The 57671-nt window shown below is 24.2% G+C and carries 38 protein-coding genes, 1 tRNA gene and 2 pseudogenes (1 of these 41 running past the window's edge); 5 read left to right on the top strand and 36 right to left on the bottom strand.

The genetic code is table 11. From position 1 onward, the window contains the following. The 15 genes and pseudogenes from OC705_RS00205 to ltrA all read right to left on the bottom strand — a co-directional run. Positions 1–1307, bottom strand: partial view of an ABC transporter ATP-binding protein gene (locus OC705_RS00205; RefSeq protein ID WP_304512283.1) — the 5' portion only. It extends 427 nt beyond the left edge of the window; only the first 1307 of its 1734 coding nucleotides appear in the window; it begins with the start codon at positions 1305–1307; its stop codon lies beyond the left edge, outside the window. A 213-nt stretch (positions 1308–1520) separates the two neighbouring features. Then, positions 1521–3158 carry a chaperonin GroEL gene (gene groL, locus OC705_RS00200; RefSeq protein WP_304512284.1) on the bottom strand — a complete coding sequence of 546 codons (1638 nt, stop codon included), beginning with the start codon at positions 3156–3158 and terminating at the stop codon, positions 1521–1523. 157 nt (positions 3159–3315) lie between these two features. Then, positions 3316–3600 (bottom strand): co-chaperone GroES, encoded by a 285-nt coding sequence (locus tag OC705_RS00195; protein WP_304514004.1) that lies wholly within the window; start codon positions 3598–3600, stop codon positions 3316–3318. A gap of 1249 nt (positions 3601–4849) precedes the next feature. Then, positions 4850–6796, bottom strand: a complete 1947-nt coding sequence (thrS, locus tag OC705_RS00190) for a threonine--tRNA ligase (protein ID WP_304512286.1) — start codon at positions 6794–6796, stop codon at positions 4850–4852. Positions 6797–6923: 127 nt separating this feature from the next. Continuing rightward, positions 6924–7352, bottom strand: a complete 429-nt coding sequence (locus tag OC705_RS00185) for a P-loop NTPase family protein (protein ID WP_304514003.1) — start codon at positions 7350–7352, stop codon at positions 6924–6926. 539 nt (positions 7353–7891) lie between these two features. Then, a complete protein-coding gene (locus OC705_RS00180; RefSeq protein ID WP_304512288.1) occupies positions 7892–8359 on the bottom strand; it encodes a GTP-binding protein in 468 nt (155 codons plus the stop codon). A 1175-nt stretch (positions 8360–9534) separates the two neighbouring features. Next, positions 9535–10092 (bottom strand): annotated as a pseudogene (locus tag OC705_RS00175) (P-loop NTPase family protein); the annotation flags it as partial. Then, entirely contained in the window at positions 10040–10204 is a 165-nt protein-coding gene (locus tag OC705_RS00170) for a hypothetical protein (protein ID WP_304512289.1), read from the bottom strand. The gene OC705_RS00170 and the pseudogene OC705_RS00175, both read right to left, overlap by 53 nt. A gap of 1750 nt (positions 10205–11954) precedes the next feature. After that, positions 11955–12983 (bottom strand): DHH family phosphoesterase, encoded by a 1029-nt coding sequence (locus tag OC705_RS00165; RefSeq protein ID WP_304512378.1) that lies wholly within the window; start codon positions 12981–12983, stop codon positions 11955–11957. A 41-nt stretch (positions 12984–13024) separates the two neighbouring features. Beyond that, the gene (locus tag OC705_RS00160; RefSeq protein WP_304512379.1) at positions 13025–14698 is read right to left on the bottom strand and encodes an ABC transporter substrate-binding protein; all 1674 of its coding nucleotides are present in this window, start codon (positions 14696–14698) and stop codon (positions 13025–13027) included. 31 nt (positions 14699–14729) lie between these two features. Further along, on the bottom strand, positions 14730–15503 hold the full coding sequence (locus tag OC705_RS00155) for a carbohydrate ABC transporter permease (protein WP_304512380.1): 774 nt from the start codon (positions 15501–15503) through the stop codon (positions 14730–14732). Between the two features lie 154 nt (positions 15504–15657). After that, a complete protein-coding gene (locus tag OC705_RS00150; protein WP_304512381.1) occupies positions 15658–16617 on the bottom strand; it encodes a carbohydrate ABC transporter permease in 960 nt (319 codons plus the stop codon). Continuing rightward, the gene (locus OC705_RS00145) at positions 16618–17715 is read right to left on the bottom strand and encodes an ABC transporter ATP-binding protein (protein WP_304512382.1); all 1098 of its coding nucleotides are present in this window, start codon (positions 17713–17715) and stop codon (positions 16618–16620) included. A 60-nt stretch (positions 17716–17775) separates the two neighbouring features. Then, a pseudogene (gene asnS / locus OC705_RS00140) lies at positions 17776–19092 on the bottom strand (asparagine--tRNA ligase); the annotation flags it as partial. Between the two features lie 154 nt (positions 19093–19246). Then, entirely contained in the window at positions 19247–20977 is a 1731-nt protein-coding gene (ltrA, locus tag OC705_RS00135; RefSeq protein ID WP_304514002.1) for a group II intron reverse transcriptase/maturase, read from the bottom strand. Positions 20978–23256: 2279 nt separating this feature from the next. Between ltrA and OC705_RS00130 the strand changes: the two genes are divergently transcribed. The 4 genes from OC705_RS00130 to OC705_RS00115 all read left to right on the top strand — a co-directional run bounded on the left by OC705_RS00130 (position 23257) and on the right by OC705_RS00115 (position 26260). Then, positions 23257–24282, top strand: a complete 1026-nt coding sequence (locus OC705_RS00130) for a phosphate acyltransferase (protein WP_304512383.1) — start codon at positions 23257–23259, stop codon at positions 24280–24282. A 14-nt stretch (positions 24283–24296) separates the two neighbouring features. Beyond that, the gene (gene rnc, locus OC705_RS00125) at positions 24297–24977 is read left to right on the top strand and encodes a ribonuclease III (protein ID WP_304512384.1); all 681 of its coding nucleotides are present in this window, start codon (positions 24297–24299) and stop codon (positions 24975–24977) included. After that, positions 24977–25594: a DnaD domain protein gene (locus tag OC705_RS00120; RefSeq protein WP_304512385.1), complete on the top strand. Its 618-nt coding sequence runs from the start codon at positions 24977–24979 to the stop codon at positions 25592–25594. Before rnc ends, OC705_RS00120 begins: the two co-directional genes overlap by 1 nt. Positions 25595–25738: 144 nt before the next feature. Further along, positions 25739–26260 carry a hypothetical protein gene (locus OC705_RS00115; RefSeq protein WP_304514001.1) on the top strand — a complete coding sequence of 174 codons (522 nt, stop codon included), beginning with the start codon at positions 25739–25741 and terminating at the stop codon, positions 26258–26260. 57 nt (positions 26261–26317) lie between these two features. Here the strand turns inward: OC705_RS00115 and OC705_RS00110 are convergent, their stop codons facing one another. From OC705_RS00110 to OC705_RS00080, 7 genes are all read right to left on the bottom strand, one after another. Beyond that, on the bottom strand, positions 26318–27946 hold the full coding sequence (locus OC705_RS00110) for a CTP synthase (protein ID WP_420887960.1): 1629 nt from the start codon (positions 27944–27946) through the stop codon (positions 26318–26320). A gap of 61 nt (positions 27947–28007) precedes the next feature. Next, positions 28008–28880 carry a phosphatidylserine decarboxylase gene (locus OC705_RS00105; RefSeq protein WP_304512388.1) on the bottom strand — a complete coding sequence of 291 codons (873 nt, stop codon included), beginning with the start codon at positions 28878–28880 and terminating at the stop codon, positions 28008–28010. Then, complete coding sequence (locus tag OC705_RS00100; RefSeq protein WP_304512389.1) at positions 28877–29581, bottom strand: CDP-alcohol phosphatidyltransferase family protein; 705 nt, start codon at positions 29579–29581, stop codon at positions 28877–28879. The genes OC705_RS00105 and OC705_RS00100 overlap by 4 nt, the downstream gene beginning before the upstream one ends. A 592-nt stretch (positions 29582–30173) precedes the next feature. Further along, positions 30174–30710 carry a DNA-directed RNA polymerase subunit delta gene (gene rpoE, locus OC705_RS00095; RefSeq protein ID WP_304513999.1) on the bottom strand — a complete coding sequence of 179 codons (537 nt, stop codon included), beginning with the start codon at positions 30708–30710 and terminating at the stop codon, positions 30174–30176. 183 nt (positions 30711–30893) lie between these two features. After that, entirely contained in the window at positions 30894–31166 is a 273-nt protein-coding gene (locus tag OC705_RS00090; RefSeq protein ID WP_004995129.1) for a YbaB/EbfC family nucleoid-associated protein, read from the bottom strand. Positions 31167–31265: 99 nt separating this feature from the next. After that, positions 31266–33122: a DNA polymerase III subunit gamma/tau gene (gene dnaX, locus OC705_RS00085; RefSeq protein WP_304513998.1), complete on the bottom strand. Its 1857-nt coding sequence runs from the start codon at positions 33120–33122 to the stop codon at positions 31266–31268. A gap of 99 nt (positions 33123–33221) precedes the next feature. Further along, positions 33222–34592 carry a Wadjet anti-phage system protein JetA family protein gene (locus OC705_RS00080; protein ID WP_304512392.1) on the bottom strand — a complete coding sequence of 457 codons (1371 nt, stop codon included), beginning with the start codon at positions 34590–34592 and terminating at the stop codon, positions 33222–33224. 200 nt (positions 34593–34792) lie between these two features. Here OC705_RS00080 and OC705_RS00075 point away from each other — a divergent pair, with 200 nt between their 5' ends. Next, positions 34793–35422, top strand: coding sequence for a nitroreductase family protein (locus OC705_RS00075; protein ID WP_304512393.1), 630 nt, complete (start codon positions 34793–34795; stop codon positions 35420–35422). A 2613-nt stretch (positions 35423–38035) separates the two neighbouring features. On the opposite strand, the gene OC705_RS00070 is transcribed toward OC705_RS00075, so the two are convergent. The 14 genes from OC705_RS00070 to OC705_RS00005 all read right to left on the bottom strand — a co-directional run bounded on the left by OC705_RS00070 (position 38036) and on the right by OC705_RS00005 (position 57654). Beyond that, positions 38036–38389, bottom strand: a complete 354-nt coding sequence (locus OC705_RS00070) for a hypothetical protein (RefSeq protein WP_304512394.1) — start codon at positions 38387–38389, stop codon at positions 38036–38038. Between the two features lie 129 nt (positions 38390–38518). After that, positions 38519–39856: an FAD-dependent oxidoreductase gene (locus OC705_RS00065; RefSeq protein WP_304514013.1), complete on the bottom strand. Its 1338-nt coding sequence runs from the start codon at positions 39854–39856 to the stop codon at positions 38519–38521. Between the two features lie 155 nt (positions 39857–40011). Then, positions 40012–44568 (bottom strand): exonuclease domain-containing protein, encoded by a 4557-nt coding sequence (locus OC705_RS00060; RefSeq protein ID WP_304513997.1) that lies wholly within the window; start codon positions 44566–44568, stop codon positions 40012–40014. Positions 44569–44692: 124 nt separating this feature from the next. After that, positions 44693–44780 (bottom strand) — tRNA-Leu (locus OC705_RS00055). 291 nt (positions 44781–45071) lie between these two features. Then, positions 45072–45605: a helix-turn-helix domain-containing protein gene (locus OC705_RS00050; RefSeq protein WP_304512396.1), complete on the bottom strand. Its 534-nt coding sequence runs from the start codon at positions 45603–45605 to the stop codon at positions 45072–45074. Between the two features lie 47 nt (positions 45606–45652). After that, a complete protein-coding gene (locus OC705_RS00045) occupies positions 45653–48715 on the bottom strand; it encodes a hypothetical protein (RefSeq protein WP_304513961.1) in 3063 nt (1020 codons plus the stop codon). 1125 nt (positions 48716–49840) lie between these two features. Continuing rightward, positions 49841–51007, bottom strand: a complete 1167-nt coding sequence (locus tag OC705_RS00040) for a hypothetical protein (RefSeq protein WP_304513996.1) — start codon at positions 51005–51007, stop codon at positions 49841–49843. A gap of 297 nt (positions 51008–51304) precedes the next feature. Next, positions 51305–52384, bottom strand: a complete 1080-nt coding sequence (locus tag OC705_RS00035; protein WP_304512399.1) for a hypothetical protein — start codon at positions 52382–52384, stop codon at positions 51305–51307. A 609-nt stretch (positions 52385–52993) separates the two neighbouring features. Then, entirely contained in the window at positions 52994–53611 is a 618-nt protein-coding gene (rsmG, locus tag OC705_RS00030) for a 16S rRNA (guanine(527)-N(7))-methyltransferase RsmG (RefSeq protein ID WP_304512400.1), read from the bottom strand. Further along, positions 53604–55460, bottom strand: coding sequence for a tRNA uridine-5-carboxymethylaminomethyl(34) synthesis enzyme MnmG (mnmG, locus tag OC705_RS00025; protein WP_304513995.1), 1857 nt, complete (start codon positions 55458–55460; stop codon positions 53604–53606). Before mnmG ends, rsmG begins: the two co-directional genes overlap by 8 nt. A gap of 60 nt (positions 55461–55520) precedes the next feature. Next, entirely contained in the window at positions 55521–56159 is a 639-nt protein-coding gene (locus OC705_RS00020; RefSeq protein ID WP_304512402.1) for a hypothetical protein, read from the bottom strand. A 233-nt stretch (positions 56160–56392) separates the two neighbouring features. After that, on the bottom strand, positions 56393–56860 hold the full coding sequence (locus OC705_RS00015) for a nucleoside deaminase (RefSeq protein WP_304512403.1): 468 nt from the start codon (positions 56858–56860) through the stop codon (positions 56393–56395). 38 nt (positions 56861–56898) lie between these two features. Beyond that, complete coding sequence (locus OC705_RS00010) at positions 56899–57480, bottom strand: thymidine kinase (RefSeq protein WP_304512404.1); 582 nt, start codon at positions 57478–57480, stop codon at positions 56899–56901. A 48-nt stretch (positions 57481–57528) separates the two neighbouring features. Further along, entirely contained in the window at positions 57529–57654 is a 126-nt protein-coding gene (locus tag OC705_RS00005) for a hypothetical protein (protein ID WP_304513994.1), read from the bottom strand. Positions 57655–57671: the final 17 nt, after the last annotated feature.

Below are 57671 nucleotides of genomic sequence, written 5' to 3'. Positions count from 1 at the left end.
GCATTAGATTTTCCAAAAGATAAATTACTTAAAATTGTACCTTTAAATAAAATATTTTTTTGAGAAACTACACCAATTTTATCTCTTAAAGAAGTTAAGTTATATAATTTAATATCTACTCCATTAATTAACAGACACCCTTTTATCGGATCTATTAATCTAGGAATTAAATTAATTAAAGTACTTTTTCCAGAACCTGTAGAACCAACTACAGCAATTAATTCCGAAGTTTTAACTTTAAAATTAATATCTGATAAAATAAGTTTATCACTATTAGAATACTGAAAATAAACATCTTTAAACTCTAAACTTGTAATAGGTTTAGATAAAATTAAATTATATTTTAAATTATTTTTAATCGAAGGTTTAGTATTTAATAAATATTCTATTTTACGCAAAGAAACTAAAGCTTTAGGAAACATTGTAAACAATAATAAAAAATTCAAAATAGAATAAAGTATATGATATTGCAAATTAATACAATTATATAAACCACCTAAATGAAAATCAGTTGGTTTTCCTACTTTTAAAACATAAGCGCCAAAACCAGTAGTAAAAATAATAGAAATATTCAATAATAAATAAAATAAAGGTTCCATTGAAAAAATCGAATTAAACAAATGAATATTTAAAAAAGCATATTGAGAATTGATTTTATCAAATTGAGAACATTCGTAACTTTCTGTATTTAAACTTTTAATAACTTTAATACCAGTTAAATTTTCACGAACTTTAGAATTTATTTTTTCTAAAACTTTTTGTTTTTGTGTAGATAATAAATAATTTTTAAAAATAATAAAAACAAAAATGATAACTAATAAAGGTATAATAGCTAAAACGATATAAGAAAAAACTATGTAAATTCGATAAATTAAAATTAAACTAATTATTAACATAATAGGAGCTACAATTAAAGCTCTATAAAGACTAGACATAAAATTAACAATTTGACCAACACAAGTGATACTACAATTCATCAAAAAAGGAACACCAAGATTTTTCATTTCTAAAATTGAAAAAGTTTGAATTTTTGCAAAAATATCTTTATTTAAATCCTCAAAAATTAAAGATGATGTTTTAGCAGAACAAAAATTAATAATTAAATTACCCACAATAGCACATAAAACCAATAATAACAAAGCTAAAGTAACAAATAAAAAATTGTGAGAAGGAACGGGATTATCAATAACATAACGACCTATAATCAAAGGAATACCGATTTCACCGCTTGCTATAAATAAAACTGCCAAAATATTTAAAAACAATATAATTTTATAACGCATAATATATTTAAAAATTAATTTCATAAAACTGATTTTATACCTTCTTAATTAAATAAAAATCAAAAAAATTAAATTTTTACTAATCTTTATTCGTTTTTGAAATATCAATAGAAATTCTAACATTTTTTTAATATTTTTTATATAAAAAAAAATTAATTCATATTACAAAAAAACAAATAAGTTTTCTTGATTTAATGAATTAATTTTTAAAAAGATATAAAACAATTTATTTAAATATTAAAGTACATCATTATTCATATTATCAATATTTGAATAATTTTTTTCTAATACTTCTTCTACCACAGCAGCGCCAGTAGTTACCATTACAGATGCAATAGAGGCTGCATTTAAAACAGCTTGTCTAGTTACCGCTGTAGGATCCATAATACCATCTTTAACTAAATCAACAAATTGACCAGTTTCAGCATTAAAACCAAAATTTTCTTTTTGTTCTAATTGTTTTTGAATAATCATAGAAGCATCAAAACCTGCATTAGTTGCAATTTGTTTAGTAGGTTCTAATAAACTTTCTAAAACAATACTATAACCTTTACGAACGCTTTCATTTGTAGAATTTAATTCGCTTGATGCAGTTTTATAAATTTCTACCAATGCTTTTCCTCCGCCAGGAACAATACCTTGTTCAATAGCAGCTTTGGTTGCATTTAAAGCGTCTTCAATACGTAATTTTTTTTCTTTTAATTCTGTTTCAGTAGTAGCTCCTACATGAATAATACCGATACCACCAGTTAATTTAGCTAATCTATTAGTTAAATTATTTAAATCATGTTGATTAAAATCTTTCATATTTTTCATATTAGAAATCTGAGATTGAATTTCTTGAATACGCGTTTCTAAAGCAGAAGTTTTATTATCCACTACCAAAGTAGTACTACTTTTTTTAATAATAACTTTATTTACTTTACCTAAAAATTTTTCATCTACATCTTTTAACTTCATATTTAAATCTTTAGAAATAAAAGTAGCTTGAGTTAAAATAGCCATATCTTGAAGTAATTCTTTTTGATGATCACCGAAGCTTGGAGCTTCAACTGCTACTGCATTTAAATAATTTCCTTTTTTATTAGCTACTAAAATACTTACCATTTCATTATCAAAAGATTCAGCAATAATTAACAAAGGAACTCTATTACTTAATGAATATTCCAAAATACGATTAATTTCGAATATACTATTAATCTTATGATCAGTAATTAAAATAGCAGCTTGTTCTAATTCTATTAGAGAATCTTGTTTATTTACCACAAAATAAGGAGAAACATAACCTTTTTCGAATTGCATACCTTCAACAACATCTAATACAGTTTCAAAACTTTTAGATTCATCTACATTAACAACTCCTGTTTTACCTACTTTTTCAATAGCAGCAGCTACAATTTTCCCTGTTTCTGAACTACCAGATGAAATAGTAGCAACATTTTCGATTTCTTCTTGAGTATTAACAGAACGAGATTTAGATAAAAGTTGTTGAGCTACTACACGAGATGCTTCCAAAATACCTTGTTTTAAAAGAACACCTTTAAAACCACCAGTATCAAGAGCTTCAAAACCTTTACGAATCATACTCTGACCTAATAAAACAGCTGTAGTTGTGCCATCTCCTGAAGCATCGTTAGTGCGAGTAGCTATTTCGCATATAGCTTTAGCGCCAGCATTATGGTAAGCATCTTTAAAACTAATTTCTTTTGTAATAGTAACACCATCGTTAATAATTAAAGGACTACCATATTTCTGTTCTAATAAAACATTTTGGCCTTTAGGACCTAAAGTTATTTTAACTGTATTAGCTAATAAATCTATACCTTTTAAAATTTTTTTTCTTGCTATTTCGCCATAAACAATTTGTTTTGCCATATAATATTTCAATACTCCTTTTTTTATCCGAACAATATATAATTCAAGTTTTTAAATATAATTAAATCTTGATATAAAATTTTGTTTCAATATCAAAATTTTTTTTATTGATATCTATTATCAATAGCCCTCACCCAAACCAAACGAAAAAGTTTGCTTAAGACTCTTTTGGTGTACCAATTTTAGCAATAATATTTTCTGATTTAACAATTAAATACTCTTCTTCTTGTAATTGTAATTTTTCTCCAGAATAATTCTTATAAACCACTAAATCATCAATTTTTAAATTAGTTACTTGTGGTCCACAACTAACTATAATTCCTAAAGATTCTTCTTTACGAGGACTAGTACTAACAATAAGTCCTGACGAAGTACGTTCATCTTGGAATTTTGGTTTTAAAACAACATAATCATTTAAAGGTTGAATTAAAAAATTTGTCATAAATTTCTCCTTTTTTATTATAAAATAATCAAATTTAATTTTTTTTTATATATCGAGAATAAGTTAAAGATTTTATAAACAATAATATTTATTTATAATGTTTTATAAAATAAATTTTCAGAATCAACTGATTTCTCCAAAAATCCAATAAACAAGTATAAATAACTATTTATATTATAAAACCTTAATAATCAATTGTATCTAAAAATAATTAGAACTTTCAATTGGTAAACTAAATATATTTTTTTAAATTAGTTTATCCAATATTTTAATATTTTTACAAAAAATTTAACTTCGAAAAAATATAAATACATTCATAATGCTAATATTGTTTATTAAATTTCATTTTAATTACTGAAATTATAATTATATAAGAAAATTTACTGAAAATACCTATTTTTTCAATAACAAAAAACTCTAAATATTAAAAATTTAATTTAAATCTTTAAAAATAAAATTTTTAATCGTTTTTTATCTAAATTAAAGGTTTTGATCTTTTATTAAATATTATTATTATCACCAAAATTTGTTTAGAAAATAACAAATAATGTATATTTTGTGAGTAATAACTTAACAATAATAATTATAATAAATTTTCATGAAATTAAATCATTAATAATAAACAAATAACAAGATAATAAATAATATAACTTATTTTACCCTGTAAAGATTTTTATTATTCATTCCGAGAAGAAGATCTTAATTATTTCCAATTAAGCTTTAATCCTCCAAATACTACAAAGTAAATTTACCCTTTAAATAAAAATATTTTTATTTCCTCGGTTATTTATTTAGGATTATTCAAGTTACTCCAAATATAGAATTTAATTCCTGAAAATAATTGACTGTTATAAAAACAGTAAAATTACAGATCTTCTTAATTGACAAACTATCCAATGAGTTTAATCTATATCGAATAGCTTCTGGACTGATAAAACGTATTAATATTTTAACAAGATAAGTTTATTTAATATAAAAAACTCTAACGTTACCTTCTGAGATCCTCTAGTAATTATCATTAGAAATATTTCAAGTAGTAACTAATTGTTTTATCACGAATTCCATTGAACCATTATATAATGCCTCATAATTTCCTTTTTAAGAACCTTAATTAACATTTTTGTGTTCATCAATACTAGTGATTGATTAAATAATTTTTGATATTTAATTCTCTTTCACTTACAGTACGAGTTAATTATAATTCAATTTATAATATTTTTTCAATATCAATTATAAACAAAAACAACAATTACATTTTGTTTTTAATTAAATTAAAAAACATTTCTAAAAACTCTTTCATAGACATATTAAATTTTTCAAGTTTATTATATTGACGAACATGCAAAGTATTATTTTGAATTTCACGTTCACCAATAATAATCTGAAAAGGGATTTTCTCTCGATAAGCAGAACGAATTTTATAATTAAATGTATATTCTTTATCATTTAATTCTGCTCTTATATGATTTCTTAACATTTCCTTCTGCAAATTTTTAACATAATAAAGGTGCGATTCGTTATTAACTGGAATAATAATAACTTGTACAGGTGCAATCCATAAAGGAAAAAAACCTTTATATTGTTCTATTAAATAAGCAGTAAATCTTTCTATAGTGGATGTAATAGCTCTATGAATAACTACAGGAGTTTTAGTTTGATTATTACAATCTATATAAGATAAATTAAATCGCTTAGGTAATAAAAAATCTAATTGAATAGTAGATAAAGTAACTTCATGGTTTAAAGCTGTTAATACCTGTACATCAATTTTAGGACCATAAAAAGCAGCATCTCCCATTTTTTCTTTATAATTGAGACCTAATTCATTTAAAATATCTCTTAAAATATTTTCGGAATTTAACCACATATTCGGATCATCAAAATATTTATTTTTCTTAGAAGGATCATGAGTACTTAAATTAAAATAATAATCTTGGATATGAAAATCTTGATAAACTTCTTTAATTAAATTAATAATTTCAACAAATTCTTGTTTAATCTGTTCAGATGTAATAAAAATATGAGCATCATTTAAAGACATAGCTCGAACTCTTTGCAATCCTGAAACAGCTCCAGAAGGTTCATAACGATGTAAAAGACCTAATTCAGCTATTTTTATAGGCAAATCTTTATAACTATGCATTTTTTGACGAAAAATCTCCATATGATGAGGACAATTCATAGGTCGTAAAATTAATTGTTCACCATCTGGCAATTGCATAATCGGAAACATATCTTCGTTGTATAATTTCAAATGACCAGACGTTTTATATAAAGAAATATTAGCTACAACCGGAGTATAAACATGTTGGTAACCATATGATATTTCTTTATCAATAATATATCTTTCAATAATACGACGAATAGTTGCGCCTTTAGATAACCAAAAAGGCAAACCAGTTCCCACAACTGACGAAAACATAAAAAAATTTTGTTCTTTATTGATAAATTTATGATCTCGTTTTTTTCTTTCGTCTAAAACTTTTAAATAATTAGCTAAATCGCGTTTTCGAAAAAAAGCTACTCCATAAATACGAGTTAAAACCTTATTTTGTTTATTTCCTTGCCAATAAACTCCAGATGTTTTTAAAATTTTAAAATAACGATTAATATTAATATTAGGTAAATATTGATCTTCTGTACAAAAATCCAAAAAATTACCTCGTCGATATAAAAATAATTTTTGCGAAGGATTAATGTTTTTCAAATAATCTATTTTATAAGGATTAAATTTAAAAAAATTTCGAATTTCAGAAACAGATAATTCTGTTTCAGTAACAGGTAAATTTTCTTGAATAATATCAATCATAGTTTTTTCAATAAAACCAAAATCTTGCTCTGAAATTATATTATTAACCGGATCAATATCATAATAAAAACCTTCTTGATTTATAGAATTATTAACTAATAATGAATTAGGATAAATACGACAAATAGCCTTAGCCATAATCAAAGCAGTATTATTATTTAAAATAGACCAAGCTATACTATCGGATATTGTAATAATATTTAATAAACCATCTTCGGTTAAAGATTTATCTAAATTCACTAATTTATTATTAAAATAAGCTGCTATTGGTAATTTTTCAGAATTATTTAAAAATTCCAAATTTTCAGAAGCAATAATTTTACTAACAGTAATGTTATTGGGAAATCTTTTTTTTTGATTATTTTGTTGATATTCAATTTCAATCATATAATAATCCTATCCTTTAAAAAATTTAATTATTTTGCAAAATTATGCCAATAATTAATTTAAATTTATTAATAAAAACAAAAATATTGTTAATCTTCAAAAAATTAAATAACAAAAATAATAAATATTATTTGCCTAAACAAAATTTTGAAAATAATTCATTAATCAAATTTTTTTGCAAATTACTACCCAAAATATTTTCTAAAGATTGATAAGCTTCTTTAAAATGAATAACATGTATATCTATAGGCATATTTCTTTTTATATCTGTTAAAACATTTTTTAAAGATATAATAGCTTTTTTCAGTTGATTTACTTGTCTAAGATTGAATAAATAATCAAAATTTCGTTCTTGAATATCTTGTAAATTAAATCTTTTTATAATTTTTTGTTTTAAATTTTCTATTCCTTCTTGTGTATGATTAGAAATAAAAATAATCTGTGAATATGGATAGATTATTTGCGTTTTATTAATAGGATTTGTTTTTCTATTAACTATTACAAATAGCCCCCATCCAAACCGGACAAGCAAGTTTCCCAGCATCCGGCTTTCCATAATTTATCAATAAACAATAAATTACTGACTTCTTTCGCCCTATCAAGGTCGTTAACCTTGTTCCAGGGAGGACGATTCTCTTTATCATTCCAGATCAAGTTTTACTCCTCCGACTACTAAGAAGTCGCTTTATCCTTGGGCCTAATGACTTTAAACTCATTATTAGTTAATTTAATAACTGACCTTTAGGATTCTCCAAGTTACGCTAAATATCTACCTTGATTCCTTAGGTGAAGTAACCATTTTGTTAATGGTGAGATTCCAGGTTTGTTAATTGATAAACTATTCAATACTTAAAATATATATTAATAGACTCTGGACTGCTCGCTTATAGTAGTTTACGAAACAAGCTTCTGAATTGCATCTTCTTATCTTCTTAGGCCATTACAGGCTTATCCTTAGAACCATTTGGTGGCGGTATCTTCTTGACTAACTACTTCGTCGCAACCCGCTTTTAAGAACTGCTGTAATTCTTGAGAGTTTCCATTCAAGAACCGTTCTTAGCCTTACAGTGTTTATCGCACTGGTGATTGGTAAAATCACACGATATTTAGGCCTCTTTGGCGCCCTTTTAATTCAGATGATAATTCAATTTTAATCGGCAAATCAGATTTACTACCTATAATAATTCTATTTTTATTTTTAGTCATTTCTAATAACATTAAATCCTCAGATTCTAAAATATTATGAGTATCCAATAATAATAAAATTAATTCAGATTCATTTATAAATTTTTTAGAAATATTAACTCCTAAATTCTCTAAATAATCATCAGTATTACGGACGCCTGCTGTATCAATTAAACGCAAATTAATACCATTAATAGTCACATAAACATCTAAAAAATCTCTAGTAGTTCCTGGAATATCAGATACAATCGCTCTTTCTTCCCCTAAAAAATTATTTAGAAGACTAGATTTTCCTACATTAGGTTTACCTAAAATTAAAGTTTTAATTCCTTCTTTAATGAAACGCGTTTTATAAGAATTATCTAAAATATTTTGCAATTTATGAATTAAAAATTCAGTTTGGGGAACAATAAAATTATTAGTAACAGTTGGTATATCATAATATATGGATAGATTATTTGCGTTTCAATAACAATTATTTGTCATTCAGTTACAGTTATCTATTACAAATAGCCCCCATCTAAACCGGACAAGCAAGTTTCCCAGCATCCGGCTTGCCATAATTTATCCTTTTTATCGGACTAACTTTGTGTTGCCACTGGTTAGTTATTTATTCTTATCGTTCTTTTTAAAGAGTTAATATTTGTCCAATAACCTTTGGAATTGATTAGGCTTTGATAGTAAAAATCTCTAAAAGTCATGATTTTTTACTAATAACCGTTAACATATTTCGCGGTGACATTAATCAATCTTCTTGAAATAAATACCATTAATCTTCTATTTATATCATTCCAATAAATTTGTTGGCCCTAATTTAATTGAATATTTAATAATTATTTATCATATTACTAATCACTAATTATAAACTCTGTAATATCTTAGTTATTTAAAAAGAACGATTTTGAATTGATATTCAATTGTTACACAAGTTTAATGTCTTGATTATAAACAATTTTTAGTATATCAAACTATTCTCGCTTGATGTCACTGAATAAACAATAAATTACTGACTTCTTTCGCCCTATCAAGGTCGTTAACCTTGTTCCAGGGAGGACGATTCTCTTTATCATTCCAGATCAAGTTTTACTCCTCCGACTACTAAGAAGTCGCTTTATCCTTGGGCCTAATGACTTTAAACTCATTATTAGTTAATTTAATAACTGACCTTTAGGATTCTCCCAGTTACTCTAAATATCAACCTTGATTCCTTAGGCGAAGTGACCATTTTATTAATGGTGAGATTCCAGGTTTATTAATTGATAAACTATCCAATACCTGAACATAGTATTGATAGACTCTGGACCGCTCGGTTTCAGTAGTTTGCGAGACAGGGTTATTATATTACATCTACTTATCTTCTTAGGCCTGCTTATGCTTATCCTTAGAACCATTTGGTGGCGGAATCTTTTTGATTAAACTACTTCATCGCAACCCGCTTTTAAGAACTGCTATAATTCTTTATTGTTTCCTTTAAAGAACTGTTCTTATCCTTGCAGTGTTTATCGGCACTGGTTATTGGCTAGATAACACGATATTTAGGCCTCTTTGGGCGCCCATTCAGGATAATCTATATTCACTTCTATACTAACTATTAAATTTAAAATTTGTTTGTTCAAATCTTGAATATTTTTAGAAATTTTTTTTTGTAAACCTGCATTAGCCAATTTAATAAACTGAATATTTTTAGCATGAATTAAATCCATAATAGCTTCTGCTTGCAATAAATCAATTTTTTTATTTAAAAAAGCTCTTTTACTGAATTCACCTGGCTCTGCTAATCTAATAAATGGTAAAGATAAAACTCTTTCTAAAACAAGTTTAGTAATTAAAGTTCCTCCATGAGCTTGAATTTCAATAACATCTTCCCCTGTAAAAGATCTAGGAGACCGAAAAATAGAAATTAAAACTTCATCTAAAACTTCACCTGAATGATTCAAAATAAAACCATGATGAATAGTATGAGTTTTAACTTCTAATAAATTAATTTCTTTAATAGCTTTAAAAATACTATTAATACCCTCGATGGCTTTCGATCCACTTACACGAATTACACTAATACTACCTATACCTAAAGGTGTAGCGATAGCTGCAATAGTTTCTTGTATAAACATTATACGAATAGATTATTGACGTTTCTTTGATAGGATTTATCTTTCTATCAAATATTACCAACAGCCCCCGTCCAAACGGTGCGAGCAAGTTTCCAAGCACACCGCTTTCCATAATTTATCCTTTTTCTAGGTTTAACTTCGTGTCACCACTGGTTAAATGTTTATTCTTGACCTTTTATTCTTTTCAAATATTCTATAAGCCTTTTGGATGATTCTATCTTGAATAGTAGGAATTCCAAGTAGTCTAGTTTTATCTTTTCCTTTCGGAATATGAACTCTTTTAACCAGTTTCGGGTTATATTGGTTGTGAACATATTTTTGGTGATATTTCGTTAATTTATTTAAGTCTATATCATCTATTATTCTCCCATCAATTCCCAGTGTTTCTGCTCCCGTTATTGGTGGCAATCTGATGAAACTTGAGGTAGGTATTAATTAAGTTGTTCATTCCCCATTTGAGTTCTTGTTTTAATATGTGTTGTTTTAAAGATTGGTCGTGAATCTTACTCATTGTCCAGAGAAGTTTCGATTTTAAGAACTCAAAATCATTTCTAGGTTTTACCTATTCCTTCTGCGGTCTCAACGAATAAACAATAAATTACTTTCTTCTTTCGCCCTATGAGAGTTATTACCTCTCTTCTTGGTAAGACGATTAGCTAGCTTATTCCAAAACTAGGTTTACCCTTACGACTACTAAGAAGATGCTTTATCCTTGACTATCAGGGCTTTTATTTCCTGATTTGTAAATTTAATTACTTAGTTTTAGGATTCTCCAAGTTACACTAAATTTCTACCTTAATTCTTTAGGGGAAGTATCCTCTTAAAGAGGCTGATTCCAGGTTTTCTTATCTGATAAACTACTCAATATGTGAATAATATGTATTAGTAGTCTCTGGACTATCCGTTTCAGCAACTTACGAACAGGTTAGTTTATTACATCTATTTATCTTCTTAGGCCATTTCAGGCTTCTCCATGGAATTATTCGGTGGCGGAATCCTCTTGACTAATTTGCTTTCGTCGCAATCCGCTTTTATGGTCTGCTCTAATCCGACATTCTTTCGTTTGACTGACCGACCATATCCTTTCAGGGTTTATCGACCCTGGCTATTGGTTAGATAGCAGGAAATTTAGGCCTCTTTGGCGCCCATTCACTCACTTTAATATATTTTTTATTATTTTAATATTTTTAATTAACACACTAAATAAATTATTTGCTATTATTACCGATAATATAGATATATTATTTTCATTTTCAATCTCAGGATTTGTCTTTCTGATATTTATTAAAAACAAATCCCTATTTAAACTAGAAAAGCAAGTTTCTCAAGTATAAACTTGCCATAAATTTATCAATAAACAATAAATTACTGACTTCTTTCGCCCTATCAAGGTCGTTAACCTTATTCCAGGGAGGACGATTCTCTTTATCATTCCAGATCAAGTTTTACTCCTCCGACTACTAAGAAGTCGCTTTATCCTTGGGCCTAATAACTTTAAACTCATTATTAGTTAATTTAATAACTGACCTTTAGGATTCTCCAAGTTACGCTAAATATCTACCTTGATTCCTTAGGTGAAGTAACCATTTTGTTAATGGTGAGATTCCAGGTTTGTTAATTGATAAACTATCCAATACGAATATCATATATTGATAGCCTCTGGATTGCTCGCTTATAGTAGTTTGCGAAACAGGTTTTACTATTACATCTACTTTCCTTCTTAGGCCATTACAAGCTTATCCTTAGAACCATTTGGTGGCGGTATCTTCTTGACTAACTACTTCGTCGCAACCCGCTTTTAAGAACTGCTGTAATTCTTGAGAGTTTCCATTCAAGAACCGTTCTTAGCCTTACAGTGTTTATCATGCTGATAATTTGTCAGAAGACATGACATTTAAGCCTCTTTGGCACTCATACTCTTTAATAGAAGTTTTAGCTAATTTAATAACTTGATCAATTTCTTGCTGATTATAAACGTTCATACCACAAGCACGAAAATGACCTCCACCGTTAAATTTATGGGCAATATGATTAATTTGAGGACCTATCGAACGTATGCTTATCTTCCAATAGTTTTTAACTTTATTTTCTATTATAAATAACCATACAGGATATCCTTGAATATTATGAAAAATATTAACTACACTGTTAATATCTTCAAATTTCAATTTAAATTGTTCAATAATGTCATGAGTGATCTTAATATAAATCAAACCATCTTCAGCGATAAAATTACTACATACATAACCTTTAAATCTTAATATATTAATAGGTTGAATAGTAATTTTAGTATCAATTTGAAAAGCATCAAAACCATAACGTAATAAATCAGAAACAATTTGTAAAGTTTTATAATTTACTCTATCAAAACGAAAATGACCAGTATCCGTGACCATGCCGATATAAATAGGCAAAGCACCTTTAATACTCAAATTTAAATTATTAATTTCTTTAAAAGTATAAATCATTTCTGAACAAGAAGAAAAACTTGAATCAATCCAAGAATTTTGTTCATCTCCGTAAATTTCTCCTATTAAATGATGATCAATGCGTATAATTTTTTTAGCTATTTTATATCTGACATCGCTAATTACATTAGTATTACCACAATCCACCACAATAGCTAAAGATTGAGATATAACATCATCATTAATTTCATCCATTACACCTAAAAATGAAAAAATAGGATTATTTTCTCCTAGAGTATAAACTTGTTTATGAGGAAAATTTTGTTGAATAATATCTTTCAATCCCAATTGAGAACCATAACAATCTCCATCTGGATTTTTATGCCCAAATATAGTAATAACATTGAATTCATTTATATTACGAAGAATTAAGTGATTCATAGATATCGTTTTGGAATTCCTTTGTATCAAATTTTGATCCATTTTTTATCTTCTCCTATATTAATTAAATTAATTTTTTTATATTAATCATTGGCAATTCTTGTATAAGCTTCCATAAATAAACAATTTATTTTTTGTTTTAAATTAATTTCTTGGTTATCGATAGCTAAAATTTCTGCAAATAAATCATTCAATATCAAACGAAAAAATACTACATCAGAAAAAATAGGTGTCGTAAAATAAGTATCTTTATTGTTGCTATCATAAGTATGTTCTAGAGCAAATTTAACTGATTTGTATTTATACAATTCTCGTATTTCTGTTTTTTTATCTTGTATTATTTTCGAATTTTGTTTGTCACTAATATTTTGTTTCATAAAGATACTCTTTGTTAATTTTTGAATTTGTTCCTCAACATAATTTTGTTCATTTGGAGACTTTAAATTTTTTAAAGTGTTTAAAACATCTTCGCGAGTAATAATAAAACCACCTTTACCCAATAGCATATCAATATAAACATCTCTAGAAAGTAAATGCTTCAAAAATAACCAAGAAGCTAATATTTTATCATTATCTTCCGAATAAAATAAATTAACATTAGGACCTTGAATAATATTTTTGTATTCATCAGTATAACTCATACAAGGGAAAGGGGTCATTTCTATATTAAAATCTGAAATTTGATTATGTAATAAATCAGATCTTCTAGTAGAAGTAATAAATATACCGGTTTTACGTTTCATAAACATTTCTTTATTGCTAATACCAATTAATTTAGAACTAGTTAACAAACCTTTATTATAAAAATGTTCTTTAAAATATTGCATATTATTTTTAACATTTTCATCTAACAAAAAACTCTTAATTGAATTTGAATCTTTCGGATAAGATATTCCTTTTTGTTCATTACTAATAATAATTAAATTAGCCAAACTTTCAGATGCGATAGGAATGAAAGTTGGATCTTTTTTGAGTTCAACAAGTTTAGAAGACAAAGTTTCTAAATAAGGCCAAATAAAATAATCTTTATTAACTTTTAAAGTGTTAAAATCAAATTTACCCTGATAGTCAATAATTTCGGAGCAATAATCTTTAAAATCTATTTTATGCTTTTCATAAAAAAATTTATTCAACTCGTCACGATATTGTTTAAATAAATCACTATCATAAAACATAACTTCTGTAGATTTAACAAATGGCAGACTATAATGATGAGGTTTTCCATCATAAACATTAGGTAATTGTAATTTTTTAGCATAACCTTTAAAAAAACTATATTTATTCTTAGTTTCCGGAGTATTACGAAAATCTTCATCATAATCTATAAAAATATCTAATGGTACAACTTTAAATGATTTAGAATAAAATTCAATATGATCATCATAAGAAAATACAATATTAGGTTGTTTATCGACAGGCAAAGAATTAGCAACACTTTTGCAAATTTGTTCCCAATTCACCTTATTAACGTCTTTAATTTTAATATTAGGATTATGCTGTTCAAATTCTTTAATAGATTGTTTAACAATTTCTAATTCTCTAGGATATAAGTTATGCCAAAAAATGATTTCTACAGGTTTTTTAAGATTTTTAAAATAACTAATTTGAGATTCATGATTATGAAATTTTTTACTAACTAAATTACCTAAATCATGATATTTTTTAGTAAAAAATTCATTATTTTTAGAGGTTCGCAAAGAATTAGATATTATGATAAAAATAATAATGGCACTAAAATATATAAATATTTTGCTCACATTACCAAGATTTAAAATTTTTGATTTTAAATTAACCTTTAATACCACGTCGATTATCTCCAGATATAATATATTTTTTAAAAATAATAAATAAACATAATAAAGGCAAGTTAATTAAAACAAAAATAGCCATTTGAAGATTTAAATTATCCATAAAACTGTCTGAATCGAAAATTTTTCTTATCATATTGGTTAATAACTTCGCACCCACCAATTCTGGCCAAGCATAAGCATTCCAAGCTGCTATAGTTCTGAAAACGGCAATCACAATAACAGTAGGTTTTGTTATAGGTAATAAAATTTTCCATAAATATTGCAAATTATTAATGCCATCTACTTTAGCCGTATAATATAACTCTTTAGGGACACGTTTAAAAGTTTGAATTAATAAAAATAAATGTACTACATTAATCAAATAAGGAAAAGTCATGGCTAAATAAACACCGCCAGGAACAATAGAACCATTACCATTATCAACTAAACCCCAATTAGAAACAGTACGAAAATTAGTCAAAATTAAAGTTTCGCTTGTAATGGACATAGCTAAAAACAATAACATTAAAATAATTCTCTTCAAAGGAAAAACAAAAAAACTTAAAGCAAAAGCTGCTAAAACGCAACAAACAGTACCCGCAACAGTAGATAAAGAAACCATAATACAAGTATTTATAAAATATTTTAAAAATTTGAAATCTTTAATAGAAAAAACATTTTTATAGTTAATGAATTGTAAACCTTGTTTAGGCCAACTTAATAAATGATTTTGTCTGATATCTTCATTACTCTTTAAAGAGGTAATAACCATTACATAAAAGGGAAATGTTAAAAATAATAAAATTGATATCAAAAACAAATACTTGATAATAATGAAATAGTTTATTTTACTCAACTTGTGTTTAATATTACAAATATTGACGCCTATAAAACGATAAATCTTATTAATATCCATATAATAATTATTACAAATCCACTTTCATATATTTATTTTCTTTTTTAGAAATATAAAAACTCATAGTAGTAAAAACAACAGAAATTAATAATAATATCGTAGCAGCAGCTGCCCCTTTAGAATAAGAATTATAATGAGAACTAGATAATTGATTATAAATATAACCTACTAAAGTTTGTACTCGATAATTAGCATCCCGTCCAAAAACACCTATAACAGATTCATATTCTTTAATAACCATTAAAGTTTCGATTATTAATTGATAAAAAATAATTGGAGCTAATAAAGGTAAAACTATTTTTGTTAAAATACGAAATTTAGAAGCTCCATCAATTTTAGCAGCATCATAATAAGATTTATCAATATCTTGCAAAGATAAAATAAAAACAAAAATTTTAAAAGGTAATCTAGCCCATATATTATAAAAAACCAAAACAAAAATTTTATGAGAATAAGGAGCAGAAATATTTATCCAAGGTTGCGGTTTAATACCAAAAAAACCTAAAAAAGAATTAAATAATCCTTCAGGTCTATAAGAAGTTAAATCAGTAGTATTGTAATAAAAAAAAGAACCAAAAATCATACTCATAATAATGGTATTAGATAACAAAGGTAATAAAAAAAATGTTTTAAAAAAATGTTGCACTACATAATTACGAACACTGTTTAAAGCCAAAGCGATAATTAAAGATAAAAAAATAGATATTGGTACACAAATAATTACTAAAATAAGAGTATTTCGTAATGCAAAAATAAAATCTATATCTTTAAAAATAGAAATATAATTGCTCAAACTAAAAAAATCATAAAACTTCATGCTAAAAGAATCATTAAATTTATCGTATTTAGCATTGAAAGAAATAATAACATTTTTAACTAAAGGATAAAAAGTAAAAACAGTTAAAAAAATTAACATAGGCGCTAAATAATACCAATGTCTACGATTTTTATGTCCCATATTTTCTAACATTTAAAAAATCCTATTTTCATTAATTTTATCAAAAACGAATAATTTATTTTTTTTAATATCAAAGCGAATTTTTTGTTTATTAATTTTATTAGCATTTAATTGTGTTTGTTGATAAGTAGGTATAATAACTTGAAATGTTTTATAAATAGACTCATTTTTTTTAGCCAATAAGACTAATTCACGACCTAAATTTTCTAAGGCTATACCTTCAATTTCAAAAATCCCATCTTGTTTTAATTCATAGCCTTCAGGTCGAATCGCAACATAAACTTCTTTATTATTAAATGATTGAAAACATTGATCTTGTAAAATAATATTTTTACCTATTTTTAAATTACCACAATGCAATATACCATTAAAAACAGAAATAAGAGGAACACCTAAAAAAGAAGCTACAAATAAATTCACAGGATTATTATAAATTTCGTGCGGAGTACCAACTTGCTGAATAGTACCTTTATTCATAACATAAATCTTATCACTCATATACATAGCTTCTTCTTGATCATGAGTAACTAAAACAGCTGTTACATTAGTTTTAATTTGTATTTTACGTATTTCATCTCTCATCCTAATACGTAAATGAGTGTCTAAATTAGATAAAGCTTCATCTAACAATAATATACCAGAATATTTAATTAAAGCTCTAGCGATAGCTACACGTTGTTGTTGACCTCCGGATAATTCGAAAGGCATTTTATCTAAATAATCACTAGTAGATGTCAAAGCAGCAATTTTATCTAATTCTTCTTGAATTTTGTTAGAAGATATTTTTAAATTTTGCAAAGGAAAGGTAATATTTTGACGCGCAGTCATATGAGGATATAAAGAATAATTTTGGAATACTAAACCAACTCCTCTTTTTTCCGGAGGAACTTTTGTAACATCAATATTGTCAAAAAAAATATTACCTTCAGTAACGGAAATTAAACCTGCTATGATGTAAAGAATAGTTGATTTTCCGCAGCCTGAAGGACCTAAAATACTTACCAATTCTCCTTTTTTAATTTCCAAATTAATGTTTTTAACTGCGAAAGTTTTTTTACGATTATGTTTATTAACAAAAACTTTAGAAACATTTGACATTTTAATAAACATGCTTTTTATATAACCTCTTTTAATTTTGTTTTTCAGAATTTTTTATTTAACAAAAAAATGTTAAGAAATATTACAATAACTCCTAGGAAAAGCAATAACATCCCTTATATTTTCTAAACCTGTTAAATAAAGTAGCATACGTTCAAAACCTAAACCAAATCCAGAATGAATACAACTACCAAAACGACGTAAATCTAAATACCAATTTAAATCTTTTGTATTTATTTGCATTTCATGCATTTTATTTTCTAAAATTTCCAATCTTTCTTCTCTTTGAGAACCGCCTACTAATTCTCCTACTTTTGGAACTAATAAATCCATACCTGCAACTGTTTCATTATCGTCATTATTACGCATATAAAAAGCCTTAATATTTTTAGGCCAGTGCGTTACAAAAATAGGTTTTTTAAAAATAACTTCTGTCAAATATTTTTCATGTTCTGTAGATAAATCTTCGCCATAAATAGGTTTTTGTTCGAAATTATAAACACTTTTATTAAGGATAACCATAGCTTCTTTATAAGTGATTTGAGGAAAATCTTTAAGATTAACGACAAAATTTAATCTATTAATTAAACCAGGTTCAATATTTTTATCAAAAAAATCTAAATCAGATTTATTATTTTGTAAACAAAAATTAATAACATATTGCAACATTTGTTGAACTAAAATAATACTCGATGATAAATCGCAAAAAGCCATTTCTGCTTCGATCATCCAAAACTCAGAAATATGACGAGAAGTGTTAGATTTTTCTGCTCTAAAAGTAGGAGAAAAAGTATAAACTTTATTTAAAGCTGTCGCAAAAGCTTCAGCTTCTAACTGTCCTGTTACAGCTAAAAAAACAGGTCTCCCAAAAAAATCTTTTCTAAAATCGATAATATTTTTATTTGATAAAGTTTGAAGATCAAAGCTAGTTACTTGAAATAAAGATCCAGCTCCTTCGCCATCATTAGTAGTAATAATAGGGGTGTGAATATTAATAAAACCTTTATTTTGAAAAAAATTATGTATAGCGAAAGTAACAGTATTACGTAACCTAAAAACAGCACCAAAAAGTTTTGTTCTTAATCGTAAATGAGGTAATTGCCTTAAAAAAGCTTTAGAATGTGGTTTTGGTTGAATAGGGTATTCAACAGAACTGGAACCTAAAACAACAAAACGAGAGGCAACCAATTCTAAATTTCTAGTTGAAACATCTTTTAAAGGCATTAAAATACCCTCTATATAAACAGAAGCACCAATATTAAGTTCATTTTTAAGTTTTTTTAAACAAATAAATTCATTATCTTTACAAATAACTTGCAAATCTTCAATAAAAGAACCGTCATTTATATCAATAAAAAAAATTTTTTTTTGAAAACGACAATTTTTTAATACGGATAGATTAATTGCGTTTTATTCAGCGATTTGTATTTGCTGTTTTATTTACAATCAGCCCCCGTCCAAACCGGACAAGCAAGTTTCCAAGCATCCGGCTTTCCATAATTTACTCTCTTTCGAGAACTAATTTCTCCTCGCGGTTGATTAGCTATTTATTCTTATTGTTCTTATTCTTTCTGATATCATGTATTTGCTGATTGGTTACCTTTCGGTGGCAATCTTTACATAATACCTTTGTTCTTTTATTCATAATGCTTTGGTGGCGCGCATTGCGGACCGTACCAATATGATGAATTTGTAATTGAGTTGTTTTGTCGCAGTACTCACAATGCTCCGCTTTTAAGCGGTCAGTTAGATGCGTACGCGCTTGGAATATATTTTTATTTATGGTAATATCAGGATTCCCCTTATAGTTACGCAATTTTATAATTTTACCCCAAGAGTAAACATCCCATGGTTCATATTGGGTTTCTCCTTTATTATAATAGGAAATACCCCAAGTTGAACCAATTTTACATTTTTTCCGAACCCTAGCAATTGACGTTTTCCGTTTCCTTGCTAGTGTTTTCAAACAGCTATATTCCGCTAGATAACTTAAGTGAGTCAAAACACTTAGATTGTTAGCCCAACAAAAGTATTGGATAATTCCTCTAACAATTGTCTTATAGGTCCGGATTATTTCTAATTCGTCTCTTTCTGCTAGTGTTTCGTCGTGTTTCACCTTTCCCTTTTTTAACCAACTATATTCATATCCATATTCTTCGGCTTTCGCCTTGGGGATTTGGATTTGCACTTGACCGTTCAAGGAATTCTTGATAGTTTTCCTTTCCCGGGTTTTATTGGTAGGGTTAACTTTTATCATGTAAGATAGAAACCTCGTTCCTTTACTGGCTTTAACAATTTTGGATTTATCCTTACTAACAGTGAGGTTAAGGTCCTGCTTTAGCCATTGCGTTACTTGGTCTTTGATTCTCTCTGCCTGGTTATACTCACCCTTAATGCCGATGATAAAATCATCAGCATAGCGGATGTATTCAACTCTTGGTTTTGGATTTAGGTTGATGTATCTATCAATCCCTAGTTTATGGTGTTGGCGTGTTTTCCATGCCTTCCAATATTTTAGGTTACTCTTCTTAATTGGTTTTCCTTCTTTAATCAATCTCTCCATTTTCAAGTCGATGTAATGTAAGTATACATTTGCCAACAGAGGAGAAATTATTCCTCCTTGAGGAGATCCCGATAAAGATTCGTACTTAATGCCATCCTTCATGAATCCGGCTTTCAACCATTTGTTAATGGTTACGAGCGTTTTATTCTTTTTGATGAACTGATTTAAGGTTCTCATCAGAATCCCATGATTAATGGTATCAAAGTAGCCTTTTAAGTCAATTTTGACAAGATAATCTATTCCTTTAAATCTTTGTTTGACACGTTTGATAGCATCATGACATGATTTTTTGGTTCTGAATCCAAAACTCCATTCTGAAAAGATATTCTCAAAATAAGGAGTTAAGAGTTGTTCCAGGCATTTTTGCATCAATCTATCCTTGATGGTAGGTATGCCTAAGGGTCGGGTTTTTTTATCTTCTTTAGGAATGAAGATTCTTTTAACTGGTTTTGGGTGGTAACCGTTATTGACGTATTCCAGATGGTATCTTTCTAATCTTTCCAGATTGATTCCATTGATAGTTTTATTGTCGATTCCGGGTGTGCCGGCCCCTTTGTTGGTGGCAATTTTGTTGAACGCCATTAATGTGTTATAAAAGTTATTCATTCCTTGCTGGAGTTCCCTTTTTAAAGAGTAGCCGTTTGATGAACAATATTGAATTTTATCCAATGTTCGCAAAAGTTTAGTTTCTGATGAAACAGTTGTTGACATAATATATCAACTCCTTTCTCTCGATACCATTGAATAAGTAGTAAATTACTTTCTTCTTTCGCCCTATGAGAGTAATTAGCTCTCTTCTTGGTAAGACGATTCACTAAATTATTCCAAATTTAGGTTCACTCTTACGACTACTAAGAAGATTCTTTATCCTTAACCATCCAGACTTTCATCCCTGGATTAGTAAACTTAATTACTTAGTTTTAGGATTCTCCAAGTTACACTAAATTTCTACCTTAATTCTTTAGGGGAAGTATCCTCTTTGTAGAGGCTGATTCCAGGTTTCTTTATTTGTTAAACTATCCCATACGTTGGATATATATTGATAGCCTCTGGACTGTCCGTTTAAGCAACTTCCGGAACAGGTCTTAATATTACATCAATTTTCCTTCTTAGGCCATTGCAGGCTTCTCCATAGAATTATTCGGTGGCGGAATCGTCTCGACTAATTTGCTTTTGTCTCAACCCGCTTTTATGGTCTGCTCTAATCCGACATTCTTTCGTTTGTCCGACCGACCATATCCTTTCAGGGTTTAACTGCCCTGGCTATTGGTTAAATAGCTCGAAATTTAGGCCTCTTTGGCGCCCTCCAACCATTAATAGAAATTTTTTTTTTTACATATAATGGATATTTTTCATAAATATTTTTAATAGTTTTATTAGCAAACATACAAAATAATATATCTCTTTCGATAAATTCCTCAATAATATAAATATTGAAACTAAATTTTTAATTGTAAATTTAAAATAATAATAATAAAAATAAAATTAAATAAAAAAACGATAAACTTTATATTTTCATGAAATTTTATAAACTAAACGTAGTAATTAATATAAAAGCAAATTTTTATATCTTTTTTAATTATTAATATCTTTAGTTGCTAGTTTAAACAAATTATTACTAATCTATTTTATCACGTTATAATCTTTTTTATCTTTTGAATTTATTAATTTTATTTATTTAATTAAGTTGTTTTAATACTATAATGTAAATAAAAATGATTTTATTTTTATCTCAAAAAATTTTTTTAACATCTCGTTTTTAAAAAATAAATTTATTAATAGAAAAATCTCTATATATTATAAATATCACAATAAATTCATAATTTGTATTAAAAAAATGATAAAGATAAAAATAAATTATTAGAATTTGATAAAAATAATAAAATAAAATTTTCTTGAAAAATAAAAATTAAATAAATTTTCAATAATTTTTATACTTATTAAAAAAATTCATTAATAGTTAAAAAAAGAAAATAATTTAAAAATTCATTACTATAAACTATAGTAATTTCATATTAGAATTATATAATTTTTATATTAAATGTCAAGAAAAAATTAGAATAAATATGATTAATTAAATATTAAAAATAAAAATATGCATTTCTATTGCTCTTTTAAATTTTAATTTGAAATAAAAAAAATAAATAAGCAGTTTTAAATGAGTTTTAAATAAAAATTAACTTCTAATATCATAATTACAAAATATGTTATAATTAAGAAGTTGATATTATTTTTTGAATATTAAATATTCATTTTAATAAAATATTATTTAAAAGTTAGAATAAAAATTTTATAAATTAAAAAAATGCGAATTTCTTATACTCCCAAAATGACCATCAAATAAACTAACTCATTACCAATGTGATAAAAACTAAAAAAATTAAGAACGGTTCTTGAAAGGAAACTATCAGGAATTACAACAGTTCTTAAAAACGGGTTGCGACAAAATAGTTGGTCAAGAAGATTCAATGGTTCGATGGATAAACTCTAAGATGCAAATTCACAACCTGTCTCTGAAACTAATAAAATAGAGAAGTAACAAAATATCAATAAATGCTTAAATATATAATAATTATTTATTGGATAGTTAATAAATGTAAGATAAAGTTATTTATTTACAAAAATAAAACGACTTATTGTTAGTCGAATAACGAAAATTACTTATTTGATTTAGAGAGTGTTGTTTGCAACAAATATCAGAAAAACAAATTATGTTATTAAAAAACAAATAATCTATTACTTTTATTAAATAAAATTAAAAATTTTTAAATTGTATTAAATTCATATTATTTATATTCAAACAAAACACTTTTAAAAAAAGATATTGTTGAATAATTGTTTGAATTAATAATTGTAAGTCAAAAAGTAAAAATAAAAAATGCATTTTTTTAATTAATAATATTAACAAAAAAATCTTATAAAACTTATAAAGATTTAAATGATTTAAATAAACTTTTAATAAAACAAAATTTTAATTATAAGGATTCTATATGATTACATTAGCTATAGATGCTATGGGTGGAGATTTCGCGCCTCAAACAGTAATTCAAGGAACAATAAAAGCTTTAATTGTAAATAAAAATTTAAATATTTATTTATATGGTATTAAAACTCAAATAGAAAATTATTTACAAAAAATATTTACAAAAGATATTTTAAATTCCATTAAAACAAGATTAAAAATTATAAATACTCCATTGTATTTGCCCATGAATGCTCAAAATATCAGAGAAGCTATAAGAGATAATATTCCTTATTCCATGTTGGTAGCTCTTAGAGATGTTGCTGCTCAACAATATCCAATAGATAGTTTTATAACAGCTGGACCAACACAATCTTTGGTTTTAGCTAGTTATCTTATTATAGGAACTTTACCTAGTATAAAAAGAATATCATTGGCACTTATGTTTAAATCCATTGATAATCGAACTAGAATTTTAACAGATGCAGGGGCTAATGCGGAAATAAAAGAAGAAAATGTTTTAGATTTTGTTATATGCGCTTGTTTTTTAGCTCAAACCTTATTAAATATTCCTAACCCAAAAATTAAACTTTTAAATATAGGTGTAGAGCCTAATAAAGGAAGAAATATGGATATTAATATATTTAAATTATTAAGCCATAATTCAAATATTAATTTCCAAGGTAATGAAGAACCTAATAATTTCTTTAATACAGAAGCTGATATTTTAATAAGTGATGGTTTTACAGCCAATATGATTTTAAAAACATATAAAGGAACTGTAGAAATGTATAAAAGAAATTTAAAACAAATACTCAATAGTAACCTTTGCACTAAAATAATTAGCAAAATATTTTTAGAAAAAAATATAAGACAACATTTTCAACAATTTAACACAGATAAAACAGGAGGAGCTATATTATTAGGATTAAATAAACTGATTATCAAAGCTCCTGGCAATTCTACGAGTAATACTTTCTATCAAAGCATTAATCAAACCATTAATTTAATCAAAAAAAATTTTTTAAAAAAAATAATTGAAAAGTTTCAATAAATACAAGGATTATCATGTATCTTCAAAATTTATTTAAAAGATTAAATATAAAGCCTAAAAATATTAATTTATATATTAACGCTTTAACACATAGTTCATATGCTAACGAACATAATTTAAAAAATCAAAATAATGAAAGATTAGAATTTCTAGGAGATTCTGTTATTAATTTTCTCATGGCTAATTATCTTTATAGAAAAAATCAAGATAACGAAGGTATAATGACTAAAAAAAGAGCTCAAGCTGTTTGCGTAGCATCTCTATTAATTTATTCAGCCGAAATAAATCTAAAACAATATATTTTATTAGGAAAAGGTGAACGTAAAAGAGGAGTATATAATTATTCCATTATTGCTGATGCTTTTGAAGCTTTATTTGCGGCTATCTATTTAGATTTAGGCTATTTACAAGTTAAAAAAACTTTTCATTATATAGTAGTTCCTTGTTTATCAAAAGTCATAGGTATTATTGATTTTAAAACACAACTACAAGAATTAGTGCAAACACGTCATCAACATATTAAATATAAAATTGTTGCTGAAACAGGGTTAGCGCATGAAAAAGAATTTATTGCTGAAGTATATTTATCTGAACAATTATTAGGAAAAGGTGAAGGAAAAACCAAAAAATCTGCTGAACAACAAGCAGCTAAAATAGCTTTAGAAAAATTATCACAAGAAAGTAAGTTAAAATAATGTTAAAACAAATATATGAAGAAGGATATTTAGATATAGAAAGAATTTTAATTAATCAATATCTAAAACTTAATTTACTCATTAAAGAAGTAAAAATGTTATTATTGCTCTTTCGAAAATACAAAAACCCCATTCTATCAACAGAAAAAATAATACAACAAACTAATTTATCTCTGCCTGAAATAGATAATATTTTAGGAAATTTAATAAAAAAAAATTTTTTATGTTTATATCAAAAAGAAATTAATAATCAAGTCCAAGAAATGTTTGATCTTAATAAAACTTTTTACCAAATCGAAAACTTATATAAGCAAACAAAATTAACTAATTTAAAACACCAAAATACTTCAAATATTAGCAATACTATATCTAATATTGAAAAAATTAAAGGAGATGTGTTGAATAGTCAAGAATTAGAAATAATTAAAAAATGGTATATCGAATTTAATTATCCACAAGACACAATTATAAAAGCAATTAAACAAGCACATGTTAATAAAAAAAAATCTATTTTTTACATTAATAGTTTACTAAATTATCAAAATAAACAAAATAATATATCACAAGATAAAAATATAGAAAAAACTTTACATAAAATTTTTGATAAAATAAAATAATGAATTAAAAATAATTTATTATTTTACCTTACCTAATACTAAAAATATGTTATAATTGAAGGCGATATTGAATCTTTTTTTATAAACTAAAAGATTTAATAATAATAAAATTATATAATATAGAGGAGAAGAAAAAGTTTCTTTATGAATCACAAAGAAAATTTTTTACAAACTAAAAACGGCAAAATTACAGTTGGTGTGTTAGCATCTGCGGCTATAGCTTTGATTGTTTATTTAATAACAGCCAAATTATTACATTGGGCACCTTTTACAATAACAACATTAACAAATAAAGATATTGAAAATTTAAAAGTAGACCTTAAAGACTTATCTGACAAAAAATCAGTAGCTGATCTTTCTGCAGAAGATGCTAAAAAAGAAGCGCAAAAAGCAATTGATGGTCTAAGCAAAATAATAGATGCATTTACAGAAAATAACAAAGTAGACGATAAAGATAAAAAAATCTCTAGCGCAACAATGGACTCAGCAACCAGTTTAAAAACAAAAGCTGAAAACGCAGTAAAATTTGTTACTGACCAAACTACTGGTTCTAACACATGGGGCGATCAAGATGTAAAAGACTTTGTCAGCCTCAAAATGATTAAAACTTCTGACATCAATGAAGTGTTAAATAAGGCTAAAACAGACTTAAAATTAAATAATTAAAATTAAAAATTATAAAATAAAATCATTTAATTTTTAATAAAATAAAAAAGTGTTCTTTTATGAACACTTTTTTTTATTCTTTTGACGATAAATTGCCGCAGTTAAAATAAAATCTTTAAACAAAGGATGCGGATTAAAGGGACGAGATAAAAATTCTGGATGAAATTGAACCCCTATAAACCAAATATGATCAACCAATTCTATTATTTCTACAATTGATTTTTGTAAATTTAAACCTGAAATTATAAAATTTTTATTTTGTGTAAACATAGAAATATATTCAGAATTCATTTCATAACGTTGACGATATCTTTCAGAAATTAAGGATTTTTGATAAATTGCATAACTTTTACTAGAATTTATAATTCGGGTCTTTTTTAAACCTAATCTTAAAGTTCCTCCCATATGAGTATCAGCAATTTTGCACTTAATTACTGGATAAGGAGTGTTTATATCTATCTCCGTCGAATTTGCTCCAAATAAATTTAACACATTATTAGCGTATTCTATCACAGCTAATTGCATACCTAAACAAATACCAAAAAAAGGGATATTTTGACAACGAGCATAACGAATAGCTTGTAATTTGCCTTCAATAGCTCGACCACCAAAACCACCAGGCACTAAAATACCATCAAAGTCACATAAAAAGTCATGTACATTATCACTATTAATATCTTCAGAATAGATAAATCTAATGTCAATACCTACTTTATTAAAATAAGCTGCATGTTTGAGAGCTTCTACTACAGATAAATAAGCATCATGAAAAGCAGTATATTTACCGACTATACCAATCTTAACCACTTTTTTTAAAATTTTCATCTGTTGGATCATTTCTTGCCATGCTGATAAATTAGCTACTGGTAAATATTCTAAATTAAAAAATTTCAAAATGAAATTATCAATTTGTTGAGTATGCAAATTAAGAACAATAGCTTCCACAATAGAAACATTAACATTAGAAAAAATAGCCTCTTTTTTAACATCACATAAAATCGAAATTTTTTCTTTTATGTCTGCAGAAATATCACTTTCACTTCTTAAAATCAAAATTTGGGGTTGAATACCTAAAGATCTTAACTCTTTCACACTATGTTGTGTGGGTTTAGTTTTAGGTTCTCCTGAAAATTTTAAAAAAGGTATTAAAGTATTATGTATATATAAAACATTTTCAAAACCCAAATCTTGTCGCATTTGACGAATTGCTTCTATAAAAGGCAAAGATTCTATATCGCCAATAGTCCCCCCTATTTCCACAATTAAAATATCATATTCACCAGAAGAAACATTTTTCAATATACGAGATTTAATTTCGTCTGTAATATGAGGAATAACTTGAATCGTTTTTCCTAAATAATTTCCCTGACGTTCTTGTTGAATAACGTGTTGATAAATTTGACCTGTCGTAATACTCGAATCTTTAGTAAGATTAATATCTAAATATCTTTCATAATGACCTAAATCTAAATCAGTTTCGGCTCCATCATTGGTCACAAAAACTTCACCATGTTGTTGCGGACTCATAGTTCCTGAATCTACATTAATATATGGATCGAGTTTTTGCATAAAAATTTTTAAATTACGTTGTTTTAATAAATATCCCAAAGAAGAAGCTAACAAACCTTTTCCTAATCCAGAAACAACTCCGCCTGTAATAAAAATAATTTTAGTTTTTTTCTTCATTGATAAATTAACTATCCATTCATTATTATTTTTTTTTAATTTCATTCCACCTTTGCGAAATTTATTTTTTTAATTTAAAACCTATAGTTTCTCCTATATTCACTTTAGTTTCTATTCCGATTAGAGAATTATTTAAAATTAACTGATTAAACTTAATTTTATTAGGTTCAATTACTAGTACAATAACAGAACCTCCAAACGAAAAAAAACCTTTTTCCTGTCCTTTTTTAAAACTAACAATCGGATGATTATTAATTTTTCCTACTAATAAAGCTCCAACTTCTACTTGTATAATTTCCCCAAAATTTAAAGTTTTTAAAATATTATATTCGCGACTATTTTCAGAAAAAACATTAAAATATTTAAAAGCAATAGGATTAACCGTATGTAAACGACCTTTAATTTTAACATTAGTTTTAGTTTGAACACCTTCATCAACAAAAATATATCGATGATAATCAAAAATTTGCAATCTCAACATCACTAAAAAACCATTAAGATATTTTTGCACTAAATAATCATTTTTCAAAAGATCATTTAAATGATAAGAAGTATTTTTAATATTAAAAACACTATCAGCATTAATATTAAAAATACGGATTTGACCTTCTCCAGGACTAATAAAAGCCGAACGAGAAGCATCAAAATTAATTTTTTTATAAGCACGAATGAAAAAATCATTATAAGATTTAAATGAATTTTTTGTAAATAAACTAGTATTAATTTTATGTTTAATAATAACATTTTTAATATGAATACGCGAAAAGATAGAATTAAAATAAAAACTAAATATTTTGCTAAAAAAACGAGAAATAAATATTCTTAATAAAAAGCGTTTCCAAAATTTTGTGTGTATATCTTGATATAAAAATTTTTGTAACCAACTACTCTTCAATTGATTATGTTTTTCATTCGATCGAAATGGAAAATTCACGTTCTTCTCGCATTAAAAAAAATATTTTTGTTTATAAATAAAAAAATAAACATAATAATTAATAATAAACACAAAATTAAAAATATCCCTAAAACATCAGGTTTATTAAAATGAAGTTTATCACTAATAAATAAAAAAGAAAATAACATCAAACAAAAAACATATACACTTATAAAAATTTTATCCCAATATAATATTTTAAAAGGATTAAAAGAAAATAATAAAACTAATAAAGGAAAAATAATAGATGCAACAGTCACAGGAACACCAATAAAACTAGAAATATTTGATTTTTTTTTGGAATTTTCATTTAAAACATTAAAATAAGCTAAACGAATTAGAGATGACAAAAGATATAAAAAACTAATTAAAACAAAAGCAATATCATAATAATTTTTAAAATCTAAATCTTTATGAAAAATTTTTTTATAAAATGATATACCTATAAAAATAGGCAAAATACCGAAACTAATTAAATCAGCTAAAGAATCTATTTGAATACCATATTTTTTTTCTTTAAGAGATCGACTTTTTTTACAACGACTAATAATACCATCTAAAACATCTAAAATCCCAGATAATAATAATAAAACACAAGCCCAAATAATTTTGTTTTGAGTAGCGAATATCACTCCCAAAAATCCACTTAATAAATTTAAATAAGTCAAATAAACAGTATAATTATACATTCCTAAAAACATAATTCACTATTACAACCTTCATCTATTATAAATCGGTAAAAAATACTTTAAATATCATCTCCATGAAATAATATAAAAATTAAAAATTTGGACACAACTTGATATTAAAAAACTATCTACCATATTTTAATATATAAATAGATTATGCGAGTTTCAATAATCAAATTTATATTTTTAAATTATATATTACACAAAGTAACCCTCCCCTATAAACCAGACAAGCAAGTTTTCCGGCATCCAACTTGCCATAATTTCTCCTCTTATGAGGAATAACTTTATATCACCACTAATTAATTGTTGATTTTAATCGTTCTTTGTTTCTTACTTTCTAACGGGGCGTTTGTTATTAAACATAATTCAAAATCTATACGTTATTAATTTTACGGTTAATGTAATTTTTTAATACAAAAACAGACATGACAATTAATTATCGCACCTTAATTTATTTTGAAAATTATCATTTTTTGCTTTACACCTCTTAATAATAAAAAGTAAACTTATACCAAAGATAGAGGATTTTAATTTAATTAGTTATTCCTTTAGGATTCTCCAAATTAAATCATCAATAGTTATTAGTTAAACCACTTGATATTCAAGACTCATTCGGCGACCAATGATATTCGTCGTTAATATCTTCATTTTTATCTTCCGTATTAGAAGAATCACCTTCATCTCTTATTGAAGTTTCATCATCTTCTAAAACCGCATCGTCTATATCAACTAAAATTTCACGATCAGCTGTTTCATCTGTAGAAATAAAATCCGAATCATTTTCTAATCGGAAATCATCATCCAAATTATTAGAATATTTTAAATCTAATGCTTCAGGATCAATATCGGATTTATCTTCATCTACATAATATTCTTTATCCCATAAATCTAAATTGTCAGTTTTAATTCCCCATAAATCTTCGCCATGAAATACAAATAATCCGCTAGTAACAATATCCAAATACAATTGTAAAAAACCTTCAAATTTTAAATCTTCCGTTTTTTTTACTTGAAAAACCTGTTCTATTAATTGATAAATAGACATAGGTTTTTGATTTTTTTGTAAAATATCTAAAGCTAATTCCAACATAGAATATTCTGTCGGATAATTTTGATTATTACTTTTTTCGTTTATCATAATATTTTCAATAACCTTCTTAATTATATTTGTTTTGTAACAATTATCAAAATCATTAACATCTCTCTTTCATAAATATTCAAAAAAACATCAACAATAACTAATAAAGTTTATAATTCAGATAAAAATAAATTCACAATATCAACAATAAAATTTATTCCAAAAACCTCTAATTGACAATTATTAAAATTCTAAATATTCTGAAGCTCTTGTGATAACATCACGAGAAGCTTTATCCACCTGTTGTAAAACATTATTAAAAGATAATAAAATACTCTCTTGTAATAGATCTAAATTTTTAAGAATTTGAGAATTTTGAATACGCACATCAATAACTTGTTTAGTTCCTTGCATAACGATCATTACATCGCCAACACAAGCAGTAAACTCTCTAGATTCTAATTTTTTTTGCTCATATTTGATAGATTCTTGAATTCTTTTTAATTTTTCGAACATATTACATTCCGTTCCTTATTCTAAATTATAATTTTAATCCGTCAATCATTATATTATAACTATAACAGAAATAAAATATTAAAAAAATTTTATTATTTATCATTTTAATCTAACTTTAGTCATACCGAAATATTCGATAGCTAATTGAAAAAATTGATTTTTTGCAGAAAAATTATTAGAATCATTAGAACATAACAATGGAACATTCTCTAGCGCATCAACACTCGAATTTATTAAAAAATTATTTTTAGAAGCAAATGTAGCGTGTTTTAAATAAAAATCAACATCTAATTTTAATAATTTTAAATCACATATATGACGAGTTTTTTGATATTGCTCAAAAAGAGGCAATAATTTGTGTTCCCAATCTTGATGTAAAATCACAAAATATTCTTTAATTAATTTATTTTTTTTATTTAAAATCGTTTTTATTTTATTTTTGATATGCGGTTTAAGTAATTGTTGGTACTCTTCCGTGTTAGCACAAGAAATCAGCCAATCTTTACTTAAATTAATCAAACATAATTTACTTTTATATAAACAAAGAGCAGCCATTTCCAAATTTTTATCATAAATTTTTGTTAATTGATACCATTTCTGAATTAATTTTTTAGTCATAGATAAATCAGGAGTTATTAAAATTTGTTTTATACCGTACAGAAAACTATCTAATGTAACCGTCTTAGACGAAGTAAAATCATTAAAATTTGCACAATCACATGTAAATAAATTAGGATTAGAAGATTTACTAACATTCTTTAAACAAGAAGTTGTTAACATCTTTTCAGAAGATGACAAGAATCCTGTTTCGTATATACAATTTTCTGAATTAACCCTACTATTATCATAAATAATCTTCTTCTGATTATTTAAATTATCCTGCTCCTTATAATAAAGCAATAAAAACTGTTTTAATTGAATGCAATTAATAATAAAATATTTTTTTTTATGAACAGTATGTTTAATATTATTCTTCCAATGAAATAAAAAAACAAAAAATTGATTTGTAACCTTAATATTTAAATTTTTAAATATTGTTGTAAAATTATTATCATCCTTTTGCCATCCTTTAATAAATAAAGTTAGAAAAAAATCTATTAAATCTTCCATAAAATATAAAACATCTACATGTGGCTGTAAAAGATTTTCTAAAAAATCAATCATAGCAACAAAATCACTATTTAATAAATAATTAATTAATTCCTTTATTTTATCTTTCGAAACTAATCCTAAAATTTTTGAAACTTCTTCCAAACCGATATGACTATTATGATAATAAGTACTAACCTGTTCTAATCTATTAAGTGCATCTCTCATGCTACCTTTAGAAAAAATAGCAATTTGATTTAAAGCATCTTCATGAATATCAATATTTTCTTGAACAGATATAAATTTTAATTGTTTCCGGATATCTTCTACTGTAATATGCTTTAATCCGAAATGTTGAGTACGGGAAATAATAGTTTTAGGAATTTTATTAAATTCGCTTGTAATTAAAATAAAAATGATTTTAGAAGGAGGATCTTCTAATAATTTTAACAAAGCATTAAAAGCATTATAAGATAACACATGAACTTCATCAATAATATAAATTTTATATTTACCGAAAATTGGTTTATATTTAGAAGTGTCTTGTAATTCTCTAATTTCATCTACACCATTATAAGAAGCACCATCTATTTCAATTAAATCCAAATTGTTTCTTTGATTTATACTTATACAAGATTTACATGTATTACAACAATCAACACAAGTATTATTACAACAATTAATGGCTTTAGCTAAATTTTTTGCTAAAGTTGTTTTTCCAACGCCTTTATCACCGCTAAACAAATAACAATGATTTATCTTACAATATTTAATAGCATTTTGTAAAGTTTTAACAATAATATCTTGACCAATAATATTTTGAAAATTTTGAGGCCTATATTTACGATATAAAGACAAATAAATCATGAACAAACCAACACCTTTTTATTTTATTATTTCATATTTTTGACCATTTTAATGTAAATAATTATTAAATATTCTTAAAAAACTAATTTAAATTGATATCTATTTTTTAATTATTAAAAAATTAGAAAAAGAGATATCATTAACTATAATTCTACGATACAAAGATTTAATAGAATAAAAATTAATTAATTTTGAAGAGTATAACAAAATTAACATCAATCGAGATAAATCTTGAGGTTTTTCTAAATTAATATCGGAAGCTAAATAACAATTTTGATTAAATTTTAAATTTTTAACAAATTTAAGAATATTATCTTTAGTATAAAAAGAATCTTTATTTAATAAATAATTTTTTTTACTAATTAATAAATTTTTTGATTTTTCCGATATTAAATTTAATTTACTAATAACTAAATTTTGTTTATGACGACGAGGTTTATAAAAAGAAAATTGATCTAAATTATGAATATAACTCAAATTAAATAAATAATTATATTCGAAAACATAATCATTAATCAATCTAATACCGCGAAGTAATAAATTGACCAAATTATCTTTTTTATTATCAAACAATAAAATTCTCTGACAAATAATTTGTAAATATTGCTCATTTTTAATATCAATAATTTCTATTAATCTATCAGCAATTTTTAAATTAACTTTCATTTGTTTAATTTGTTCTTTTATTAATTCAACATTTTCTTCTGAATTTTTTTGATTAATAACGCATAATTGTTCACTTAAATATTTCAAATAAATATGATAATCTTCTAATTGATTTAAAAATAAATTAATATATCTGCGATATTTAAAAAAATTATCTGATGTTTTTAACCAATAATAAGAAGAATCAAAAAAATTTTTTTTATAATTTATTAACAATTGAGACAACAAAATTTGGGTGTTTATATAATTTTTAGAATTTAACAAATTATAATAAAAACGATAAATATTAGACTTTAAAATTTTTAATTTCCACAAAATATTCTGCGTTTTAATTAAAGCTTCATAAAAATTAGCATAATTTTTTTCAATTAATAAAGATTTTAACAAAGAATAAATACTATAAATATTGCCAATAGATTCAGGTTTTACTTGATTTACAGTTTTTTTAAAAAAATGAATCATTTCTAAACTATAATCAAAAAAACTTAAGCAATCGTTATTATAACCGATGCGCTCTTCACCAATCCATCCATATTTTTTGAACAAATAAATAATTTTAGAAGCCTTTTGTTTGGCATCAGTTAAAATTTGCGAATCTATTTCATCATCCGAAAAAAAATTATTTTTATCACTAAAATACTTTTCTAATACAGAAATAGCTAAATTTTTATTAATATATCCATCAAATTCGTCATTTGCTAAATCTGCTAATAACAAAAGACAATCCAAATAAATTTCTTTATTAGAAGAAGATAATAAATTAAAAAAATTTAATGGCAAAATATCGAACAAATTATGCGACATATTTTAAAAATTCCAAAAACCTTTCTAATTTACTTATTTTATATATTCTATTTTATTTATTCAAAATATAAATATTAATTTATTTTAAATCTTTACAATCGATTATAACTATAAAATTTGTTAAAATACATTGTCTAAAATTATATAAAATATAAATAAATGTTAAATAATTTAATTTAAATAAAGGATTAATAAATAACATGAAAATTAAAACTATTAGATCTTTTGATCCCGATCATCGAATTCCTACTAAAATTTGGCAAAAAGTTTTTCAAGAAATTCGCTATACTCCTTCATCTTTTGATTTACAACCATGGCGTTTCTTTATAATTAACAAAATCGAACATAAAGAAAAACTCAAAAAATGCATAATAGGTAATATTCAACAAACTCAAAATAGTTCTGCTATCATAATATTATGCGGAAATATTAATAAAGTCCAGGATGCCTCCTATATTTATAACAATAAATTAAAAAATAAAAATATCACATTAACTCAAAAAGAAATTATTTTAAAACAAATTCAAAAACATTATCATAATATGAATCAACAAAAATTAAAAAATGAAATTTTTTTTGAATGCGGTTTAATCGCAGGAAATCTTGCTATTACTTTGCAAAACTTTAACTATAATACTTGTTTTATGGGAGGTTGCCATTTTGATAAATTAAACGAATTATTCAATATAGACAACAAATACATACCTATTATTCTAATAGCTGTAGGTCAAAATAATCAGAAAGATCTAATCGAATCTAAAATAAATAAAAATATTGAAAATTCGATAACTTTCAAACTTGATATAAATGATTTTGTTCATTTTTTATAAATTTATTATAAAAAAATAGATTTATTTTATAAAAAATATTTAAATTAATAAAAAATAAAATATCTTAATTAAAAATAAAATAAATAATAATTATCATCTGGGTATTGCCTCTTTTTGAACACATTTGCTTCCCCAGATTTTTTTGGTTCCGAGTTTATTTATAAATCTAGCTATTAACAAATGATGTTTACTAAATAAATTATTTTTGTAAACAACCGCATTATTCTAAGTAATTAAGATAAGTTATCCCATATTAATTAGCTAAACAAAGTAGCAAATAATTTCTCTATAAATAGTTTCATAAATCCTAAGTATTTCTAAGTTATTATTTTATAAGTTAAAATTTGTTCGTGTTTGATTATGTTATCTTTATCTTTTCTATATTCCTTAGTCTAGTTCTTAGGCACCCAAATTGAAAATTTCCCATTAATAAAATATTTTGGTGGTTTTTCTTTTCGATTGCTTTTGGTAGAATTTATTTTAATTATATAAAATAAAAACTTTTTATTCCTTTATTATTATGAATAATCTAGATCTTATTTCAACCATTGAGTAATTTTTTATTTTCTTGGCTAAATAAAAGATTACTTTGATTTAAATGATAAAGTCATTAGTATAATGAATATATTATAATCTGAAGTTGTAATTCAAATTAAAATATCTATTAATTTAACAATTACATTTTTAATTTTTTTTGTAAATTTTTTCATATTATAAATTTAATTTTTTTATGATTTTCTTTCGTTAACGAGATGTCTCATTTTATTATCAATATATTGTAAATAAACATTTGAAAAGTTTGATAAAAAAAGATTTATATATAATATATATGGATCGAAGAGAACTAGATAATTATTCATCGTATTTTATGCCCTTAAAAAATTCCTGATTCTTTTACCATCGTTTTATAGTTTTTTTAAAATATTACCTTTTTATTTAAGGTGTTTTTTAAAAATCTTGAACAGAATATCACGATAATTTAGATCTTAATATCTCTAATTTCAATATATTTTGAATTTCCTGAAATAGTTTTTTGGGAAGTGACTAATAAGCGACATTTTTAGTTCTAAGTTCCAAACCTCAACTCTGAAGATAACTTTAAAATTAGGAATTAATAATTATTCCGTAGTCTTTAGAATTAAATGGTTTTTTGATAGTAAAATTATCCCAAACAAAATATCAGATTTTATCCATATATATATGAATTATTGGGAATAAAAAATTAACTAAATAGTTTTGGTTGGTAAAGTATTGTTGACATATTTGCGGTGGTATCTCTTATTTTTTTTTATTTTATAAATATACCATCTATATTTTATTTTGTTCACATCTTTCTATTCTATAACCATAATATAATTAAATACTTAAGATTATTAATAAAGATTGTTATCCCAAGTTTAATTTTTTATTAAATACTAAACGATTTTAAATGATTTTCAAGATTAAAAAAAATCTTTGTTTTCCTTGATATCATTTAATAAACAATAAATTACTGACTTCTTTCGCCCTATCAAGGTCGTTAATCTTATTCCAGGGAGGACGATTCTCTTTATCATTCCAGATCAAGTTTTACTCCTCCGACTACTAAGAAGTCGCTTTATCCTTGGGCCTAATGACTTTAAACTCATTATTAGTTAATTTAATAACTGACCTTTAGGATTCTCCAAGTTACGCTAAATATCTACCTTGATTCCTTAGGTGAAGTAACCATTTTATTAATGGTGAGATTCCAGGTTTGTTAATTGATAAACTATTCAATACTTAAAATATATATTAATAGACTCTGGACTGCTCGCTTATAGTAGTTTGCGAGATTATTTTAATATATTAAAATAAATATCACATCTTCTTATCTTCTTAGGCCATTACAGGCTTATCCTTAGAACCATTTGGTGGCGGTATCTTCTTGACTAACTACTTCGTCGCAACCTGCTTTTAAGAACTGCTGTAATTCTTGAGAGTTTCCATTCAAGAACCGTTCTTAGCCTTACAGTGTTTATCGCACTGGTGATTGGTCAAATCACACGATATTTAGGCCTCTTTGGCGTCCCAATAAAAAAAATTTATGTTTTATAAAAATTAAAATCTAATAATTTTATAAAAATATTCCCAATAAAATAAAAAAAATATTTACAAAAAAAAATAATATAAATGGTGGAGATGAGGGGATTCGAACCCCTGTACAAAATTAATTAGTTTTATTTGTTGTACATAATTATTTTGTTTTCATAAAAAACAAACAAAAATTTTTTATAAATGTAAAATTTAACAATAATAATATAATATTAATTTTTTAAAATACCTAATTAATAAATAACCTAGATATTTTTAAAATTACTTAATAAAACAAAATCAAAAATTATATAAATATAATTTTCTTACGCTGTTGCGCGAGTCATACCAAAATTTGCCTCATAACTAGGGACAAAAATGTTTTTATAGTCCTTTTGACTAATTTTATTTTCTTTATTGCCGTTTATTAAAAACCTCGAACGTTTTTACTTGCGTAACCAAGTTATGACAAATAAAACTTTTTTAATTTTGGCGAAACCAATAAACATCCCCATTTATATTTTAATTTAAAAAAAAATATAATCAATAAATAAATATTGATTAATTTTTTTTAATTGTAGGTAATAAAGATGATAAAAATTCACTATTCAAATTATGCAAAAAAATAAGGGATGACCTAGTAAATTCTAACCAATAGTGTAATAATTTATCATAATTAGTAATAACAGTATCTTTGTTTGCCCTTTTATTGATTTTATTTATTGGATTTGGGTTTTGAACTTGAGGATAATCATCTGTATTATAAATTTCATTAACTTCTTTGGCATTATAAGCAATCTTCATTTTATAAATCATTTCATTTTCTAAAGCTTTTTGATATAGAAGAGTTCCGCATAACGCTACAAAAATATTAAACATAACAAAAAAAATAATATTAAATAATTTGAAAAACATAAGATAAAACCTCTTCAGCAAATTTATATTTAAAATAGGATTATAAGAAAAATATATGATTTTAACTCTTTTATTTAGAAAAAATCAAATAAAGTTTTTCAAAACAATAACATCAAATAAAAATTTGAATTATTTTAAACACCTTAAAGTTGCTAATTGTAATAAACTAAAAGGTTTGTTGTAATGAGGATTGAAATAAGAATCAATAGAAAATAAATTGTTCACAGTCATCTTTTTTTGAATACATAAACTTAAAGTGTTAATTTGTTCTAACAAATTAGATTTCGATAAAATTTGACCACCTAAAATTTTCTTAGTGTCTTTTTCGAATATAATCTTAAAAATAACTCCGTTATAATCAGGCATAAATTCAGGTTTGTCAGCATCTTTAATAATTTCAACATCATAATTTAATTTTAGTTGCGAAGCTACATATTCTGTAATTCCTGTAGAAGCAATATTTAATTCATATATTTTAATAGCACTAGTACCTTGTACTCCGGAAAAAGCTATTCTATTTTCCTTAATATTTAAACCTACAACAGTACCTGTTTTAACAGCATTAGTAGCTAAAGGAATATATTTATAATCCATTAAAGGATTATATAATACATTAATACAATCGCCGCAAGCGTAAACATCAGGATGAGAGGTTTGTAAAAAATCATTCACAATAAAAGCGCCATTAGGTGATGTTTTTAAATAATTATTAGCGATACTTGAATTAGGAACAAAACTAATACATAAAATAACCATTTCTGTAGAAAAAGTATTTTTATCAGTTTGTACATGAGTAACTAATTCGTCTTGAGTAACAAACTGAGAGACTTTTTGTCCTAAAGCTAATTGAACATTATGTTTAGTAAATTGTTGTTGAGCCGGTGTAGTAAATTCAATATCTAGATATTTCGACATAATCCTATCTTCAGCATCAATTAAAACCACTTTTTTGTTTTGCAAAGAAAAAGCTTCAGCTAATTCAACACCAATATAACCGGCACCTACAATAGTAATATTATTAACTTTCTTAGCATATTGGATAATTTCTTTAGCATGATCAAAATTTTTACATAAAAATAAGTTTTTAGAATTAATACCATTAATTTTCGGAATAACCGGCCAAGAACCTGTTGATAGAATTAATTTGTCAAAATAATCAGAAAATTCTTCATTAGTTTGCAAATTTTTAACCCAAATTTTTTTCTGATCGAAATTAATTCGAAGAACTTCATGTTCTAAAAGCATGTTAATACCCAATGTAGATAATTCCTGAGCATTAGAATAAAATAACCCTTTTTCATCTTGAACAACTCCGCCAATATATAAAGCTATACCGCAAGATAAAAACGAAACATTATTATTTCTTTCATAAACGGTAATATCAATATTATCATATGGATAAGTTTTTCGAATAGTCTTAACAGCTGCAGTGCCTGAATGAGTACAACCGATCACTATAACTTTCATCTTTTTATTCATAAGATCACCTTTTTTTATCTATTAAAATTCTGTTTATAATTTGCCGTTAATTTAGTTTTTATAAGTAATCAATTATAGAAGATATACAATTAAATTATAACATATATAAAACAATTAATTCATAGTTTAAAAGTTACAAAATATCATTCTAGAGGCAATTGTTGGATTAAATTTAAATCATGAAATTTTTTTAAAATAGTTTTATTTAATTTAACTCGTTTTTCAAAATCTTGTTGTGTAAATAATTTTTCGCCACGCGCTTTAACAATATTATTAGCCCCTACTTGGCCTAAACCATCAATTGTAATAAAAGGCATAATTAAAGAATTAGATGACAAATCCATCACAAACAAGTTAGCTTCAGATTTATTTAAATCAATAGGCAAAAAATTATAACCTCTATCTTTCATTTCTTTAGCAATCTTTAAAGTATGCATTTTTTCTTTTTGAACTGCTTTCATATCTTTTTCATTAGATTTTTGTAATATCTGTGCTATTTTATCAGTTGTTAACATCATATTTTCATAATCAAATTGAGAAACTCTAGTAGAAAAATAACCTTTATAAAAAAGTAAAGGAGCGTGAACTTTAAACCAAGCTATTCGTAAAGCCATTAAAACATAAGCGGCAGCATGTGGTTTTGGAAAAAGATACTGAATTTTTTGTAAAGATTCAATATACCAATCATTTACATTATGCTCGCGCATTATTTTAGATAAATCTGACCATTTTTGTCTATCATTATTTTGTTTTCCTTTGCGAACCAATTCCATAATCTCAAAAGAAACCAATTTTTTCAACCCTTTAGAAATTAAATAATTTAAAATATCATCGCGACAAGTAATCAAATCAAAAATACTTTTATTATTTTTCAACTGATCTTGAGCATTACCTGACCAAACACCAGTACCATGAGATAAACCTGATACTTTCACTAAAGTAGAAAAATTAAATTTTTTTTCTTTCAGATAAATTTCATTTAACATATTACGAACAAAAGGTGTACCAAATTCAGGAATTGCTTGAGAAGTTTTGCATTCTTCTTTATTAGCAAAAATTTCATAAACAAGATTATCATCAACAGGAATATCTTGAAATCTACTAAAAGGAAATTCAGAAGGATTTTTAAGAACATCATCCATCAAAAACTTAATCAAAGTAGGGTCATCATGTCCCAAAATATCTAACTTAAATAAATTTTTTTCTAAAGCGTGATAATCAAAATGAGTGGTTTTCCATTCCGAAGAAACATCATTAGCCGGAAACTGTATAGGAGTAACATCATATATAGATAATCCACTAGGAATAATAACAATTCCGCCAGGATGTTGACCTGTAGAACGTTTAACTCCTTCGATCATAATCACTCTACGATCTCTTTCGTTATCACGAATTATAATTTGTTTTTCTTCCATAAAAGATTTAATATAACCATAAGCATTTTGTTTAGCAACTGTTTGAATAGTTCCAGCCCGAAAAACACAATTTTCTCCCAACAACTCTCTAAGATAATTATGAATCTGATTTTGATAGTCTCCAGAAAAATTTAAATCGATATCTGGTTTTTTATTACCATCAAAGCCTAAAAAAGTTTCAAAAGGAATATCCTGACCATCTTTCACAAAAGGTTGATTACAAAAAGGACAACTCTCTTTTGGCAAATCATAACCAGAAAATATAGTTTTAAACTTTTTTTGATATTGTTGTATATCTATAACAAAAGGCCAGGATTGTAAATAATTTTGATATTCAGATGTTAGCGTTTCGGTTATACTCGTTTTCATAATAGTATATTTACAAACAACACAACGATAATGCGGAGGTAGTGGATTAATTTCGGTAATACCCAAAATATTAGCTATTAAAGAGGCTCCAACTGAACCACGCGAACCTACTGGATAACCATCTTCAGTAGATTTTTTAACTAATAAATATGATAAATAATAAATCGCTACAATATTATTATTTTCCAAATTATCTTTAGGCGCAATTACAGATAATTCTTGTTCAATCCTATATTTAATGATAGGATGTAATAATTTTCCATACAAATTCAAAATTTTTTCATTAACAATATTAAGAATTTCTGACCTAATGCTAGAAATTTTTAGATTTTTAACAAACATATCATCAGGAATATTAAAAAGTTGATCAGAAAAAAATTTAAATTTTTCGATTTGTTGATTCAATAAATGAGTATTATTGATAACCAAATCTTTTTTCAATTTTTCATCAGAAATAAAATTAAAAGAATCTAACATTTCTTGAGTAGTTAAAAAATAATTATCAGGTAAAAATTTTGAAGGATATTTCGAAAGACGATGTAAACCTCCACCAATTAATTTCGCATTAATATAAACTTCACGTAAAATTTTTTCGTAAGGATATAAATAATGAACATCTCCTGTTGCAATAATAATTTTATTTTGTCTTTGAGCTTCTTTAATGATTTTAATAATAGTATCTTTTATTATACTTAATCCATAAGAATTATCTATATCAAAATCCGAATCACCATTTAAATCATAAATAATATGACGATAAGCCTGAGGAGGTTGAACTTCGATATAATCATAATAAGAAATAGCTTTAGCTAAATCATAATTATTTTTATATAAAGCAATATTGAAAACATTACTATCAAAACAACCGCTACCAATTAATAAACCTTCTCTGTATTTTTCAAAATTAGATTTTAATAAACGAGGTTTTTTTATAAAATCCCTTGTTAAAGCATCACTTATTAAATGAAATAAATTATTATAACCTTTTTTGTTTTTAACTATAATATTAACATGATAAGGTCTCTCAAATTTAATATCTAAAGAACCTTGTAAATCATAAAAATTAAATATTTTTTGCGCTTCTAATTGCTCTAACATTTCTAAAAAAATAAGAGCAGTAGCGCGAGCATCGAATAAAGCATTATGGTATTGACCTTCTGAATCAAGTTTAATTTTAAAAGATTTAACAATTTTTTCTAAAGAAAAATATTTCAAAATCTTATTGAAATATTTTTGAGCTAAAGTTAAAGTGTCAATAACTGGTAATAAAGGCCAATGTAAACCAATATTTTTAAATATTTCTTGTAAAAATTCAATATCAAAACTGGCATTATGAGCTACTAAAACACAATTAGGACAATCTCTAATAAAATCTAAAAATTTTAGCAAAATTTCTTTAATATGAGGTTTGTTTAATAAAATTTCTTCAGAAATATTAGTCAATCTCTGAATAAAATTACTGATCTTTATATCTTTACCCGGATTAATTAATTCATCAAAACATTCTATAATTTTACCATTTTTAATTTTAACGGCAGCTATAGAAATAATACGGTCCCTAGTTTTAGAAAAACCAGTAGTTTCAATATCTAAAACCACATAATTATGATTTTTCAAAACAAAATCCGAAAATTTATTTAAATTAATTTCTTGATTAGTAATAAAAATTGGTTTTTCTTCGATGAAATCTAATTCAACTCCTAAAATAACTTTAATATTTTTATTGTAAATATATTTATAAATTTCTGGAAAAGCATATAAACCATCATGATCTGTAAAAGCAATAGCTTCATGACCCCATTTTTCTGCTAATTCTATATAATCTTTAGCACTAGTAATAGCATCCAAATTGGACATTTTAGTATGTGTATGAAATTCAATTCGCTTTTCGCCAATATAATCATCTGTTTTTTTCAAAAAAATAGATGATTTATCTAAAATCTTATAATCTTTTAAATTAAAATAAAAACTTTTTACTTTATCTTTGATCGGTTTAGATGGTTTAATTTCAATAACAGCTGATATTAAAATTCCCTCACGCAAAACATTAAGCAAATTATCACGCTCTCTTTTAGCCGTTTTTATATCTTTAGATAAAAATTTTTTAACTAAAATAGAATCTTGACAACTAATAGGATCTACCAAATAAAAACTAATCCAAAATGTTCCATACTTATCATTATCGATTACAAATTGAATATAACCTTGAAGGATGATTTGCGGAAATTTTTTATAAAATAAAAACATTTCATCATAAAAAATGGGAATGTCTTGAAAATTAAATAAAGGAATATTTTTATTATTTTTTGATAAGTTATTGGAAAAATCTTTATATTGATGAACTGTTTTTTCGGCAATAACATCTTTATCAAACTGTAAAAATTCAAAATCAAAATCAAAATTAAAATTATAAAATTTCATAAATAAGTCTTTTAATTGATTCATTTTTAATTTTAATTCTGAAATGTCAAACATTTCTTCTATTTTATTCTCTATTTTAAATAAACACTTTTTGGTATTTAGATCCAAAATAGGAGTATTTTGAAAAAAAAATATTAATTTTTTATCTATATCTATGCCCAAGTTTGTAACAATTTTATCTAACATATATTGATAATGTTTTTTCCAAATATAATCATCCTTTAACAGATTCCAATCTAGAATACGAAAATGCACATTAATTATAGGTTGCAATTCTACAAAATTTTCTAAATCTTCACTTAATTGTTTTAAAAAAAAATCTTTAAATTCTTTCTCAAAAATATTAAAATGTGTAATTTCTTCAGGATATTCTTCTATTTGGAAAAAACAATCCCAACTTTTCGTTTGTTTATCATTAACAATAACTTCTATTAATGGAAAATTTTTAATATTTTTATTTTTAATAAAATTTATAAATTTTGAATAAAACTTCATTATCGATCTCAACTTAATTTATTAATTATTTTAATTAATTACCCTAAAGTTCCATATATAAAACAAAAAAACATGAATAGTTCTTCCATGTAACTTTAAAAATCAAATAATTTTTTGGATGGTATGGTACTGATGATCGGACTCGAACCGATATAAGTTATTCACTTGTTTGATTTTGAGTCAAATGCGTCTACCAATTCCGCCACATCAGCATTAATAATAAATCAATTATAAATAAATTATTAATAATACTAATTAATTATATAGTAAGATTATATCATAACATCTCCTAAAAACTATCTATAAAATTTTTTTCTATCTGAGAAAAAATCCTATTATTTTTTCAATAATTTATAATTATAATAAATTTATTAAAATCAAAATAATTTCCTAAAAAGTTATAAAATTAATTATTTTACATAATCAATTTTAAAGAAAACCAATATAATTAATATTTTTTATTTCAATTAAATAATATTTTTTTATATCATTAGAACTATTTTCTAAAAAATAATTATTTTTAAAATTTTAGAATTTTTATAATTTTGATTATTTACAAAATAATATTCTTTATTAGAACCTAAATATAAGGTATCTTCTTGTTTCAACAAATAATGTAATTTATCCAAAATTAAAAAAACCTCTCCCTCTAAAACAAAAAAAAATTCATGACTCAAAGATTTAAGTTGTAATTCGGTTTGACCTTGGGGTTTAAGATCAATAATAAGCGGTTCTATTTTAAATTTATCTAAATTTTTAAAAATATGATAAATTTTATTTTTTAAATGAGGATTATGTTGAATATTGAAATCTATTTTTTTATTGATAACCATCATAGATTCTTCATATTTAAAAAAATCTACTATTGAAATTTTAAAAATTTTTAAAATTAAAAATAAAGTATTTAAAGAAGGCAAGATTAAATTATTTTCAATCTGCGAAACATAACCTGTAGTCATATTAATTTTTTGAGCCAATTCTCTTTGAGTTAATTGTTGTTGCAACCTCAAATTTCGAATTTTATCACCTATATACATATTATTATTCTAATTTCCTCGTATATTTTACTAAAATAATATAAAATTTAAATACCAAATATTTGAATTAATTTTTTATATAATCGCATAAATTTAATCAACATTTTTTGTTTCAAAATAATCAAATTTTTATTAAAATCTTTTTTTAAAAGTTGTTTGTTTTTATAAAATTTATAACACCAAAAAAATTTTAAAAAAATTAAACGAATTTTTTGTAAAAACAATATTTTTTTGATTTGAAATTGTTGATAAATTTTAATTTTATTAATTTGATTAAACAATTGATTATTACTTGTAATAATTTCTTTATTTTGATGCAAATGTTTAAATAAAATTTTGTCTATTTCGTCATTTTTATGCATCTTAAAAAGATTATTACGATGATTTTGATCTTTTACATGTTTTTGATAGAGATATAATTGATTTTTACATTCATAATTAATTTTTTTTGTTTTTTTATCATATATTTTTTTAGTTTTTTGTTTTTGAAGAATGAAATCTTTATCTATTTCTATTGAAGAATCTTTTAAATTATCTTGAATTAAATCTATTTGCCATTTCATTTCTTTTAATTTTAATTTATTTTGTTTTTCGTATAAACTAATATCATGACGAAGTTTTTTTTCTTGTTTTTGATATTTAATTATAATATCTTTTAAACTATCATCATGTATTATCCGAGTAATATCAAAAAATACCTGAGAAATACAATCAATAATATATTCACTTTCTTTTAATAAAAAATGTTCTTCCTCTGATTGAATTTTTTGTATATGAGAAATTTCTTCATTAATATCATTATATTCTTGACCAAAAAAACTTCTAGGTAATTCTAAATAATTATAATAATATGACCATTTATTTTTCATTTTATTAAGATAAAACCAATATAAAATACGATTACCAAATTTAGAATTCGAAAAACTTCTAAGTTTAATAGTTAATTGAAACATTTGATATTGTAATAAATTATTAGTTTGTACAAAACGATTTTGTTGTTTTTTTAATTTATTAGTCATTTGTTGCTTTAATTGTTGTTGTTTATTTTGTTGATATTCTAAATATTTCATTTTTTTTTTGAAAAAATTCCCTATATTTTCATAAATTTTCATTTTTTTTTCAAAAAAAACTAAAAATTTTGTATTCTTATCCAAATTTTTTAATTTCATCTGATGCATTAATACACTAATAAACGAAATATTTTGATTATAAAAATTTAAAATTACTTTATTTAAATTAATTTTTTGTTTTATCCTATTTAATCGTAAATCAAACATATTTATTTTCAATAAATAAAGATATTTAAAATGTTCATCTATAATATTGTCTACAAAAATTTTATTTAATTTATAAATTAAGTTTAAATTAATTACAGAAAAATAGTTATTAATTGTTTTTGGATACAAATTCCAAAAAAGATCCAAATTTTCTTTAATTTTTTGCAAAATTCTAGAATGCGTTTGGTTTTGTTTATTTAAATAATTATTAAATAATATAACATTTATTAAATTTTTTTGTTTAATAAAACTGTTTTTAGCAATAATATCACGAATTTTAATTTTTGGTATTTCAACTTTGTATAAATAATTTTGTTTTTTTTGTTTATAAATAATATTTTTTAAATTTATTTCATATTCTTGATGATAATTTAAATTATAAATTTTTTCTTTTAATTTTTGTATTTCTTGAAGATTTTCAAATATTTCATGATCATATTTCATTTTTAAAGGAATTTTTTTCATTTGTAATTGCATTTTTAGCAAAAATTTACGTTCTTGAGTTTGTTTTTGCAATAATAATATATCTTTTTGATATTGTATATCATTTAATTTTTCAATTAAAATAAAATTTTTTTGCAAATGTTCATAAGATAATTTTTGTTTATGTTGTTCATCTATAACTTCTTCCTGAATTATACCGTATTTTTTTTTTATTTTTAATAATGTTAAGTCCATTTCTAAATTATCAATTTTTTGTAAATAATTATTATAAATCAATTTTTGCTCTTTTTTTTTAATTAAATCAAGATTGTTAATCTGAAAATTTTTTATTTTTTGGAAAATTTGCTTTTTATATTCAACAATATTCAATTTACGATTATAAATAAGTTTAAATTTCATATATTGGAAACGCCAATCATACAAACGCATCAAATATATTTTTTGATACAAAAAAAACTCTCGCATTAAATTCATCATAACAGGGTAACTATTTAAAAACATTGGATGAATAAAAAAAAATCCTATTATATTTTGATCCCAAATTTTATGTTTTTTTTGCCAAAGTATTTCTTGTTGTTTTATAAATTCAAATTTTAATTGATCAAAAATTTTATTATGCATTTCTATTTTTTGTTGAAAAACATTAAAAGCATTTTTAATTTCTTCAGAAAAATCAATCTCTTGTTGTTTTTGTTTTTCTTGTAATTTTTGAATTTGATTTTGATAAAAATTTTTCATATTTTCTAAAGAATGATTAAAAATATCTTTTAATTGTTTAATTTTTTGATTTAAAATAATAATTTTTTGATGAAAAAAATCATAAATATCTGAAACATTTTTTTGATATTTTTGATTAACCTGAGAATATTGTTCTGTAAAAAAATTATTTTGTTCCATTCGTTGTTGTTGTAATTCTTTTTCCAACAAATTTAACTTTTCAAAATCCAAATTATATTTGTAATTCAACTTTTCTTTTTGAATATTATATTCTGCAATAATTCGACTTTTTTGCAAAACACTTTGTTGTTTTCGTTTTTTAAATTCTTGATTTAAATAAATTTCTTTATTAGTTGTAATTAACTTAGATTTTTCTAAATTTTTACTAAGTTGTTGTTTTAAATTATCTACATTATAATGATAATCCAAATGTAATTGAGGAATATTAGATGCAAATTGAGGAGTTAAATTTGTATAAGGATTAGCACTATAAATAGGTAAAAAAATTAAAAAATCTTTCATATAGTTGTCATTGAATAAATTTATTTTTTGAATTTCTTGACACAAATTAATTATTTTTTGAATTAAAAAATTTATTATAGGATCATGATTTCCTTTTGATAAATCATCTAAACAATTAACATCATCATTTTTAAATTTTTTTTCATGCATTATATCAAAAACCCCTTAGAGAAATATTCTCGTTTGAACTTATTATATATTGATTTTTAATTTTAACAATATAATTTCATAATAGAATGAAATAATAAATGATATTTTCTAAAAAAATTTAAAAATAATAATTAATTATTAATTAAACTACTATCATATAGATAGATTATTTGTGTAGTTCGATTTTCAGAATTTATCTTTCTGATAATTACCACAAAAATCTTACATCCTAACCGGAAGAGCATTAACAAGAGAATCCAACTTATCATAATTTATATTTTTTTACTCTAGAATTTCAAAAATTACATTATTTCACAGATATTTCAGGAAAACTAACTATCTAAAATTATTAGCAGATAATATCCAATATACTAATAATTTTTTATAAATCCTAATTATTTTTAATGATTTTTTATCGACTAAAGTTCGATAATTAATTGGATTTCTAATTACCTTTAATCTATCCCTATTTTTTTCAGATTCCCTTCGTCATCGGAAGAACGATGAGCTTAATTATTTCTAATTAAGCTTTTCATGCCTACGATTGATAAGAAATCACTTTTTCATTGGGAATAATTACTATTTTTATTTAATTTATTGATTAATTTAATAAACTCCGCTTTGAGGATTCCCTTCCTCTCTCTCTCTCTCGGTTAATATAAATATCGAGTTTGATTTTTTCTGAAGGAAAATGAACTACCGTAAAAAAAGTAAGATATCCAAGTTTCTTTATTGATAAAATATCTGATACATTTAATCTATATCGATAACTTATTAATTGCTCAAGTATAGTAGTTACAAGATAGGTCTTTTTTTTAATATAGCCTCTACTTTGTCTTCTGGACTCTTTCGTAAATAATCCTTAGAATTTTTTCGGGTAGTAAAACTAAATATTTTATTGCATCATTAAACTTGCTATAATTCCTAATTGGTTCTTTTTAGGAACCTTGTTTAATCTTTTTTAATATTTATCAATACTAGTGATTGATAAAATCACTGAATATTTATACTTCTTTGGCTTCCTAAAATATTTATTAATATTTTATAACAAATAAAAAAGTAAAATTTAAATTTATTATAAATTTAATTACTTTTTTCTATCCGAAAAATAATAAAAAAATATTTTTAATAATATATTTGTTTCAACACAAAATGATCTAATTCGCCATTCGCTTTATAAATATATTGTTTATTCCAGACATTATTTTGTTCATCAATAAATTGTTCATCAACAAGAACTAAATCATCTTTGTTTTGCAATTTTTGATAATGCTTATAAGAACGATTGCTTTTATCTTTTGTATATTCACAACGTCTATCTACAATAACTTTATTTTTATAAACATCTGAACACCAAATTTGTCGATTCAAATCATATTTACTAATCTTAAATATTTCATCATTACGATCTTGATAAACTATTTTAGTTTTTTTATTAGCTAATAAATCGATTTCTTCTTTAACAGTTTTATCAAGAAGACCGCCGACAAAAAATTGTTTAACTATAGTTTTTTTATTATCTTTTATATCGGAATAGTGAAAAATAGCTTCAATTATACCACTTTTCAAAGAATAACGAATCTTTTTTCTCAAAAAAGATATATCAGAATTATCGATAATATCATAAACTTCCGTAAAAAGACGTTTACCTTTATCATTATAAATATCTTTGTTAGTGCGAATAACTTTTTGAGTTTTGTCATAAATATAATCTATAGTATACGAAACGTTATTAAAATTATTATATTTAGTAACTTTACTTAATAAATCATTAGATTTATCGACACTAATATAATTAACATTATATATTTCTATTTGAATAATTTGTTGTAAATCATTATAAATTTCTTTAATTTTATGAATAACTTTTGATCTATCATAAACATATTGAATTGTATACAATTTCAAACCGTTCGAATTATTATATGTAGTAACTCTTATTATAAAATTTTTATCATTATATTCTTCAAAAGCAACAGGAAATTCATCACTTTCGTGTTCATATATTTTAAATCCTATCAATTTATCGTTTTGAAAAATTTTTTCTCTTCTTTTAATTGCAACACTTTTAAAAAGTTCTTGATCAACCGAAACAAATTGTTTCTCAGGAATAACTCTTTTTAAATCATCATTATATTTATTAAGAACTTTACTTTTGGTCAACAATGACATTTCATTAGAGTTTTTTTGCGTTTGATAATTAGCGTAAATTGCAAAAAACATTCCACTTATCAATAATAAATTCATAATACATACAATTACTTTGTAATTAAAAATTTTTCTGATATTCATAAAATATTTTATAGCTTTCTTTATTAAGGGATTTATTGTAAAAAAAAGAAGAAATTAATCGAGATAAACTTTTTAAAAATTTAATCTCGATTAATTTTACCAAATAAAAAATAATAACTCTATAATAATTAAAAAATATTTAAATAAAATTAAAAATAATTTATAATTTATTAATTTAAAAAACAATTAATCTAAAATTCAAATAAATATTATTATTATGTAAATTTAAATAACCTTATAAAACATTTTGTTTCTCAAAAACAAGATATTTTATTTATAAAAAGTTATAGAAATTTTTTAACTTAAAATTTTATTTTTTTTTAGATCTTTTTCGGAAAAACCAAATCTAAACAATCGTGAAATACGTTGAGGATCTTCCTTGATATACCATTTTAAAACTTCTCGAACATCAATATTTGTTAAATAAGATTTAATAATTAAATTTCGCTGTTCTTGAGTGAAAAATTTATTAGGTTCTTCATCAAAAAATACAAGTAAATCATGACTTTGTACAGTATTTGGAATTGATCGCCATACAAGTTTTTTACCTTCTAAAATTTGCTCAATATATTTAGCAAAATCTACAGTTTGAAAATCAAAATAAAAAGCTAATTGTTCCCAAGTAAATCCAAATGCAAATAATTCTTTAAAATTAATATAACTATGACGAATATATTCTTTTAATAATCTTCTAATATTAGAATCAGATAAATAATCTTTAATAATCATTTTTCTTTGGTGTTCATTAAAAAATTTATTAGGTTCTTCTTTAAAAAACGAAAATAAATCTTCAGGATGTAAATTTTTAATATTTCTCCACTCAACCGATTCACCATTTAAAATTTTTCGGATATATTCTGAAAATTCCGGGTTATAAAAATGTCTTTGATTTAAAGCAGCAATTTTATCTCGTGATTCTTCGTCTTCTGAAGAATCTGAATTTAACTTCTGACTAATGGATATTGGAAAACTTGGTATAGTGGGTTCTGAATCTTCTTGTGGGTTATTTTGCTTTTGTGATTCTTCGTTTTCTGAAGAATCTGAATTTAACTTCTTACTAGTGGCTACTGGAAAACTTGGTATAGTGGGTTCTGGATCTTCTTGCGGGTTATTTTGCTTTTGTGATTCTTCATTTTCTAATACCGAAGGGTCATCATGTTGAAATATAGAATTAGAGGATGCAGGATTACTATTTTGTAATCCTATTTTATTAAATTTATTATTCGGATTTTTTTCAATAATTCGAGAATTATTATGAAGTTTATTATAATTATTAATTTCATCATAATTAAAAACAATGATCCCTATTAAAAAAACACTAGTAGTAACAAAACAAGATATTAAAATATAAGAAATATTTTCCCATAACTTATTCATGAAATTCTATATTAATTCCTTTTTCTATTTTCGAATCAAAAATAATAAATAATTTAATAACTAAATTTTGATGTCTTAATTAGGTTTTTTGAAATAAATCAAAATTACTTAAATTATTTTTAAACGAATATATGCATAAAATAATTAATAAAAATCAACTAAATTCCACAAAATATTAAATTACTACGAAAAATAAATCTTAAAGAAATAAAAACAAATTTTAATTTTTATTAAAATTAATTCAATAAGAAAAAATAACTAGATATAACCGGAGCGAACTACTAAAATTATTCCAAAATCACATTTAAAAATATTTAAATTAATTCGATTAATAATTAAGTTATTGAAAATACTATCAATATAAAAATCGAAAATATTAAACTTTTGTTGATAGAATTTCATTATTATTATTTCTCTAATAGCGCTTTCTATATATATTCAAATTTTAAATTAAAATTATTATTATCAAAAAATGCCATTCGCATATAACTACAAGATAACAATCAAAAAATTAAATTTAAATAAATAAGAAAAAACTATTAATTAAAATCGATAAATAAACATAATCAGAAATTATAAATTTGTCGATCACAATTAAAAAAAATCAAATTACATCAATTTACTAAATAACAAATTCACTCTAGTACCTAATTGATTGGGTAAATTAACCATCTGTTTATTTTTTAATATAAATTTATCAAAAATTTTATCATTTACAAACTCTTTATTATAATTAGGACCTTTCATTACAATAAAATTACCTTGATTATTTAGCAAAGGATAAACCAACTTTAAAATAATATTTAATTTTCCTAAAGCTCTAGCTATAAGATAATCATAACGAATATTATGTTTTTCTATCTTCCGGTTATAAATATAAACATTTTTTAAAGATAATTTTTTAACCAAACTTTTTAAAAAAATAGTTTTTTTATAAGAAGATTCAATTAAAATTAAATTTAAATGAGGAAATACAATTTTTAAAGGAATTCCTGGAAAACCTGCTCCCGTACCGACATCGCATAAAGAATTAATTTGATCAAAATTAACTAAAGAAGAAACTAATAAAGAATCATAAAAATGTTTAATATATACCAAATCCGGCTCTAATATAGAAGTTAAATTTATTTTATTATTGAACTCGAATAAACATTTAGTGTATAAGTGAAACTTCATCATTTGTAATTTGTTTAATGTGAATTTTTTTTGTAAAAATAATTTATACATGAAAATTACTATATTTTTGCAAATAAATTAATAAAATATTAATATCAACAGGATTAACTCCGGAAATACGAGAAGCTTGAGCTATATTAAAAGGTTTGATTTTAGTTAATTTTTCTTTCGCTTCTTGAGATAAATTATTAATAATTCGATAATCAATATTACTAGGTATTATTTTTTCTTCTAAATAAGAATTTTTTTTAACTTCTTTTTCGGATTTTAAAATATAATCTTCATATTTAATTTGAATTCCTACTTGTTCTAGAACATCCGCAGAATATTGATTTGAAAACAAATTATATAAAACATTTTCATTTAAATCAGATCTTTTTAATAATTGATATAAACTCATGCGACGAGAACCAAAATTAATATTTAACTTACGAAAATCATCTATATCTAAATAAAAATTACTTAATTTCTCTTTTAAAGAATCAATTTGAATTTGTTTTTGCTTCAACCAATCAAAAGTTTTTTCATCAACTAAACCAAATTTAAAACCATAAGACATTAATCTTAAATCCGCATTATCATGCCGCAATAATAAACGAAATTCAGCTCTAGAAGTTAATAAACGATAAGGCTCATAAGTCCCTTTATTAATTAAATCATCAATTAAAACACCAATATAAGCTTCATTACGCTTTAATATAAAAGGAGGTTTATTTTGAAGTTTTAAGGCTGAATTGATACCTGCAATTAATCCTTGACATGCAGCCTCTTCATAACCACTAGTACCATTAATTTGACCTGCTAAAAATAAATTTTTAATTTTTTTACTTTCTAAAGTGTGAAACAATTGATTAGGATTAAAAGCATCATATTCTATAGCATAAGCGTATTTAACAATTTTTGCTTTTGCAAAAGCTGGAATAGTTTTTAAAATTTCTTCTTGCACTTCACAAGGCATACTCATAGAAAGCCCTTGCAAATACATCTCATCAGAAAACAAACTTTCAGGTTCAATGAATAATTGATGTCTATTTTTATCACAAAATCTTACTATTTTATCTTCTATAGAAGGACAATAACGAGGGCCAGAACTATAAATATAACCACTATACATCGCCGATTTATGTAAATGTTTACGAATTAATTGATGAGTATCATTATTAGTATGAGTCAAAAAACATAATTTCTGTACGCCTAAATCATTAATAACCGAAGGAGAACTAAAGGTTTGAAGAACATTATCACCTGCTTGTTCAACAGTTTTACTATAATCAATAGTATCTTTATGAACTCTAGGTGGAGTTCCTGTTTTTAAACGAATAACTTCAATTCCAAATTTTTTTAATTGTTCACTTATACCATAAGTAGTAGGAGATTTATTAGGACCTGAATTTATAATTTTAGAACCTATTAAAACTTTACTTGTTAAATAGGTTCCTGTAGTTAATATAACAATATCACTATAAATAATCTTGCCGCTAATTAATTTAACTCCTTTAACGCATGAATCGTTTTCTTGAATAATTAAATTTTCGACCAAATCCTCTATCAAAGTTAAATTAGACATTTTTTTAAGTGTTTGCAAGATAAACTGAGGATATTTAATTTTATCTATTTGAGCTCTTAAACTTCTTACAGCTGGTCCTTTAGAAGTATTTAACATTTTCATTTGAATTTGACAAATATCAGCAGCTTTTCCCATAATACCACCTAAAGCATCAATTTCTCTCACGACTACACCTTTAGCTGGACCACCTATAGAAGGATTACAAGGAAGAGATGCTATTTGTTTTAAATTGCCAGTAATTAACAAAGTTTTATGAGATTGTTTTGCTAAAGCTAAAGCAGCTTCTACACCGGCATGACCTCCACCAACTACAATACTTTGATAATATTTCATTTTAAGCATGCCTTTCTGAAATAATTGTCATCTTTCAAATTGAATTCCAAAATAGTAAATTTATTCATTTTGTTTTTTATTGGATATTAAAGTTAAATATTCTTTATGTTCTGATAAAATTTTATCAGTAATTTCTTTGCCTAAAAAACTTTCCATATTATTTTTAAATTCTTTTAATAATTTCTTTTTTTTATCTAAAAAAATATTATTTTGATATCTAATTACAAAGAACGAGCAAATTAATAATAATAGAAACAACAAAAACATTAATGTTAATTTTAAATATCCCAAAAAGAAGTTGAATTTAAAATATACAAAAACATTCAACGCATAAAACAAAAATCCGAAAAACATACACAAATATCTATTTAATAACATAGAATTATAAATTTTTAAAGAAGAAAAAATATATTTAATAAAATAAATATTAATTTCAGGTTGATATAAAATACTAAATTTTTCGTAATAAAATTTATCAATAAAAACTCGATAAATATTATCTTTTAAAGTCCAAATAACATACTGATTTAATCTAGCAAAATTATCTTGATATTCATTTTGTTTCAAATAATAAAATTGAATTTTACCTTGTTGTTGATCTAACTGATAATCCTCCTCATGAAAAGGATCACCTTTTACAGCATCAAAAACTAAAGGTAAAAGTTGAAATTTACTTTTATTCCAAAAATTAAAACCCAAAACCTTAACCTATCCTATTTATTGTCATTTGAAAACTAAATTATCTTTTATATATATAAATTATATAACAAATTTTCTTAAAAATCACCATTCACATGAAATAAAAATTTATGGCTGCTTCAACTAAGATCTGACCAAATTCATTTTAATTAACATTGAATGATGATTTTTAAAAAAAATTATTAAATATATAATTAAAAAAATTATCAACTAATTTATTATACATTAAAAAATCAATTATAAAATTTTTTATGCCTTAAATTAGCAAAAAACTTTCTCAAAATATTCTTACTTTCTGATTCGAAAATAAATAATTTAACAAATTTTTCATGATATTTTAAATTATTATAAATATATAAAAAATTATGATAAAAATTAAAATTAATATTAGAAGCACTATAATAAATTTTATTAACTCGAGATTGAATTAAAGCTCCGAAACACATAATACAAGGTTCCAAAGTCACATAAATACTTACCATATTCATACGATAATTTTTCAATTGACGATTAACTTCTATAAGAACTAAAAATTCTGCATGACTAAAAAATAATTGACTATTCTCTGTATTATTATGAGCTCTAGCTACAATTTTATCATCTATAACTGCAACAGCTCCTACAGGAACTTCTCCTTTTTCAAAAGCCTTTTGAGCTTCCTTAAAAGCTTCTTTCATAAACAAAAAATGTTTTTTTTCCATAAAAAATTCAAACTTAAAAAAATTATTATAAAAATAATTTAAAATTTATGACATTTACGACAACAAGGTTCATGGTAATCTTTTCCACCTACTAAAATTATCGATTCTTTGTCGATTGAAACTTTATTTTTCAAATTAAAATAAATTCTTTGGGTCCGAGATGCTTCTTTGCCACAAAGAAAACAATAAGATCTATATTTAGTAACTCTGTCAGCGATAGATAATAAATATGGCATAGAACCGAAAGGTCTACCGCGAAAATCTAATTCTAAACCAGCTATAATAATACGTATACCTTTATAAGATAAATCATTAACAATAGTTTCAATATCAGAATCTAAAAATTGAGCTTCATCGATAATTATTAAATCAATTCTAGATTTCATAAAATTAAAAATTTCTTTGCTTTGACGAATTAAAATAGCAGGAGCTGTTTCTAAATTATGATTAATTAATTCACTTTTACACGAATAACGATTATCAATAAACGGTTTGAAAACTAAAAATTGTAATTTCAAAGGTTTTAAAAAATTAATTCGTTTAATTAATTCGGTTGTTTTTCCTGAAAACATTGGGCCACAAATAACCTCAACAAAACCCTCTTCATCTACCACCATCATTATAAAGAGTAACCTCTCACTTCATTAATAAATATCAATTAATTAATTTTAAATCTTTTTGAAGTACGGATAGATTATTGGCGTTTCTTTGATAGGATTTGTTTTTCTATCAAATATTACCAACAGCCCCCGTCCAAACGGTGCGAGCAAGTTTCCAAGCACACCGCTTTCCATAATTTATCCCTTTTCGG

It is taken from the genome of Candidatus Phytoplasma fabacearum, assembly GCF_030586805.1.
Lineage (GTDB): Bacteria > Bacillota_I > Bacilli_A > Acholeplasmatales > Acholeplasmataceae > Phytoplasma > Phytoplasma fabacearum.
The sequence above is the reverse complement of the archived record's forward strand: the minus strand, read 5'-3'. Positions and strand labels throughout refer to the sequence as shown.

What these genes read in the sequence shown, in the direction of transcription:
- groL (WP_304512284.1), bottom strand. Translation starts at nt 3,158, where the DNA reads ATGGCAAAACAAATTGTTTATGGCGAAATAGCAAGAAAAAAAATTTTA.
- OC705_RS00195 (WP_304514004.1), bottom strand. Translation starts at nt 3,600, where the DNA reads ATGACAAATTTTTTAATTCAACCTTTAAATGATTATGTTGTTTTAAAA.
- thrS (WP_304512286.1), bottom strand. Translation starts at nt 6,796, where the DNA reads ATGATTGAAATTGAATATCAACAAAATAATCAAAAAAAAAGATTTCCC.
- OC705_RS00185 (WP_304514003.1), bottom strand. Translation starts at nt 7,352, where the DNA reads ATGGAAAGCCGGATGCTGGGAAACTTGCTTGTCCGGTTTGGATGGGGG.
- OC705_RS00170 (WP_304512289.1), bottom strand. Translation starts at nt 10,204, where the DNA reads ATGGAAAGCGGTGTGCTTGGAAACTTGCTCGCACCGTTTGGACGGGGG.
- OC705_RS00165 (WP_304512378.1), bottom strand. Translation starts at nt 12,983, where the DNA reads ATGGATCAAAATTTGATACAAAGGAATTCCAAAACGATATCTATGAAT.
- OC705_RS00155 (WP_304512380.1), bottom strand. Translation starts at nt 15,503, where the DNA reads ATGGTTATTACCTCTTTAAAGAGTAATGAAGATATCAGACAAAATCAT.
- OC705_RS00150 (WP_304512381.1), bottom strand. Translation starts at nt 16,617, where the DNA reads ATGTTAGAAAATATGGGACATAAAAATCGTAGACATTGGTATTATTTA.
- OC705_RS00145 (WP_304512382.1), bottom strand. Translation starts at nt 17,715, where the DNA reads ATGTTTATTAAAATGTCAAATGTTTCTAAAGTTTTTGTTAATAAACAT.
- ltrA (WP_304514002.1), bottom strand. Translation starts at nt 20,977, where the DNA reads ATGTCAACAACTGTTTCATCAGAAACTAAACTTTTGCGAACATTGGAT.
- OC705_RS00130 (WP_304512383.1), top strand. Translation starts at nt 23,257, where the DNA reads ATGATTACATTAGCTATAGATGCTATGGGTGGAGATTTCGCGCCTCAA.
- rnc (WP_304512384.1), top strand. Translation starts at nt 24,297, where the DNA reads ATGTATCTTCAAAATTTATTTAAAAGATTAAATATAAAGCCTAAAAAT.
- OC705_RS00120 (WP_304512385.1), top strand. Translation starts at nt 24,977, where the DNA reads ATGTTAAAACAAATATATGAAGAAGGATATTTAGATATAGAAAGAATT.
- OC705_RS00115 (WP_304514001.1), top strand. Translation starts at nt 25,739, where the DNA reads ATGAATCACAAAGAAAATTTTTTACAAACTAAAAACGGCAAAATTACA.
- OC705_RS00110 (WP_420887960.1), bottom strand. Translation starts at nt 27,946, where the DNA reads ATGAAGAAAAAAACTAAAATTATTTTTATTACAGGCGGAGTTGTTTCT.
- OC705_RS00100 (WP_304512389.1), bottom strand. Translation starts at nt 29,581, where the DNA reads ATGTTTTTAGGAATGTATAATTATACTGTTTATTTGACTTATTTAAAT.
- rpoE (WP_304513999.1), bottom strand. Translation starts at nt 30,710, where the DNA reads ATGATAAACGAAAAAAGTAATAATCAAAATTATCCGACAGAATATTCT.
- OC705_RS00090 (WP_004995129.1), bottom strand. Translation starts at nt 31,166, where the DNA reads ATGTTCGAAAAATTAAAAAGAATTCAAGAATCTATCAAATATGAGCAA.
- dnaX (WP_304513998.1), bottom strand. Translation starts at nt 33,122, where the DNA reads ATGATTTATTTGTCTTTATATCGTAAATATAGGCCTCAAAATTTTCAA.
- OC705_RS00080 (WP_304512392.1), bottom strand. Translation starts at nt 34,592, where the DNA reads ATGTCGCATAATTTGTTCGATATTTTGCCATTAAATTTTTTTAATTTA.
- OC705_RS00075 (WP_304512393.1), top strand. Translation starts at nt 34,793, where the DNA reads ATGAAAATTAAAACTATTAGATCTTTTGATCCCGATCATCGAATTCCT.
- OC705_RS00070 (WP_304512394.1), bottom strand. Translation starts at nt 38,389, where the DNA reads ATGTTTTTCAAATTATTTAATATTATTTTTTTTGTTATGTTTAATATT.
- OC705_RS00065 (WP_304514013.1), bottom strand. Translation starts at nt 39,856, where the DNA reads ATGAAAGTTATAGTGATCGGTTGTACTCATTCAGGCACTGCAGCTGTT.
- OC705_RS00060 (WP_304513997.1), bottom strand. Translation starts at nt 44,568, where the DNA reads ATGAAGTTTTATTCAAAATTTATAAATTTTATTAAAAATAAAAATATT.
- OC705_RS00050 (WP_304512396.1), bottom strand. Translation starts at nt 45,605, where the DNA reads ATGTATATAGGTGATAAAATTCGAAATTTGAGGTTGCAACAACAATTA.
- OC705_RS00045 (WP_304513961.1), bottom strand. Translation starts at nt 48,715, where the DNA reads ATGCATGAAAAAAAATTTAAAAATGATGATGTTAATTGTTTAGATGAT.
- OC705_RS00040 (WP_304513996.1), bottom strand. Translation starts at nt 51,007, where the DNA reads ATGAATATCAGAAAAATTTTTAATTACAAAGTAATTGTATGTATTATG.
- OC705_RS00035 (WP_304512399.1), bottom strand. Translation starts at nt 52,384, where the DNA reads ATGAATAAGTTATGGGAAAATATTTCTTATATTTTAATATCTTGTTTT.
- rsmG (WP_304512400.1), bottom strand. Translation starts at nt 53,611, where the DNA reads ATGTATAAATTATTTTTACAAAAAAAATTCACATTAAACAAATTACAA.
- mnmG (WP_304513995.1), bottom strand. Translation starts at nt 55,460, where the DNA reads ATGAAATATTATCAAAGTATTGTAGTTGGTGGAGGTCATGCCGGTGTA.
- OC705_RS00015 (WP_304512403.1), bottom strand. Translation starts at nt 56,860, where the DNA reads ATGGAAAAAAAACATTTTTTGTTTATGAAAGAAGCTTTTAAGGAAGCT.
- OC705_RS00010 (WP_304512404.1), bottom strand. Translation starts at nt 57,480, where the DNA reads ATGATGGTGGTAGATGAAGAGGGTTTTGTTGAGGTTATTTGTGGCCCA.
- OC705_RS00005 (WP_304513994.1), bottom strand. Translation starts at nt 57,654, where the DNA reads ATGGAAAGCGGTGTGCTTGGAAACTTGCTCGCACCGTTTGGACGGGGG.